57 protein-coding genes, 3 tRNA genes and 1 pseudogene (1 of these 61 running past the window's edge) are annotated in these 55,640 nt (G+C 66.4%); 22 read left to right on the top strand and 39 right to left on the bottom strand.

Annotated elements, in window-relative coordinates; genetic code table 11:
• The 7 genes from IE00_RS03530 to IE00_RS03500 all read right to left on the bottom strand — a co-directional run.
• Positions 1-590: the 5' portion of a glycosyltransferase gene (locus IE00_RS03530; RefSeq protein ID WP_072295710.1), read on the bottom strand. Its footprint begins 493 nt before the window's first position; 590 of the gene's 1,083 nt are visible here — the first part of the coding sequence; it begins with the start codon at positions 588-590; its stop codon lies off the left edge, out of view.
• A gap of 64 nt (positions 591-654) precedes the next feature.
• Positions 655-2,796, bottom strand: a complete 2,142-nt coding sequence (pnp, locus tag IE00_RS03525) for a polyribonucleotide nucleotidyltransferase (RefSeq protein ID WP_072295709.1) — start codon at positions 2,794-2,796, stop codon at positions 655-657.
• Between the two features lie 229 nt (positions 2,797-3,025).
• Entirely contained in the window at positions 3,026-3,295 is a 270-nt protein-coding gene (rpsO, locus tag IE00_RS03520; RefSeq protein WP_072295708.1) for a 30S ribosomal protein S15, read from the bottom strand.
• 158 nt (positions 3,296-3,453) lie between these two features.
• Positions 3,454-4,422, bottom strand: a complete 969-nt coding sequence (locus IE00_RS03515) for a calcium-binding protein (RefSeq protein WP_139291308.1) — start codon at positions 4,420-4,422, stop codon at positions 3,454-3,456.
• A gap of 92 nt (positions 4,423-4,514) precedes the next feature.
• Entirely contained in the window at positions 4,515-5,018 is a 504-nt protein-coding gene (locus IE00_RS03510) for a DUF1643 domain-containing protein (RefSeq protein WP_072295707.1), read from the bottom strand.
• Positions 5,019-5,118: 100 nt separating this feature from the next.
• Entirely contained in the window at positions 5,119-5,244 is a 126-nt protein-coding gene (gene ykgO, locus IE00_RS03505; protein WP_072295706.1) for a type B 50S ribosomal protein L36, read from the bottom strand.
• A gap of 83 nt (positions 5,245-5,327) precedes the next feature.
• Positions 5,328-5,402 (bottom strand) — tRNA-Val (locus tag IE00_RS03500).
• 160 nt (positions 5,403-5,562) lie between these two features.
• On the opposite strand from IE00_RS03500, the gene IE00_RS03495 reads away from it, so the two are divergent.
• Positions 5,563-6,426 carry an N-formylglutamate amidohydrolase gene (locus IE00_RS03495; protein ID WP_083554025.1) on the top strand — a complete coding sequence of 288 codons (864 nt, stop codon included), beginning with the start codon at positions 5,563-5,565 and terminating at the stop codon, positions 6,424-6,426.
• Positions 6,423-6,860, top strand: a complete 438-nt coding sequence (locus IE00_RS03490; protein WP_072295705.1) for an NUDIX hydrolase — start codon at positions 6,423-6,425, stop codon at positions 6,858-6,860. Before IE00_RS03495 ends, IE00_RS03490 begins: the two co-directional genes overlap by 4 nt.
• On the opposite strand, the gene IE00_RS03485 is transcribed toward IE00_RS03490, so the two are convergent.
• A complete protein-coding gene (locus tag IE00_RS03485) occupies positions 6,825-7,520 on the bottom strand; it encodes a hypothetical protein (protein ID WP_072295704.1) in 696 nt (231 codons plus the stop codon). The genes IE00_RS03490 and IE00_RS03485 overlap by 36 nt on opposite strands.
• 49 nt (positions 7,521-7,569) lie before the next feature.
• Positions 7,570-8,256, bottom strand: a complete 687-nt coding sequence (gene pyrF / locus IE00_RS03480; protein WP_072295703.1) for an orotidine-5'-phosphate decarboxylase — start codon at positions 8,254-8,256, stop codon at positions 7,570-7,572.
• Between the two features lie 162 nt (positions 8,257-8,418).
• Between pyrF and clpB the strand changes: the two genes are divergently transcribed.
• From clpB to msrA, 4 genes are all read left to right on the top strand, one after another.
• Positions 8,419-11,052, top strand: a complete 2,634-nt coding sequence (clpB, locus tag IE00_RS03475; RefSeq protein WP_072295702.1) for an ATP-dependent chaperone ClpB — start codon at positions 8,419-8,421, stop codon at positions 11,050-11,052.
• A gap of 147 nt (positions 11,053-11,199) precedes the next feature.
• A complete protein-coding gene (locus IE00_RS03470; RefSeq protein ID WP_072295701.1) occupies positions 11,200-12,168 on the top strand; it encodes a nitronate monooxygenase family protein in 969 nt (322 codons plus the stop codon).
• A gap of 66 nt (positions 12,169-12,234) precedes the next feature.
• Entirely contained in the window at positions 12,235-12,675 is a 441-nt protein-coding gene (msrB, locus tag IE00_RS03465; protein WP_072295700.1) for a peptide-methionine (R)-S-oxide reductase MsrB, read from the top strand.
• Between the two features lies 1 nt (position 12,676).
• Positions 12,677-13,183, top strand: a complete 507-nt coding sequence (gene msrA, locus IE00_RS03460; protein ID WP_072295699.1) for a peptide-methionine (S)-S-oxide reductase MsrA — start codon at positions 12,677-12,679, stop codon at positions 13,181-13,183.
• Positions 13,184-13,304: 121 nt separating this feature from the next.
• On the opposite strand, the gene IE00_RS03455 is transcribed toward msrA, so the two are convergent.
• The 4 genes from IE00_RS03455 to kynU form a co-directional block, all read right to left on the bottom strand.
• The gene (locus IE00_RS03455; RefSeq protein ID WP_072295698.1) at positions 13,305-16,358 is read right to left on the bottom strand and encodes an efflux RND transporter permease subunit; all 3,054 of its coding nucleotides are present in this window, start codon (positions 16,356-16,358) and stop codon (positions 13,305-13,307) included.
• Positions 16,355-17,458: an efflux RND transporter periplasmic adaptor subunit gene (locus IE00_RS03450; RefSeq protein ID WP_072295697.1), complete on the bottom strand. Its 1,104-nt coding sequence runs from the start codon at positions 17,456-17,458 to the stop codon at positions 16,355-16,357. The genes IE00_RS03455 and IE00_RS03450 overlap by 4 nt, the downstream gene beginning before the upstream one ends.
• On the bottom strand, positions 17,455-18,540 hold the full coding sequence (locus tag IE00_RS03445) for an efflux RND transporter periplasmic adaptor subunit (protein ID WP_072295696.1): 1,086 nt from the start codon (positions 18,538-18,540) through the stop codon (positions 17,455-17,457). The genes IE00_RS03450 and IE00_RS03445 overlap by 4 nt, the downstream gene beginning before the upstream one ends.
• A gap of 67 nt (positions 18,541-18,607) precedes the next feature.
• Positions 18,608-19,795 carry a kynureninase gene (kynU, locus tag IE00_RS03440; protein ID WP_072295695.1) on the bottom strand — a complete coding sequence of 396 codons (1,188 nt, stop codon included), beginning with the start codon at positions 19,793-19,795 and terminating at the stop codon, positions 18,608-18,610.
• A gap of 64 nt (positions 19,796-19,859) precedes the next feature.
• Between kynU and IE00_RS03435 the strand changes: the two genes are divergently transcribed.
• A complete protein-coding gene (locus IE00_RS03435; protein WP_072295694.1) occupies positions 19,860-20,663 on the top strand; it encodes an alpha/beta hydrolase in 804 nt (267 codons plus the stop codon).
• Here the strand turns inward: IE00_RS03435 and IE00_RS03430 are convergent.
• Positions 20,645-21,481, bottom strand: coding sequence for an aldo/keto reductase (locus IE00_RS03430; RefSeq protein WP_072295693.1), 837 nt, complete (start codon positions 21,479-21,481; stop codon positions 20,645-20,647). The two genes, IE00_RS03435 and IE00_RS03430, sit on opposite strands and share 19 nt — an antisense overlap.
• A 151-nt stretch (positions 21,482-21,632) precedes the next feature.
• Between IE00_RS03430 and IE00_RS03425 the strand changes: the two genes are divergently transcribed.
• The 4 genes from IE00_RS03425 (at position 21,633) to bluB (ending at position 24,788) form a co-directional block, all read left to right on the top strand.
• Positions 21,633-22,382 (top strand): DUF421 domain-containing protein, encoded by a 750-nt coding sequence (locus tag IE00_RS03425; protein WP_072295692.1) that lies wholly within the window; start codon positions 21,633-21,635, stop codon positions 22,380-22,382.
• Between the two features lie 3 nt (positions 22,383-22,385).
• A complete protein-coding gene (locus tag IE00_RS03420; RefSeq protein ID WP_072295691.1) occupies positions 22,386-22,718 on the top strand; it encodes a hypothetical protein in 333 nt (110 codons plus the stop codon).
• Between the two features lie 85 nt (positions 22,719-22,803).
• Positions 22,804-24,072 (top strand): lytic murein transglycosylase, encoded by a 1,269-nt coding sequence (locus IE00_RS03415; RefSeq protein ID WP_139291307.1) that lies wholly within the window; start codon positions 22,804-22,806, stop codon positions 24,070-24,072.
• A gap of 2 nt (positions 24,073-24,074) precedes the next feature.
• Positions 24,075-24,788 (top strand): 5,6-dimethylbenzimidazole synthase, encoded by a 714-nt coding sequence (gene bluB, locus IE00_RS03410; protein WP_072295690.1) that lies wholly within the window; start codon positions 24,075-24,077, stop codon positions 24,786-24,788.
• On the opposite strand, the gene IE00_RS03405 is transcribed toward bluB, so the two are convergent.
• The 6 genes from IE00_RS03405 to rsfS form a co-directional block, all read right to left on the bottom strand.
• Positions 24,746-25,234 carry an RNA pyrophosphohydrolase gene (locus IE00_RS03405; RefSeq protein ID WP_072295689.1) on the bottom strand — a complete coding sequence of 163 codons (489 nt, stop codon included), beginning with the start codon at positions 25,232-25,234 and terminating at the stop codon, positions 24,746-24,748. The two genes, bluB and IE00_RS03405, sit on opposite strands and share 43 nt — an antisense overlap.
• 2 nt (positions 25,235-25,236) lie before the next feature.
• Positions 25,237-26,646 (bottom strand): S41 family peptidase, encoded by a 1,410-nt coding sequence (locus IE00_RS03400; RefSeq protein WP_072295688.1) that lies wholly within the window; start codon positions 26,644-26,646, stop codon positions 25,237-25,239.
• Positions 26,647-26,662: 16 nt separating this feature from the next.
• Positions 26,663-27,847, bottom strand: a complete 1,185-nt coding sequence (locus tag IE00_RS03395) for a peptidoglycan DD-metalloendopeptidase family protein (protein WP_111558510.1) — start codon at positions 27,845-27,847, stop codon at positions 26,663-26,665.
• Positions 27,844-29,358: a 2,3-bisphosphoglycerate-independent phosphoglycerate mutase gene (gene gpmI, locus IE00_RS03390; protein WP_072295960.1), complete on the bottom strand. Its 1,515-nt coding sequence runs from the start codon at positions 29,356-29,358 to the stop codon at positions 27,844-27,846. The genes IE00_RS03395 and gpmI overlap by 4 nt, the downstream gene beginning before the upstream one ends.
• A gap of 76 nt (positions 29,359-29,434) precedes the next feature.
• Positions 29,435-29,902, bottom strand: a complete 468-nt coding sequence (rlmH, locus tag IE00_RS03385) for a 23S rRNA (pseudouridine(1915)-N(3))-methyltransferase RlmH (RefSeq protein WP_072295687.1) — start codon at positions 29,900-29,902, stop codon at positions 29,435-29,437.
• Positions 29,903-29,911: 9 nt separating this feature from the next.
• Positions 29,912-30,247, bottom strand: coding sequence for a ribosome silencing factor (gene rsfS, locus IE00_RS03380; RefSeq protein ID WP_072295686.1), 336 nt, complete (start codon positions 30,245-30,247; stop codon positions 29,912-29,914).
• A gap of 426 nt (positions 30,248-30,673) precedes the next feature.
• Here rsfS and leuC point away from each other — a divergent pair, with 426 nt between their 5' ends.
• From leuC to IE00_RS03365, 3 genes are read left to right on the top strand one after another with little or no spacing between them, the layout of a single operon-like run.
• Positions 30,674-32,107, top strand: coding sequence for a 3-isopropylmalate dehydratase large subunit (gene leuC, locus IE00_RS03375; RefSeq protein WP_072295685.1), 1,434 nt, complete (start codon positions 30,674-30,676; stop codon positions 32,105-32,107).
• 11 nt (positions 32,108-32,118) lie between these two features.
• Entirely contained in the window at positions 32,119-32,724 is a 606-nt protein-coding gene (gene leuD / locus IE00_RS03370) for a 3-isopropylmalate dehydratase small subunit (protein WP_072295684.1), read from the top strand.
• The gene (locus IE00_RS03365; RefSeq protein WP_240493782.1) at positions 32,715-33,716 is read left to right on the top strand and encodes an endonuclease/exonuclease/phosphatase family protein; all 1,002 of its coding nucleotides are present in this window, start codon (positions 32,715-32,717) and stop codon (positions 33,714-33,716) included. Before leuD ends, IE00_RS03365 begins: the two co-directional genes overlap by 10 nt.
• Here IE00_RS03365 and IE00_RS03360 read toward each other — a convergent pair.
• From IE00_RS03360 to fliL, 13 genes are all read right to left on the bottom strand, one after another.
• On the bottom strand, positions 33,702-34,940 hold the full coding sequence (locus IE00_RS03360; protein ID WP_072295683.1) for an adenosylmethionine--8-amino-7-oxononanoate transaminase: 1,239 nt from the start codon (positions 34,938-34,940) through the stop codon (positions 33,702-33,704). The genes IE00_RS03365 and IE00_RS03360 overlap by 15 nt on opposite strands.
• Positions 34,937-35,593, bottom strand: a complete 657-nt coding sequence (bioD, locus tag IE00_RS03355; protein ID WP_072295682.1) for a dethiobiotin synthase — start codon at positions 35,591-35,593, stop codon at positions 34,937-34,939. Before bioD ends, IE00_RS03360 begins: the two co-directional genes overlap by 4 nt.
• Positions 35,578-36,726: an 8-amino-7-oxononanoate synthase gene (locus IE00_RS03350; RefSeq protein ID WP_072295958.1), complete on the bottom strand. Its 1,149-nt coding sequence runs from the start codon at positions 36,724-36,726 to the stop codon at positions 35,578-35,580. The genes bioD and IE00_RS03350 overlap by 16 nt, the downstream gene beginning before the upstream one ends.
• 48 nt (positions 36,727-36,774) lie before the next feature.
• Positions 36,775-37,815, bottom strand: a complete 1,041-nt coding sequence (bioB, locus tag IE00_RS03345; RefSeq protein ID WP_083554023.1) for a biotin synthase BioB — start codon at positions 37,813-37,815, stop codon at positions 36,775-36,777.
• A gap of 64 nt (positions 37,816-37,879) precedes the next feature.
• Complete coding sequence (locus IE00_RS03340; protein ID WP_072295681.1) at positions 37,880-38,251, bottom strand: hypothetical protein; 372 nt, start codon at positions 38,249-38,251, stop codon at positions 37,880-37,882.
• Positions 38,245-39,303 carry a flagellar type III secretion system protein FlhB gene (flhB, locus tag IE00_RS03335; RefSeq protein ID WP_072295680.1) on the bottom strand — a complete coding sequence of 353 codons (1,059 nt, stop codon included), beginning with the start codon at positions 39,301-39,303 and terminating at the stop codon, positions 38,245-38,247. Before flhB ends, IE00_RS03340 begins: the two co-directional genes overlap by 7 nt.
• Entirely contained in the window at positions 39,300-40,055 is a 756-nt protein-coding gene (locus tag IE00_RS03330) for a flagellar biosynthetic protein FliR (RefSeq protein ID WP_072295679.1), read from the bottom strand. Before IE00_RS03330 ends, flhB begins: the two co-directional genes overlap by 4 nt.
• A complete protein-coding gene (locus IE00_RS03325; protein WP_072295678.1) occupies positions 40,055-42,130 on the bottom strand; it encodes a flagellar biosynthesis protein FlhA in 2,076 nt (691 codons plus the stop codon). Before IE00_RS03325 ends, IE00_RS03330 begins: the two co-directional genes overlap by 1 nt.
• A complete protein-coding gene (locus IE00_RS03320) occupies positions 42,127-42,381 on the bottom strand; it encodes a hypothetical protein (protein WP_072295677.1) in 255 nt (84 codons plus the stop codon). The genes IE00_RS03325 and IE00_RS03320 overlap by 4 nt, the downstream gene beginning before the upstream one ends.
• Positions 42,381-43,247 carry a flagellar motor stator protein MotA gene (gene motA / locus IE00_RS03315; RefSeq protein ID WP_072295676.1) on the bottom strand — a complete coding sequence of 289 codons (867 nt, stop codon included), beginning with the start codon at positions 43,245-43,247 and terminating at the stop codon, positions 42,381-42,383. The genes IE00_RS03320 and motA overlap by 1 nt, the downstream gene beginning before the upstream one ends.
• A 10-nt stretch (positions 43,248-43,257) precedes the next feature.
• Positions 43,258-43,800 (bottom strand): MotE family protein, encoded by a 543-nt coding sequence (locus IE00_RS03310; RefSeq protein ID WP_139291304.1) that lies wholly within the window; start codon positions 43,798-43,800, stop codon positions 43,258-43,260.
• Positions 43,793-44,143 (bottom strand): hypothetical protein, encoded by a 351-nt coding sequence (locus tag IE00_RS03305; RefSeq protein ID WP_072295674.1) that lies wholly within the window; start codon positions 44,141-44,143, stop codon positions 43,793-43,795. The genes IE00_RS03310 and IE00_RS03305 overlap by 8 nt, the downstream gene beginning before the upstream one ends.
• Entirely contained in the window at positions 44,140-44,604 is a 465-nt protein-coding gene (fliL, locus tag IE00_RS03300) for a flagellar basal body-associated protein FliL (RefSeq protein WP_072295673.1), read from the bottom strand. The genes IE00_RS03305 and fliL overlap by 4 nt, the downstream gene beginning before the upstream one ends.
• Positions 44,605-44,721: 117 nt before the next feature.
• Here fliL and fliF point away from each other — a divergent pair, with 117 nt between their 5' ends.
• From fliF to fliP, 4 genes are read left to right on the top strand one after another with little or no spacing between them, the layout of a single operon-like run.
• Positions 44,722-46,305 (top strand): flagellar basal-body MS-ring/collar protein FliF, encoded by a 1,584-nt coding sequence (gene fliF / locus IE00_RS03295; protein ID WP_072295672.1) that lies wholly within the window; start codon positions 44,722-44,724, stop codon positions 46,303-46,305.
• Positions 46,306-46,313: 8 nt separating this feature from the next.
• Positions 46,314-46,877, top strand: coding sequence for a hypothetical protein (locus tag IE00_RS03290; protein ID WP_170864074.1), 564 nt, complete (start codon positions 46,314-46,316; stop codon positions 46,875-46,877).
• Positions 46,865-47,122 carry a FliM/FliN family flagellar motor C-terminal domain-containing protein gene (locus IE00_RS03285; RefSeq protein ID WP_083554021.1) on the top strand — a complete coding sequence of 86 codons (258 nt, stop codon included), beginning with the start codon at positions 46,865-46,867 and terminating at the stop codon, positions 47,120-47,122. The genes IE00_RS03290 and IE00_RS03285 overlap by 13 nt, the downstream gene beginning before the upstream one ends.
• Complete coding sequence (gene fliP / locus IE00_RS03280; RefSeq protein WP_072295956.1) at positions 47,122-47,817, top strand: flagellar type III secretion system pore protein FliP; 696 nt, start codon at positions 47,122-47,124, stop codon at positions 47,815-47,817. Before IE00_RS03285 ends, fliP begins: the two co-directional genes overlap by 1 nt.
• Positions 47,818-47,826: 9 nt before the next feature.
• Here fliP and dxs read toward each other — a convergent pair whose 3' ends face one another.
• The 6 genes from dxs to dapF form a co-directional block, all read right to left on the bottom strand.
• Complete coding sequence (gene dxs, locus IE00_RS03275) at positions 47,827-49,752, bottom strand: 1-deoxy-D-xylulose-5-phosphate synthase (protein ID WP_072295670.1); 1,926 nt, start codon at positions 49,750-49,752, stop codon at positions 47,827-47,829.
• Positions 49,753-49,781: 29 nt separating this feature from the next.
• Positions 49,782-50,645: a polyprenyl synthetase family protein gene (locus tag IE00_RS03270; protein WP_072295955.1), complete on the bottom strand. Its 864-nt coding sequence runs from the start codon at positions 50,643-50,645 to the stop codon at positions 49,782-49,784.
• A 14-nt stretch (positions 50,646-50,659) separates the two neighbouring features.
• Entirely contained in the window at positions 50,660-50,896 is a 237-nt protein-coding gene (locus IE00_RS03265) for an exodeoxyribonuclease VII small subunit (protein WP_072295669.1), read from the bottom strand.
• Positions 50,893-51,813: a histone deacetylase family protein gene (locus IE00_RS03260; RefSeq protein ID WP_072295668.1), complete on the bottom strand. Its 921-nt coding sequence runs from the start codon at positions 51,811-51,813 to the stop codon at positions 50,893-50,895. Before IE00_RS03260 ends, IE00_RS03265 begins: the two co-directional genes overlap by 4 nt.
• 63 nt (positions 51,814-51,876) lie before the next feature.
• Positions 51,877-53,130, bottom strand: a complete 1,254-nt coding sequence (mtaB, locus tag IE00_RS03255) for a tRNA (N(6)-L-threonylcarbamoyladenosine(37)-C(2))-methylthiotransferase MtaB (RefSeq protein WP_072295667.1) — start codon at positions 53,128-53,130, stop codon at positions 51,877-51,879.
• Positions 53,127-53,954, bottom strand: coding sequence for a diaminopimelate epimerase (gene dapF, locus IE00_RS03250; protein ID WP_072295666.1), 828 nt, complete (start codon positions 53,952-53,954; stop codon positions 53,127-53,129). Before dapF ends, mtaB begins: the two co-directional genes overlap by 4 nt.
• 95 nt (positions 53,955-54,049) lie before the next feature.
• Here dapF and IE00_RS03245 point away from each other — a divergent pair.
• From IE00_RS03245 to IE00_RS03230, 4 genes and pseudogenes are all read left to right on the top strand, one after another.
• Positions 54,050-54,125, top strand: a tRNA-Lys gene (locus tag IE00_RS03245).
• 70 nt (positions 54,126-54,195) lie between these two features.
• Positions 54,196-54,271: transfer RNA gene (locus IE00_RS03240), tRNA-Lys, on the top strand.
• A 708-nt stretch (positions 54,272-54,979) separates the two neighbouring features.
• Entirely contained in the window at positions 54,980-55,288 is a 309-nt protein-coding gene (locus tag IE00_RS03235; RefSeq protein ID WP_205949646.1) for a hypothetical protein, read from the top strand.
• A 231-nt stretch (positions 55,289-55,519) separates the two neighbouring features.
• Positions 55,520-55,640: pseudogene (locus tag IE00_RS03230) on the top strand (IS3 family transposase); the annotation flags it as partial.

The raw sequence follows: 55,640 nt of genomic DNA, 5'->3' as shown, positions 1-55,640 counted from the left end.
AGATAGTTCAGGAAATCCTGATCCGGCATCCTGACGGCATCCGCATAGCGCGCCATATAGCGGGTCAGCTGGGCCGGGAAATCGATCCGGTTCCAAGTTTCGCGATCGATCACCAGCACGCCCGAGTTGAAATACCGGTCGCTTTCCAGACCGATCGAGGCACACCAGGCGGGGCGGTCCAACTTGGCCGCATGCGGTGAAAACCCGATCGAGGCGGTGTCCTGAACCGCGCCAAGACCCGAGGGCAGATCGACCGTCAGAAGCGACGGATCGACATGCAGCGGGTAGATGTCGGCATCCAGATAGATCAGCCGATCGTAATCCTGCAAGAAGCGCGGCGCAAAGACACGGTCATAGACGATGGCCGGCCAGTTATGCGTTTCGGGAAGATCCGGCGGACGCAGCCCGTCCAGCGCATTCAGATGCACGAAGATCCGCGATCCGACCCCGGCGGGACGGTCCGTGACAGTCCTGTCCTCTAGGAAGACATGAACATCGATCTTCCACAGGTCGACCAACCTTGTGGCCAGGCCAAGGGCGATCGGAAGATAGCGCCCATCGACGATCAGATAAAAGGCGGCTCGGGCCACGACGATCTCCTCATATCAAAAGGGGCACCTGACGGTGCCCCTTTCATCCTTCAGCATCCGGGGATCAGGCGTTCGCTTCCTCGGCGCTCTCGTCGATCTCGGCGCCGGTTTCCTGGTCGACCATCTTCATGCCAAGGCGGACCTTGCCACGATCGTCGAAGCCCAGCAGCTTGACCTTGACCTCCTGACCCTCTTTCAGGATCTCGTTGGGGTGACCCAGACGACGGTTCGCGATCTGGCTGACGTGCACCAGTCCGTCGCGCTTGCCGAAGAAGTTCACGAAGGCACCGAAATCGACCAGCTTGACGACCTTGCCGGTATAGATCTTGCCTTCTTCCGGCTCGGCCACGATCGAATAGATCATGTCATAGGCCTTCTTGATCGACTCACCATTGGCCGAGGCGATCTTGATGATGCCTTCGTCATTGATGTCGACCTTGGCGCCCGAGACTTCCACGATCTCGCGGATGACCTTGCCGCCCGAACCGATCACTTCACGGATCTTGTCGGTCGGGATCTGCATCGTCTCGATGCGCGGGGCGTGGGCGCTGAATTCCTGGCGACCTTCGGTCAGGGCCTTCGACATCTCGGACAGGATGTGCATGCGGCCATCCTTGGCCTGTGCCAGCGCCTGTTCCATGATCTCGGGCGTGATGCCCGCGACCTTGATGTCCATCTGCAGCGACGTGATGCCGTTTTCGGTGCCCGCCACCTTGAAGTCCATGTCGCCCAGGTGGTCTTCGTCACCCAGGATGTCGGTCAGCACGGCAAAGCGGCCGTCATCTTCCAGGATCAGGCCCATGGCGACACCAGCCACCGGTGCCTTCAGCGGAACGCCCGCATCCATCATCGACAGCGAACCGCCGCAGACCGACGCCATTGACGACGAGCCGTTCGATTCGGTGATCTCGGACACGACGCGGATGGTATAGGGGAAGTCCGTAGCAGCCGGCAGCACCGCCTGCAGGGCGCGCCATGCCAGCTTGCCGTGGCCGATCTCGCGGCGGCCGGGCGAACCCACGCGGCCGACCTCACCCACCGAATAGGGGGGGAAGTTGTAGTGCAGCAGGAAGTTCGACCGATAATTGCCGTGCAGCGCGTCGATGATCTGTTCGTCATCGCCGGTGCCCAAGGTGGTCACGACCAGGCCCTGAGTCTCGCCGCGGGTGAACAGCGCCGAACCGTGGGTGCGCGGCAGGATGCCGACTTCGCTGACGATCGGGCGGACGGTCTTGGTGTCGCGGCCGTCGATGCGGGCGCCGCCGCTGATGATGTCACCGCGCAGAATGCCCGATTCCAGCTTCTTCAGCGCCGAACCCAGGTTGGCGTCGGCCAGTTCGTCCTCGGACAGCTGCTCCTTGACGCGGGCCTTGGCGGCGGCGATGGCGTCCTGACGGTCCGACTTGTCGCGGATCGCATAGGCGGCGCGCATGTCGGCCTCGCCCAGCGACTTCACGCGGTTGTACAGCGCGCTGTAGTCGGGCGACTGGAAGTCGAACGGCTCTTTCGCGGCGTCTTCGGCCAGGTCGATGATCAGGTCGATGACCGGCTGGATGGCGTCATGACCGAATTTCACGGCGCCCAGCATCTCGGCTTCCGACAGCTCATAGGCTTCGGATTCGACCATCATCACGGCGTCCTTGGTGCCGGCGACGACCAGATCCAGGCGCTGTTCGGGATTGTTGCGCAGCTGATCCATGTCCTGAACCTCGGGGTTCAGCACGTATTCGCCATTGGCGAAGCCGACGCGGGCCGCACCGATGGGGCCCATGAACGGCACGCCCGAGATCGTCAGCGCAGCGGATGCGGCGATCATCGCGACCATGTCGGGATCATTAACCAGATCGTGCGACAGCACGGTGCACATGACCAGCACTTCATGCTTGAAGCCGGGTGCGAACAGCGGGCGGATCGGACGGTCGATCAGGCGCGCGGTCAGCGTTTCCTTTTCGGTCGGACGCGCCTCGCGCTTGAAGAAACCGCCCGGCACCTTGCCGGCGGCATAGTATTTTTCCTGGTAGTGAACCGTCAGCGGGAAGAAATCCTGCCCGGGCTTGGGTTCCTTTGCGAAGGTGACGTTGGCCATGACGCTGGTCTCGCCCAGGGTGGCGATGACGCTGCCGTCGGCCTGACGGGCAACCTTGCCCGTTTCCAGCGTCAGGGTTTCCTGGCCCCACTGGATCGATTTCTTCACTACATCAAACATCTGATTTCCTCTGGGAGTGTTCCGGCCCTCCGGTCACCCCGTGTCATATGGCGGCCCCATTGCCGCCGCCCCTATCCTTTGCATGTGCCCCGGGGCTGGACCTCACGTCGCAGATGGACGGCAGATACAGGAAAACGCGCTGTTTGGGAAGTGGGTGGCAGGGATGGGCCAATGAAGAACGCCCGCAGCTTTCGCTGCGGGCGTTCCCCGTCCGAATGATCGGAAATGATTAGCGGCGGATGCCCAGCTTGCCGATCAGGTCGGTATAGCGTGCTTCTTCCTTGCCCTTCAGATAGTCCAGCAGCTTGCGGCGCTGTGCGACCATCATCAACAGACCACGACGCGAGTGGTTGTCTTTCTTGTGCGACTTGAAATGCTCGGTCAGGGTGGTGATGCGCGAGGTCAGGATCGCGACCTGCACTTCGGGCGAACCGGTGTCGCCTTCCTTGGTACCGAATTCCTTGATCAGGCGGGCTTTTTCTTCGACGGTGATCGACATCGGGATCTCCTTCCGGATTAGGGGTGATGGCGCAGGCCGGGATGTCGTCCAGCACAGGCCCATAAAGTCGTCAGCCGGACACGGGGTGCCCGGCGGATGCGCGCGTATAGGACAGGCCCGGCAAAAAGGAAAGCCCCGGCAAGCACGGGGGCGGAAAATCAGCCCAGGGGCGTGACGATCCGCACATCGGCCACGTCCAGCCCGCCATCCTGCAACAGCCGCCCGACGGGATGACCATTGACCGACAGCAGATAGGTGCCGTCCTGATCCCGCTCCAGCGTCACTTCGGCATCCTGTGCGTCAGCGGCATCCAGGTGCAGCTCGATCTGGTCGCGGTCGGCGTCGAAATCGGCGATGGTGGGGAAACCTTCGGGGGTGTCGCGCAGCACGAAGCTGTCGCCGCCGTCATTGCCCGAAACGAAATCATGCGCGCCCGGCATCAGCGTGTCGTCCCCTTCGCCGCCATTCATCCAGACGGTTTCGGGACCGTCATGGCCGATCAGCACGTCATTCCCCGCCCCGCCATCCAGATCATCGCCGCCCCCGGTCGAGACAAGCAGATCATCGCCCTCGTGTCCGGCCAGGATGTCGGTGCCCGCACCACCGAACAGCGTGTCCCGCCCTTCGCCGCCGAACAGCGTGTCGTCGCCCGAATCACCATAGATGAGGTCGTCGCCCCCCTGCCCCGCCAGCATATCCTCGCCCGCACCGCCCTCGATCGTGTCTGACCCGCCCAGCCCATAGGCGGCGTCGCCCTGCACCCAGTCATGGCCGTCGCCCGCCTGGATCAGGTCATCGCCCAGTCCGCCGCGCAGATCGTCATCACCGTCATAACCGCTGATCACGTCGCCCAGCGGCGTTCCCATCAGCAGGTCGGCCTGATCGCTGCCCAAAACCTGCGCGGGTTCCTCGACGGGGGCCGGATCGACAGGTTCCGGTTCAGGCTCTGGTTCAGGCTCGGGCTCGGGTTCCGGTTCCGGTTCGGGCAGGATAGGGGGCAGTTCGCCGTCATCCTGGGGGGTGGCATCGGGGTCCTCGTCCTCTTCGGCGGTCGAAGAGGTCAGCGCGCTCAGATCCACCATCAGCCCCGCCATCATCAGACTGAGAAGACCACCTATGAACAGCATCGACACGGACCCCACACACGACCGGCAACATGCCGATGCCTTGCATGATACGCAACTGAAGCCGCTGCCAGAACCGAATAATTAATAAAAACTTAATGCCATGCCATCGGTCCCTGCCGATAGGCGACGTAGAGGGGATGGCGCGGCATGCCGTCCCGCGTCAGACCCAGGTGACAAAGGGGCACCCCCGTCGCCCGCAGCAGTGATTCGACCTGGCCCCCACGCCCCAGATGCGCGCCATGCACGCCCCAGCCGCACAGGACGGCCCGCGACCATGCGGCGGTCTCTTGCAGGACATCGTCATTGCCGGGTCCCACCGGCGCATCGGCACGGCGCAGATCACGGGGATCGGTCGCGCAGAAGGCGAAAAGGTTCACCACCCGAAAGGCGCCATAGCCCAGGGCGCGGGCCCGACGCTCGCAGCGTTCGACGGTGGGATCGTTGCGAAAGGCGTCGGCGGTCGAGGGGTTCAGCATCACGATGCCCAGGCCCGGCCCGTCATCCCATCGCCGCGTCAGCGCATAGCGATAGGTCCGGCAGGGCGACCAGATCGCCTCGGACCGGGTGGCTCCGGCCTGATGGGTTTCGCGAATCATCCGCGATCCTTTCCGGACATGAAAAAACCCGCCTTGAAGGGCGGGTCTGTTCGGATCGTTTTCCGCGATCTGCCGGTCATCCCGGCAAGACCCGCGCCGATCAGCCCTGACGGGCCTTGAAGCGGCGGTTGGTCTTGTTGATCACGTAGACGCGGCCTTTGCGGCGCACGATTTGGCAGTCACGGTGCCGGCTCTTGAGCGAGCGGAGCGAGTTGCGAACCTTCATCGGTCTTCTCCATCATCGCGGCGCATCGCAGCCGCCAGGAAAACGAATGCCCCCGACGCTTGCCAGGGGCGGCGAAAAATCTATGGTGGGCGGTACTGGGATCGAACCAGTGGCCACTACGATGTCAACGTAGTGCTCTACCGCTGAGCTAACCGCCCACGCTGCCTTGAAGAACCGGTCCCGCTTCCGTCTGGATGCCGTCTCAGCGCCTCTTGGTCCGCAGGTCTATAACGGGGGTGCCGGAGGTATTCAAGACCTATCGGCAGCAAGTTTTTCAGGTTTATATAGTTTATTGCGACTGATGCCGAGGTCTGCCCCGTGTCACAGCCTGAACCGCCCTTTGTCCTGACCCGCCCCGATTCGTGGCTGAGCGGGGTGATCTTCGCCTCTCCGCATTCGGGATGCGACTATCCGGACTGGTTCCTGAAAGATACCAGGCTGCCCGTCAGTACCTTGCGGTCATCGGAAGATGCCTTTGTGGACAGGCTGATAGCACCCGCATCGCGTTACGGCGCGGTGACGCTCGCCTCGCGCGTGCCGCGCTGCATCGTGGACCTCAATCGCGGCGCGGATGAAATCGACCCGGTGATCGTGCGCGGCGTGCCGCGTCATCCGCTGAACCAGCGCACCCTTGCGGGTCTGGGCGTGATTCCCCGTGTCGTGTCGCACGGTCGGGTGATTCACGACGCGCCCATGGACCGCGCCGAGGCCGAACGCCGGATCGATCGTTGCTGGCGCCCCTATCACCAGGCGCTTGGCGCGCTGATCTCGGAGGCGCGGACGCGATTCGGGCAGGCGATCCTGATCGACATGCATTCCATGCCCCATGATTCCCTGACCCATCTGCAGGGCCTGCGTCCCGACATGGTGCTGGGCAACCGCCACGGGCTGTCCGCCTCGGCCCGCGTGTCGGATGCGGTCTGCCGGGCGGTCGAGGATGGCGGCTGGCGCATCCGCCGCAATTCGCCCTTTTCCGGCGCCTATATCTGTTCGGCTTATGGGCGGCCTGCGCAGAACATCCATGTCGTCCAGTTGGAGATCGACCGATCGCTCTATATGGATGAACGCTCGATCACGCCGCGTCCCGATTTCGATGTCTTTGCCGCCCGGATCGAACAGGTCATCGCGCGGCTGGCCAGCCTGACCACCGATCTCAGCGGTGGGCGCATCGCGGCGGAATGACCGGGACCGGCAGCCCCCCGTTCCACGGCGCCAAGCTGCTGCTGACCCATGGGGCCTTGATGCTGGTCTATCTGCGCGACGACGACCCTGCCATCCCCTTCCCCGCCCATTGGGACCTGCCGGGCGGCGGGCGCGAAGGAGACGAAAGCCCCGTCGCCTGCGCCCTGCGGGAACTGCACGAGGAATTCGCCCTGCACCTGCCCGCCGATGGGCTGACCGGCCACGCATTCGCATCCCATCAGAACCCGCGCATCCAATCCTGGCTGTTCACCGGCACCCTGACCGCCGCACAGATCGCCGCGATCCGATTCGGCGACGAGGGACAGGAATGGCGGATGATGCCCATAGCCGATTACCTGGCCCATCCCCGGCGCATCCCGCATTTCTGCGACTGGATCCTAGGGTCGGGCCATGCCCCGCACCAGCGGCCCTAGGGCATCGCCCTTGACCGCCCAGCTGGTCGCAAAGGCAAAGGTCGCCACGGTTTCCAGCACGAAGACCGGCCGCAGAAATGCCAGCTGCTGGTCCAGCCCGGTCAGGAACATCACCCCGATCAGGCCGATGCTGCCCAGGATCACCCAGCCGCACAGACGATAGATCCGGTTCGAGGCCCGCTTTTCGGCGCTGTCTTCCTGGCCCCTGACGAACAGGACCAGGCAGAAGACCGCCAGCGCCAGAAAAAACACCGCCGCAGCGACAAGATGCAGCCAACCCGCGACGACCGGACCCAGCACGCATTGCAGCAGGGTGCAGGGGATATCGGGGCCGCTGGTCGGGGATAATGCGATTAGGGCGGCGGCGACGGCCGCGACCCGCGCCGTCAGCCAGTCCGAGACGATTTCACCCGCGCGGGGGCGGAAACCCTCATAGCTCCACAAAAAGACCGCCTGCGCGATCAGGGTGCCGACAAAGACGTCGCGCATGGGGGAATAGTAATAGGCCGAGATGCTGGTCCCCAGACCCCGCCCCGACAGGATGGCAAAGACCATCAGGGCGACAGGCAGGAAATAGCCAAGGCCGCCGATGGCGCGGCGCACGGCCAGAAAGGACAGGACCAGATCGTTCTGCGCCTTCTGCGTGCCACCATCCTTCATGCCTGTCCCCCTTGCCATGGCGCGATGGTGGCAAAGGGGACGGGCGGGGTCAATGCGCCCGGATTTCCGACAGGATGGCCTGGGCGGCGGCACGCGGATCGGCGGCCTGCCAGACGGGGCGGCCCACCACGATGTGATCGGCACCCGCCGCGATGGCGCTGGCCGGGGTCTCGACCCGTTTCTGATCGCCCAGCGAGGCACCGCTTGGCCGCACGCCAGGCGTGATGATCAGCCGCGCATCCGGCAGGGCGCGGATGGCCTGCGCCTCGCGCGGGGAACAGATGATGCCGTCGGCCCCGGCCTCGAAGGCGCGGGCGGCGCGTTCGACGGTGATGTCGTGCAGATCGCCCGCCTGCATCATCCCCGCGTCCAGATCGGCCCGCTCAAGCGAGGTCAGGATGGTGACGCCCAGGATCTGCATTTTGCTGCCCGCGGCCCCTTCCTTGGCGGCGCGCACCACATGCGGGTCCCCGTGCACGGTCAGAAAGTCGATGTCATATTGCGCCAGACCGCGCACGGCGGCCTCGACCGTGGCGCCGATGTCGAACAGCTTCATGTCCAGAAAGATGCGCTTGCCGTGTTCCTGCTTCAGCTCGTTGGCCAGGGCCAGGCCGCCGCCGGTCAGCATCCCCAAACCGATCTTGTAGAAGCCCACCGCATTGCCCAGCTTTTCCGCCAGCGCCAGCCCCGCCAACGCGTCCGGCACGTCCAGTGCCACGATCAACCTGTCATCCATCGCCATCCCCTTATGTCCGCAAAATCGCGGCGTTATGACATGATCCCGGCGTTCTTGAAAGCGCCCTGAAATACCCCATTTCTTATCTCGAAGACCCGAACGGGGACGTGCCGAATGCGGGCGTCCGGCACTCGGGGGCTAACCAAGGATGGAGAATGCCCGATGAACATGGAAAAGTTCACGGAACGGTCGCGCGGCTTCCTGCAATCCGCCCAGACCATCGCGATGCGCGAAGGGCAGCAGCGCGTCATGCCCGAACATCTGCTGAAGGCCCTGATGGATGACGACCAGGGGCTTGCCTCGAACCTGATTACCCGGTCCGGGGGCGATGCCCAGGGCGTGCGCGTGGCCGTCGACCAGGCGGTGGCCAAGCAACCCAAAGTGTCGGGTGGCAGCGGCCAGGTCTATGTCGATCCGTCCATGGTCCGCGTCCTGGACGAGGCCGAAAAGCTGGCCAAGAAATCCGGCGACAGCTTCGTGCCCGCCGAACGCGTGCTGATGGCGCTGGCCATGGTCAACACCTCGGCCCGCGATGCGCTGGGCGCAGGCGGCGTCAACGCGCAGGCCCTGAACGCGGCCATCAACGACATCCGCAAGGGCCGCACCGCCGACACGGCATCCGCCGAGGACAGCTATGAGGCGCTGGAGAAATACGCCCGCGACCTGACCCAGGCCGCCCGCGACGGCAAGATCGACCCGATCATCGGCCGCGACGAGGAAATCCGCCGCGCCATGCAGGTCCTGTCGCGTCGCACCAAGAACAACCCCGTGCTGATCGGCGAACCCGGTGTCGGCAAGACCGCCATCGCCGAAGGGCTGGCACTGCGCATCGTCGACGGCGACGTGCCCGAATCCCTGCGCGACAAGCGCCTGATGTCGCTGGACATGGGCGCGCTGATTGCCGGCGCGAAATATCGCGGCGATTTCGAGGAACGGCTGAAGTCGATCCTGAAGGAGATCGAATCCGCGGACGGGGAAATCGTCCTCTTCATCGACGAACTGCACACGCTTGTGGGTGCGGGCAAGTCCGATGGGGCCATGGATGCCGCCAACCTGATCAAGCCTGCGCTTGCCCGGGGGGAACTGCATTGCGTGGGTGCCACGACGCTGGATGAATACCGCAAGTATATCGAAAAGGACGCGGCCTTGGCCCGTCGCTTCCAGCCGGTGATGATCGCCGAACCCACGGTCGAGGACACGATCAGCATCCTGCGCGGCATCAAGGAAAAATACGAGCTGCACCACGGGGTCCGCATCAGCGATGCCGCGCTGGTCGCCGCTGCCCAGCTGTCGCACCGCTATATCACCGACCGCTTCCTGCCGGACAAGGCGATCGACCTGGTGGACGAAGCCTCGTCGCGCCTGCGGATGGAGGTCGACAGCAAGCCCGAAGAGCTGGATCAGCTGGATCGCCAGATCCTGCAGATGCAGATCGAGGCCGAAGCCCTGAAGAAGGAGGACGACGCCGCGTCCCGCGACCGTCTGGAACGGCTGGAAAAGGACCTGTCCGACATCCAGGAACGCAGCGCCGAGATGACCGCCCGCTGGCAGGCCGAACGCGACCGGCTGGAAGGATCGCGCAACCTGGGCGAACAGCTGGACCGTGCGCGGGCCGAGCTGGACCAGGCCAAGCGCGAGGGCAACCTGGCCCGCGCCGGAGAGCTGTCCTATGGCATCATTCCCGGCCTGGAAAAGCAGCTGGCCGATGTCGAGGCGACCGACGGCCTGATGGTCGAGGAAGCCGTCCGTCCCGAACAGATCGCCGAGGTGGTCGAACGCTGGACCGGCATTCCCACCGCCAAGATGCTGGAGGGGGAACGCGACAAGCTGTTGAAGATGGAACAGCAGATCGGCAAGCGCGTGATCGGCCAGCAGGAGGCCGTGACGGCGGTCAGCAATGCCGTCCGCCGCGCCCGCGCCGGTCTGAACGACGAAAACCGGCCGCTTGGCTCCTTCCTGTTCCTAGGGCCCACCGGCGTCGGCAAGACGGAACTGACCAAGGCGCTGGCCGAATACATGTTCGACGATGACAGCGCGATGGTCCGTATAGACATGTCCGAGTTCATGGAAAAACATTCCGTGGCCCGGCTGATCGGCGCGCCTCCGGGCTATGTCGGCTATGACGAAGGCGGCGTGCTGACCGAGGCCGTGCGGCGGCGTCCCTATCAGGTGATCCTGTTCGACGAGGTCGAAAAGGCGCATCCCGACGTCTTCAACGTGCTGCTGCAGGTGCTGGACGACGGCGTGCTGACCGACGGCCAGGGCCGGACGGTGGATTTCAAGCAGACGCTGATCATCCTGACCTCGAACCTCGGCAGCCAGGCGCTGTCGCATCTGCCCGAGGATCAGGACGCCACCGAGGCCCGCCACCACGTCATGGACGCGGTCCGGTCCCATTTCCGCCCCGAGTTCCTGAACCGCCTGGATGAGATCATCATCTTCCGCCGCCTGTCGCGGTCGAACATGGACGGGATCGTCACGGTTCAGCTGGCCCGGCTGGAACGGCGCCTTGCCGCGCGCAAGATCACGCTGGACCTGGACGATGCGGCCCGGACCTGGCTGGCCGATCAGGGCTATGACCCGGTCTTCGGGGCCCGCCCGCTGAAGCGCGTGATCCAGCGCGCGCTGCAGGACCCCTTGGCGGAACTGCTGCTGTCGGGTGAGGTTCTGGACGGCGCGACGGTCAAGGTCAGCGCCGGTCCCGACGGGCTGCTGGTCGCCGACCGCGTCGGCAAGGCGGGCGCGCGCATCGGTGCCGTGGGCGAAGGTCCGCGCCCTGACGCGCCCATCCACTGACGGGCGGCCTCCCCGCCAGCATCGAAAGGCCCCGGATCGCATCCGGGGCCTTTTGCCATCGCGCAAGCCCCTGCCCTGTCGCCGCGTCACGGCTTGCCCCCCACCGGGTCGCAGGTCATCGTTGCGCAAACCTTGAGGGAGGACCCAATGCTGCCACCGATCCTGCAGAACCTGCGCATTCCCGTCGTCGCGTCGCCCATGTTCATCGTTTCCGGGCCGGAACTGGTCATCGCGCAATGCAAGGCGGGCATCGTCGGCAGCTTTCCCGCCCTGAACGCGCGCGAGAAGGAGGGAGAGCCGTCCATGCTGGACGCCTGGCTGACGCACATCACCGAGGAACTGGACCGCCACAACCAGGCCAATCCCGACAGCCCCGCCGCACCCTATGCGGTGAACCAGATCGTCCATCGCAGCAATGCGCGGCTGGAACGCGACATCGAGATCTGCCACCGCCACAAGGTGCCGATCTGGATCACCTCGCTTGGTGCGCGGGTCGAGGTCAACCAGGCCGCCCATGATTGCGGCGGCATCGCCCTGCATGACGTGATCAACAACATGTTCGCGAAAAAGGCCGTGGAAAAGGGCGCCGACGGGCTGATCGCGGTCGCTGCGGGCGCGGGCGGGCATGCCGGGCCGCAATCGCCCTTCGCCCTGATCCAGGAGATCCGCGAATGGTTCGACGGGCCGCTGCTGTTGTCCGGGTCCATCTCCACCGGGCGCGCTGTGCTGGCAGCGCAGGTGATGGGGGCGGATCTGGCCTATATCGGCAGCCCCTTCATCGCCACCGAGGAAGCGAATGCCCAAGCCGACTACAAGCAGATGATCGTGGACAGCGGGGCGATGGACATCGTCACCTCGTCGCTGTTCACCGGCGTGTCGGGCAATTACCTGGCACCGTCGATCCGCAAGGCGGGGCTGGACCCCGACAACCTGGCGGCGGCGGATGCGTCGTCGATGAACTTCTCGGACGGGTCGTCAAAGCCCAAGGCCTGGTCGACGATCTGGGGCGCGGGTCAGGGCATCGGGGCGGTGCGCGCGGTCGAACCGGCAGCCACGCGCATCGACCGGCTTGCGACCGAATATCACGCCGCGAAAGAGGCGGTTTCGCGCCTCTGACCTTTGCGGAACGGCGGGACGGTCCCCATATAGGGGGCCGAACGCCATCCATCCGCGGAGGACAACTTGGCCTATCAGAAAAGCCAGAACGCGATCGACCGGCTGACGCCGGAGCAGTATCGCGTCACGCAGGAAAACGGCACCGAACGGGCCTTTACCGGTGAATACGACCATCATTTCGAACCCGGCATCTATGTCGACATCGTCTCGGGCGAGCCGCTGTTCGCCAGCGGCGCGAAATACAATTCCGGCTGCGGCTGGCCGGCTTTCACCAAGCCGATCCAGCAGAACGTGACCGAACATCGCGATGTCAGTTTCGGCATGGTGCGCACCGAGGTCCGGTCCGCCCATGGCGACAGCCATCTGGGCCATGTCTTCCCCGACGGCCCGCCCGAAGCGGGGGGCCTGCGCTATTGCATCAACTCGGCCTCGCTGCGTTTCGTGCCGCGGGACCAGATGGAGGCCGAGGGTTACGGCGAATATCTGGACCAGGCAGAGGAGGCATAAGATGAGCGAACGCGCAGTATTTGCAGGCGGATGTTTCTGGGGCATGCAGGACCTGATCCGGCGGTTGCCGGGCGTCCATTCGACCCGCGTCGGCTATAGCGGCGGCGATGTGCCCAATGCGACCTATCGCAACCACGGCACCCATGCCGAGGCGATCGAGATCAATTTCGATCCCGATCAGATCAGCTATCGCCGGCTGCTGGAATTCTTCTTCCAGATCCACGACCCCACCACGCCGAACCGGCAGGGCAACGATATCGGGCTCAGCTATCGCTCGGCGATCTATTACACGAGTGAGGATCAGAAGGCCGTGGCGCTGGACACGATCGCCGATGTCGAGGCATCCGGCATCTGGCCCGGCAAGGTGGTGACCGAGGTCGAACCCGTGGGCGATTTCTGGGAGGCCGAACCCGAGCATCAGGATTACCTGGAACGGTTCCCGAACGGCTATACCTGCCACTTCCCGCGCCCCGATTGGGTCCTGCCCAAGCGCGACGCGGCCGAGTGACAGCCACCCCCTGAAGGATAGGCGCCCGGAACGATGTTCCGGGCGCCTTTTGCGTCCCGCGACGGCCGGGGGGCGCCGCCCCCCGGACCCCCCGAGGGTATCGCCCCCGGCATGGACGCCATCACGGCGCCTGATCGCCCTTGGGGACCCGGACGCGGAACACAGCACAATAGAGCGCCGGGACGAAGACCAGCGTCACCAGCGTTCCCGCGATGATGCCCCCCATCATGGCAAAGGCCATCGGCCCCCAGAAGACTTGGCGCGAGATCGGGATCAGCGCCAGCGACGCCGCCGCCGCCGTCAGCAGGATCGGGCGGGCGCGGCTGTCCGAAGCTTCGAAGACGGCATCCCACCGGGACCTGCCCTTGTGCAGCAGTTCTTGGATTTCATGCACCAAGATGATCGAGTTGCGGATCAGGATGCCGATCAGCGCCAAGATCCCCAAGATGGCCACGAAGCCCATCGGCACGCCGAAGGGCACCAGCACCGCCACCACGCCGATCAGCCCCAAGGGGGCGGCAGCGAAGACGATCAGCGACAGGCGGAAGCTTTGCATCTGGGCCATGACCAGCACCGCCATGATCAACAGCATGACCGGCACCACCGCCGCGATGGGCGCTTGGCTGTCGGCCGAGCTTTCGACCGTGCCGCCGACCACAACCTTGACGCCCGGAGCCAGGGTCGCCTGGTATTCCGCCACGCGGTCGGCCAGCGCGGTGACAAGGGTGGCAGGCTGGTCCTTGGTGGCGATGCCCGCCTTGACGGTGACCGTGGGCAGACCGTCGCGTTGCAGGATCAGCGGCTGTTCGGTGCCATATTCCAGCGTGACCAGCGCGGCCAGCGGGATGGTGCGCCCGTCGGCCAGGTTCATCTGCAGGTTCCGGATCGAATCCAGCGACTGGCGGTCATCGGCCTGGCCGCGCGCGATGACGTCCACCAGGAAGATGTCGTCACGCAGCTGGGTCACCTGGACGCCGTTGAAGATGGCCGAGAGCGCCTCGGAAATGTCGCCGTTCGTCACGCCCAGCTGGCGGGCCTGATCCTGATCGACATTTAGGCGGACCATGCGCGCGGGTTCGTTCCAATCCAGCGCGATGTCCTGCAGGCGGGATTCGCCCGACAGGACGGTGGCCAACCCGCGCGCGGCATCGCGGGCGGCATCGGGATCGGGCGCGCTGACGCGGTATTGCACGGGCTTGCCGACCGGCGGCCCGATTTCCAGGTTCTTGATATAGATGTCGACGCCCGCGAATTCGGACCGCGCAAGGTCGGTCAGCCGCGCCTTGACGCGGTCGCGCGCCGCCAGATCGGGGGTCTGGATGACGATCTGGCCCATATGCGGGCCGGCGGTCGGGACATCCATCGACAGCACGAAGCGCGGCGCGCCCTGTCCGACATAGGATGTCCAGAACAGCACGTCCTCGTCGCCCGCCAGGGTTTGTTCCAGCCGGTCCATGTCGGCCGTGGTCCGCGCGATGGAGGCGTTCTGGCGTTCATTGATGTCGATCAGCACCTCGGTCCGGTCCGAAGTCGGGAAGAACTGCTGTTCCACGAACTGCATCCCCCAGAGCGACACGAAGAACATGGCCAGCGTCACGGCGATGGTGATCCACTTGAACCGCATGGCCTTGCGCAGAAGGGAATGGAAGGCGCGGCGCAGGCGGCCCGGTCCGCTATGGGCATGGGCCATCTTGGAGGACAGGAAGGTCACCCCCAGAAGCGGCGCGAACAGCACCGCGACGATCCATGAAACCGTCAGCGATACCGCGATCACGACAAAGAGCGAGAAGGTGAATTCCCCCGCCGCCGAATTGTTCAGCCCGATGGGGATAAAGCCCGCCACCGTCACCAGCGTCCCAGTCAGCATCGGAAAGGCGATCGAGGTCCAGGCATAGCTGGCCGCATCGGTCAGCGTCTCGCCGATCTCCAGCCGCGAGATCATCGTCTCGATCGCGATCATCGCGTCATCGACCAGCAGGCCAAGCGCGATGATCAGCGCCCCAAGCGAGATCCGCTGCAGCGTGATGCCATAGACCTCGAGGATGACGAAGGTGATCGCCAGGCACAGCGGGATGGTCAGCGTCACCACCAGGCCCGCGCGCAGCCCCAGGCTGACGAAGCTGACGATCAGGACGATGCCCACGGCCTCGGCCAGGGCCTTGACGAAATGGCCCACGGCTTCCTCGACGACGTGGGGCTGGTCGGCGAATTTCGACATCTTGATGCCGATGGGCAGGTCGGCCGCGATCTGGTCCATCAGCGCGTCCAGTTCCTCGCCGAATTCCAGGATGTTGCCGCCCTTGCGCATGCCGATCTGCAACCCGATCGCCTGTTCCCCCTGATAGCGGAACAGCGATTCCGGCGGGTCGGCATAGCCGCGGGTGATGGTGGCCACGTCGGCCAGGTTGAAGAACCGTTCGCCGACGCGCAGGTTCACGGCCTCGATGGCGCTGGCATCGTCGAACTGGCCGCCGACGCGCACCAGCACCCGTTCGGGACCGGACTGGATGACGCCCGAAGGCGCGATGGCATTCTGCTGGGCCAGCGTGCCCAGAACCTGCTGCTGGTTCAGCCCCAGGGCCGCCAGGCGCGCGGCGGAAAACTCCAGAAAGACCTCCTCCTCCTGTTCGCCCAGCAGTTCGGTCTTGCCGGCCAGATCCAGGGCGGCGACCTGCTTGCGGATATCCTCGACCCGGTCGCGCAATTCGCGCGGGGTAAAGCCGTCGGCGGTGAAGGCATAGATGTTGCCGAAGACATCACCGAAATTGTCGTTGAACTGAAAGCCCGCAAATTCCTGGGGGAATTCGGGCCGGATATCCGACATCATCTGGCGGACACGCTTCCAGACTTCGGGGACGACATTGGCGCGGGTGGTGGGGTCCAGTTCGACATAGACGACCGCCTGCCCCGGCATCGTGACCGAGCGCGTGAAGTCCAGCTCGTCCAGCTCCTCCAGCTTGGTCTCGATGCGGGTGGTCACCTGCTTCAACGTCTCGTCGGTGGTGGCACCGGGAAGGGCCGCGCCGATGATCATCGTCTTGATGGTGAAATCGGGGTCTTCTTCGCGCCCCAGGGACTGATAGCTGAGAAAGCCCGCGAACATCGACAGCAGCAGCAGGAACCACACGAAGCTGCGGTGATGCAGGGCCCAGTCGGACAGGTTGAAACGCTTCACGGGGTCAGCCTCCGGCCCACGGCCTGGTCTTGGGTCAGGGATTTCACGCCGCGGATGACGATTTCGTCGCCGGCGGTCAGCCCCGAGGTGATCGAGACGCGGCCCTGGAACGGGGTCGCGGCCTGGACGGCAACCTGTTCGACATGGGCCGTGTCGCCGTCGCGGCGCACGCGCCAGACGAAGCTTTCGTCATCGACGGTGACAAGCGCCTCGGACGGCAGGGAAAGCGACGGGTCGTCGACGCTGCCGAACCGCGCGCGCACCAGCGACCCCAGACGGAAGCCCGCCTCGGGGGGCAGGCGCAGATGCAGACGTCGCGTGCGGGTCGCGCTGTCGGCCACGGGATCGATGCGGTCCAGCACGGCGGGGACCTGGGTCTGGGGTTCGTTGCGATGCCAGACGGTGAAGACCGCCTCCTCCTCCAGCCCCAGCAGCGCCGATTCGGGCAGGTCGATGACGACCTCCTTTTCGTCCTGCGCCGACAGTTGCAGAACCTGCTGGCCCGCGCTGACGACCGCGCCCGGTTCTTCATAGACGGCGCTGATTACGCCGTCGAAAGGCGCGGTCATGCGGGCGAAGCCTTCGGCATCCTGCGCCTGCACCAATTCCGACCGCGCCTGTTCGGCGGCGGCGGCGGCGGCGGTCGCGGCCTGCTGGGCCTGTTCCAGCTGCGCGTCGGATGCAACGTTGCGTTCGGCCAGCGCGGTGGTGCGGGCCAGGGTCGCCTCGGCGGTGCGCTGCTGGACCTCGGCCGCGTCAAGCGCGGCGCTGGCGGCGCGGGTGTTGGCGGCCAGGTCATCGGTGTCCAGTTCGGCCAGGACCTGGTCCCTGGTGACGATGGTGCCCAGTTCGACCGGGCGTTCGATCATGCGGCCCAGCGTCTGGAAACCCAGCGCCACCTGGTCGCGCGACGCCACCAGTCCCGGGATCCAGCGCGCTTCGGCGCCCTGATCCTGCACGATCACGCTGACGACGGGGCGCGGGGGGCCTTCGGGCTCGGCCTCGGCATGGGCGCCGCCGCCCAGCCAGGACGGCAGGGACAGCGCGGATGCGGGTCCCGCCAGCAGGACCGTCGCGCAGATGATGGCCAGATATCTCATTCCCGATCCCCTTCCGGCACCATGTCGGCGGCCATGACCTGCCGACCGGGGTAAAGCAGCTGCGATCCGGCGCCCACGACGCGCTGCCCATCCTGCAACCCGTCCGAGATGAAGACCGAATGATCGCCGAAATGGCTGACGGTGACCGGCGACAGGGTGACGCGGTCATCCTCGCCCACGGTCCAGACGGCGGGCTGGTCGCCGCTGCGCATCAGGGCGGTCCAGGGAACCTCGGTCCCGTGATCCAGCGCCACGTCCAGATGGCCCCTGACCGAGGCCCCCAGAAGCGATGTCCCCGTCTGCGCATCCTGCAACCGCGCCCGCACGGTGACGGTGCCGGTTTCCGGATCGACCAAAGGCGAGACCTCAGTCACCTTGCCGGCCATGGCCGGGCGCTCGAACTCGAGCGTTTCCAGCCGGATCGTGGTGCCGATGATGTCGCGCAGGATCGGATCGTCGGCGACCTGGAAGACGGCCTCCAGCCCGGTCAGCGCCGCCAGGCCGAAGACGGGCTGGGCGGCCGCCACGACCTGCCCCGGCGCGACGGATTTGGTGGTGATCACGGCGTCCTGCGGGGCGCGCAGAACGGCATCCTCGACCGCGCGCCGCGCCTGGTCCACCGCCGATGTCGCACGCTCCAAGATGCCGTCGGCCTGCGACAGCGCCTGTTCGGCCTGATCGGCGGCGGCCTTGGTGCCCACCCCGCGCGACAACAGCGCGGCGGCGCGTTCGCTGGCCTGCCGCGCCTGGTCCTGGCCCGCGCGGGCCGACAGCAGCCCGGCCTCGGCCACGTTCAACGCCTGGTCCTGCTGGACCGAGGCCAGCCGCGCCAACGCCTGTCCGGCGACGACGCGGTCGCCCTGATCCACCAGGACCTCGGTCACGCGACCGCCCTGACGAAAGCCCAGCTGCAGCGCATCGATGGCCTTGATCTCGCCCGAGAGCTGCATGTCGGTGTTCAACTGGGCGGTCTGGACGGTCTCGATCTGGACGCGGATGACCTGGTCGGGGTCATCCTGCGCCAGCACCGGAAAGGCGCCCAGCCAAGCCAGAAGGGCAATTCCAAAGATCTGTTTCGACATGATCGACCGATATGTTGCGATATCAGACGTTTCCTGCCTTTCGGTCTGTTTGGGAAGCCCCTTTCCCTCAGGTCACCGCCGCTTTTCGGTGGAAATCCTCTCTGTCCCAGGTTCCGTCGCGCAGGATTGCGGCAAGGACATCCACCGCGCGGGCCACATCGTCCAGATCGTTATAGAGCGGCGCAAAGCCGAATCGCAGCACGTCGGGCGCGCGGAAATCGCCGATGACCCCTTCGGCAATCAGCGCCTGCATCACCGCATAGGCCTGGGGATGGCGGAAGCCGACCTGCGATCCGCGTTGGGCGGGGTCGCGTGGCGAATGCAGGGTGACGTCGGGACAATGCGCCTCGACGCCCTTGATGAAGGCCTCGCTCAGCTCGATGGAACGGGCGCGCAGGTCGGCCATCTGCACGCCGTCCCAGACATCCAGCGCAGCCTCCAGCGCGGTCATGGCGATCACGGGGGGCGTGCCGACGCGCATCCGGTCGATGCCGCCCGCGGGGCGATAATCCAGGTCAAAGGCGAAGGGCGCGGCATGGCCCATCCAGCCTTGCAGGATCGGCTGCGCGGCCTCGGCATGGGCGGGGTTGATCCAGATGAAGGCCGGCGCCCCCGGCCCTCCGTTCAGGTATTTGTAGGTGCAGCCGACCGCGAAGTCGGCCTTGGCCCCCAGCAGGTCGACATCGACCGCCCCCGCCGAATGGGCCAGGTCCCAGACCGTCAATGCCCCCGCCGCATGGGCCCTGGCGGTCAGCGCCGCCATGTCGTGACGGCGTCCGGTGCGGTAATCGACCTCGGTGATCATGGTGACGGCGACGTCGTCGGTGATGGCCTCGGCGACATCCTCGGGGGCGACGACGCGCAATTCGGCATCGACGGCACGCGCCAGCCCCTGGGCGACATAGAGATCCGAGGGGAAATTCCCGCTATCCGACAGGATCACCCGGCGGTCGGGGCGCAGGGCGCGCGCGGCGCTGACGGCCTGAAAGACCTTGATCGACAGCGTGTCCCCCATCACGACCTGCCCCGGCCCCGCGCCGATCAGCCGGGCGATGCGGTCGCCGACCTTGCGAGGCTGGTCGAACCATCCGGCCTTGTTCCAGCCGGTGATCAGCATTTCCGACCATTCGTCGGTCATCATCGCGGAAACCTTGGCCGCCGCCGCCTTGGGCATCGGTCCAAGCGAGTTGCCGTCCAGATAGGTCACCCCCTGCGGCAGGTGGAATGCGGCGCGCGTCCTGGCGAAATCTGTCATCGTGAAGCTCCCTCTTGACGGCACGCTAGCAGGCGGGTCACCTGCCGGAAAGAGGGGCAAAACCATGATCTATCAGGTGCATGACTGGGACGATGCCTATGCCAACGGTGCCCATATCGCGGGCGCGGAGGGCATCGCCGACAGCTGGCCCCACAGCGCGGCGGCCTTTCGCGACCGCCATCCGCCCCTGCAGCTGGGGCGTGGTCAGCTGTTCATGCCTCAGGAGGCACCGCGCGGGCTGATGGTCTTTGTCCATGGCGGATACTGGATGCGGACCGACCCCAGTGTCTGGTCGCATCTGGCCCAAGGCGCGATCGAGGCCGGATGGGCGGCGCTGCTGCCGGGTTACGCGCTGGCCCCGGACGCCCGCATCGCGCAGATGACGACCCAGGTCACGGAACAGATCGCCCTGGCCGCCGACCGCATTGCGGGCCCCATCGCCATCAGCGGCCATTCGGCGGGCGGGCATCTGGCGGCACGGATGATCTGCGATGACGGGACCCTGCCTGCGGCGGTGCTGGCGCGGGTGACCGCCTGCGTGCCGATCTCTCCGTTGACGGATCTTCGGCCCCTGATGCGCACGCAGATGAACCAGACGCTGCGGATCGACGCCACGGAGGCCGCGTCCGAAAGCCCCGCCCTGCTGACCCCGGTGCAGGGCATTCCCGTCACCACCTGGGTCGGCGGGTCCGAACGGCCGGAATTCCTGCGCCAGGCGCGGCTTCTGGCCGATATCTGGGCGGGCCTTGGGGCCGCGACGGATTGCGTCACGGCCCCGGGCGATCATCACTTCAGCGTGGTCGAGGCGTTGCGCCGCCCCGACAGCCCGCTGATGGAACGGCTGCTGGGTTACAGCGGCTCGCGATAGTCGAACTCGTCGGGGTCCGGGCCGGTGCGGTGGTTGTTGTCCAGCCGGTCCAGCGCGGCCATGTCATCCGCGCTCAGCTCGAACTCCAGCGCGGCAAAGTTCTGCGCCAGGCGGTCGGCATGTTCCGATTTTGGAATGACCGACAGCCCGTGCTGGATATGCCAGCGCAGGATGACCTGCGCGGGGCTGCGATCCAGCCGCTCCGCGATCTGGGTGACGGCGGGGGCGTCAAAGCTGTCGCCGCGACCCAAGGGGGTCCAGCTTTGGGTGACGATGCCCAGGCGCTTGTTCACCGCGCGCATCTTTGCCTGCGCCAGCGAGGGATGCAGCTCGATCTGGTTCAGCGCGGGCGTGACGCCGGTTTCGTCGATCAGGCGCTGCAGGTGGTCTTCGTGGAAATTCGCCACCCCGATCGAGGTGACGCGGCCTTCCTCGCGCAGGCGGATTAGCGCCTTCCAGGTGTCGACATAGGCGTCCAGCCGGGGCAGCGGCCAGTGGATCAGGAACAGGTCCAGTTTTTCCAGACCCGTGCGCGTCATCGTCTGGTCGAAGGCGCGCAGCGCCTGGTCGTAACCCTGAGCGTCGTTCCACAGTTTCGAGGTGACGAAGATCTGGTCGCGGGGCACGCCGGATGCGCGGATACCCTCGCCCATGCCGCGTTCGTTCTTGTAGGCGGCCGCACCGTCGATCAGGCGATAGCCGGTCTTCAACGCCTGCGTGACGACCTCGGGGGTCTTGGCGTCGTCGATCTGCCAGATGCCGGTGCCCAGCTGGGGCATTTCCTGGCCATCGTTCAGTGTCATCATCGGTTGGGTCATGACGGCTGCTCCTTTCGTTGCGGCAGACAACGCGTTAGGCAGGGTTGGGGTCCAGCATTTCCCCTGCGGCAATTTTCCGTGACCCCCATCCTCGCACGGAACCCTCGGCCCAGACCCAAGGTTTTCCGAGGCGCGCCACGAAAGGCATCACATGGACCAACCGGTCATCCCCTTCGATCTTGTCCGCATGTTCATCGGCGAACAGCCGCCGCTGTTCTATGCCGAGATCCTGTTCCGCACCGTCCTGATCTATCTCTATACCCTGGTCATGCTGCGCTGGATCGGCGGTCGGGGCGTGGCGCAGCTGTCGCTGGTGGAATTCCTGCTGGTCATCGCGCTGGGTTCGGCCGTGGGCGACGCGATGTTCTATCCCGAGGTGCCGCTGCTGGCCGCGATGGCGGTCGTCACCACGGTCGTCTTCATCAACAAGGTGCTGGACCGCCTGATCGTCCGGTTCGACCGTGCCAAGCGGACATTGGACGGCTGTCCCATCGCCCTGGTCCGCGACGGGCATATCCTGCTGGACGCCATGAGCCACCGCGATCTGGGCATTGCGGAAATCAAGTCCATGCTGCGCCTTGCCGGGGTCGAGAACCTGGGCGAACTGCGCGTGGCCTATCTGGAGGCGGGCGGCGGTCTGTCGGTCTTTCGCGCCCATCCGCCGCGTCCCGGCCTGTCGCTGGTGCCGCCGCAGCACCTGCTGAACCCCGCCCCCGCCGAGGACAAGCCACTTGCGATGGACGGTCAGACATGCTGTGGCATCTGCGGCACGCCGACCGGCGCGCAAATCATCGCCACCCGTGGCCGTTGCGGCAATTGCGACGGGCAGACTTGGCAGGCACCGGAATGGCCCCCGGGCATCGATGATGAGTTGAAGGGCAGCAGTAAGCCGATGGAGTGACGCATGAAGGTCTTTACGCTTGTGGTCGAACTGGGACGCCGGACCGGCGACGGCCTGCCCAAGGGCGCGACGGGGGCGGGGCTTGTCTGCTTTGCCGCCGGAACCGACGAGGCCGAGGCCGTCCGCGAGACCGTGGCCATCCTCAAGCAGGCCGACATGGCGCCGCTGGACGTGACCGGATACGGCACGCTGGAGGAACGCCTGGCCGAAGGTCACGAGATCGACCAGGACGAACGCGACCTGATGGATCGCGCGCTGGCGGAAAACTCGGTCATCATCGCGCAGATGACGCCCTATTTCGGCGACGAGGCCGCGCAGGACAAGCCGCGCCACTGACGCCCACTTGCCCTACCCATGGGTATCGCCTTCGGTTAGACTGTTCACAACAATAACCCGAGCAGTCACGAACAGGCGATCATCCATGAGCATTTCCCGCATTTTCCTGTCCACCGCCCTGATCGGGGCACTGGCGTCCTGCGCATCGCCGGTGTCGCGCATGCCCGCATCCGGCCCTTCGGCGGGATATTCCTCGGTCACGCCGACGGCGATTCCCGCAGCCTCGGCCGCCGACGAGGCCGGTCTGCAGCGTTTCGTCCAAAGCTTCCGTCCGCGCGCGCTGTCCTCGGGCATCTCGCCTGCGACCTATGATCGCGCCATGCGCATCGCCCAGTACAATCCCGACGTGATCCGCCTGGACCGCAAGCAGTCGGAATTCTCGCGCCCGGTCTGGCTCTATCTCGACAGCGCCGTGTCGGATGTGCGCATCAGCACGGGGCGCGAAAAGAACGCCCAGCTGTCCTCGACCCTGTCGCGGATCGAAGCGCAATACGGCGTCCCGCGCGAGATCGTGCTGGCCGTCTGGGGCATGGAATCCAATTTCGGCGGCAACCGCGGCAAGATGCAGATCATCCCCTCGCTGACGACGCTGGCCTATGACGGGCGTCGCGGAGAGATGTTTCAGAACCAGCTGATCGCGGCCCTGCAGATCCTGCAGGCGGGCGACACCGATCCCGAACACATGCTGGGCAGCTGGGCGGGCGCGATGGGCCACACCCAGTTCATGCCGACATCCTATCTCGAATATGCGGTCGATTTCACCGGCGACGGCCGCCGCGACATCTGGTCGGACGATCCGACCGACGCGCTGGCATCGACCGCCGCCTATCTGGCCCGCAGCGGCTGGCAGCGCGGCCAGACCTGGGGCGCCGAGGTGCAGCTGCCCGCGAACTTCAACATGGGCCTGATCGGCAAGGGCACGCGCCGCTCGGCCGGCGACTGGTCGGCACAGGGCGTGCGCACGATGTCGGGCGGCGGTCTGCCGGCGGGCAACGGCTCGATCATCATGCCGGCGGGGGCTCGCGGCCCGGCCTTCTTCATCACCGACAACTTCCGGTCGATCCTGCGCTACAACAACTCGGACAATTATGCGCTTGGTGTGGCCTATCTGGGCGAACGCATCGCCGGTCGTTCGGGCATCCAGGGGGCCTGGCCGCGCAGCGACCGTCCCCTTTCGACCGCCGAACGCCAGGAGATCCAGGTGCTGCTGAAGCGCCGGGGCTTCTATGACGGCGAGATCGACGGGCTGTTCGGGTCGGGCACGATGGAGGCCGTGGCGGCGTTCCAGCGTTCGATCGGCGCGACGCCCGACGGCTATCCGACCTCGATCCTTCTGGGTCAGCTGCGCGGTTGACCATGACGGACGATACCGGCCCCGCACCCGCGGGGCCGTTTTCCGACAGCGACCGCGCCGCCGTCTATCGCGCGATCCGGTCGCGCCGCGACGTGCGCAGCCAGTTCCTGCCCGATCCGATCGAGCCCGACCTGCTGCTGCGCCTGTTGCAGGCCGCCCATGACGCACCATCGGTCGGCCTGTCGCAGCCCTGGAATTTCATTCTGCTGCGCGACATGGCTGTGCGACAGCGCCTGCACGATGCCTTTGTCCGGGCCAATGCCGAGGCCGCGGACAGATTTCCCGACCGCAAGGCGCTCTATTCATCGCTGAAGCTGCAGGGGATCCTGCAGGCGCCGGTCAATCTGTGCATTACCTGCGACCGCAGCCGCGGCGGCGACCATGTGCTGGGGCGCACCCATGACCGGGCGACGGATCTTTATTCCACCGTCTGCGCCGTCCAGAACCTGTGGCTGGCGGCACGCGCCGAAGGCGTCGGCGTCGGTTGGGTCAGCATCTTTCGCGAAGACGACCTGCGGTCCATCCTGCGCCTGCCCGACCATGTCGTGCCGGTGGCCTATCTGTGCATCGGCCATGTGGCGGAGCTGTACCAGGAACCCGAACTGCAGGCGCGGGGCTGGGCCGAACGCCTGCCCTTGCGCGACCTGGTGCTGGAGGACAGCTGGGACGGCCCTCAGGCCAACCTGTCGCGAAAGATGTCCAGCACCTCGGCATAGACCTGCCGCTTGAAGGGCACGATGCTGTCCAGCAGATCGTCGGGCCGCATCCATTGCCAGCGGTCGAATTCCGGGTGGTCGGTGGCGATGTTCACGTCGCCATCCTGACCCTTGAACCGCAGCAGCAGCCATTTCTGGCGCTGCCCGCAGAACCGCCCCTTCCAGGCCTTGCCCAGCAGATGCGGTGGCAGGTCGTAATAGACCCAGTCGGGCGTCTCGGCCAGGATCTCGACCTTGTCGGTGGACACGCCGGTTTCCTCGACCAGTTCGCGCAGGGCGGCCTGATGGAAGGTTTCGCCCGCATCGATGCCCCCTTGGGGCATCTGCCAGGCATCGGGCGTGTCGATGCGCTGGCCCGCAAAGACCAGCCCGTCACCATTGATCAGCACCACGCCCGCACAGGGCCGATAGGGCAGGCCCATCGGCCCCGTCCGGTCATTCATCATGCTTATCCCTTGTCCGCGTCGTCATTCGCGGCCGGTTCGGCATTGGCGGCCGGGGTTTCGGCGGCGGGCACGTCGTCGGCGCTGAAACTGACGGCGGCCAGGCCCTTCAGGATGTCGACCGCATAGGCCAGCTGGTAATCCTCGTCGCGCAGGGCGGCGGTCGCCTCGACCTCGGCGGCCTCGTCCTCGATCTGCTGGCGGTCGTCATCGCTGATGTCATTGCCCAGGGCACCGCGCAGATCCGCCTCGGAACGGCTGAAGCTGCTGTTGGTGCGCGATTCTTCCTCTTCCTCGGGCTGGGCGGGTGTGGGTTGGGCGACCAGGATGTCGGGCTGGATGCCCAATGACTGGATCGACCGACCCGACGGCGTATAGTAACGCGCCGTGGTCAGCCGGATCGCGCTGTCCGAAGTGACGGGCATCACGGTCTGGACGCTGCCCTTGCCAAAGGATTTCTCGCCCACGACGATGGCGCGGCGATGGTCCTGCAGCGCACCGGCCACGATCTCCGACGCGCTGGCCGAGCCGCCATTGGTCAGGACGACCATCGGCTTGCCTTCGGCCAGATCGCCTTCCTCGGCGTTCCAGCGTTCACTCTCATCGGGGTTGCGGCCGCGGGTGCTGACGATTTCGCCTGCATCCAGGAAGGCGTCGCTGACGCTGATCGCTTGGTTCAGCAATCCGCCGGGGTTGTTGCGCAGGTCCAAGACGAAGCCCGTGACCCTGTCGATGCCGCCCGCTTCCTCGACGGCCTTGGCCAGCTCGGTCTTCAGTGCATCATAGGTCTCGTCGTTGAAGGTCGAGACGCGCAGGACGACGGCATGGCCCTCGACGCGCGACCGCACGACGGTCAGCTTGATCGTGTCGCGGGCCATGGTCAGGTCGAAGGGCTCGGTCTCGCCCTCGCGCAGGATGGTGATGGTGATCTCGGACCCGACCGGGCCGCGCATCATCTCGACCGCCTCGTCCAGGTTCAGGCCCAACAGCGATTCGCCGTTCACATGGGTGATGAAATCGCCCGACTGGACGCCCGCCTCGGCGGCGGGGGTGTCGTCGATCGGGGACACGACCTTGACCATGCCCTCCTCCTGGCTGACCTCGATGCCCAGGCCGCCGAAGCTGCCACGGGTCTGGGTCTGCATGTCGGAATAGGCGTCCGCCGACAGGAAGCTGGAATGCGGATCAAGCGAGGTCAGCATGCCATTGATCGCGGCCTCGACCAGTTCCTTGTCGTCGGGGGCCTCGACGTAATCGGCGCGGATGCGTTCGAAGATGTTGCCGAACAGCTCGAGCTGTTCATAGGTGGCGGTGTTGCGCCCGGATTCCTGCGCCATAAGCGGTCCGGCGATCTGGGTCGTTGCCAGCGCCCCCGCAAGCACACCCCCCAGTCCTGCGATCAGATAATGTCTCATGGCGGCCTTTCCTGCCTCAGTCCTGTTGCGGGTCGACGAATGGATTCAGCACGAACCAGTCTGCCGGGTCCAGCGTTTCATTGCCCTGCCGCAGTTCAAGATACAGCGATTCACTGCGTCCGGCCTGATCGCCGCGGGCGGCATCCGCGACGAATTGCGATCCGAATTCCTGCGCGGGCGCCTCGGCGCCCCCCATCAGGCCGACGGGATCACCGGCCTTCAGGACATCGCCCACCTCTCCGAAGACCTGGGCGAGCCCCGCAAAGATCATAAGATAGCCGCGCGCCGGCTCGACGATCATCACATTGCCGTAATCCAGGAAAGGACCGCGATAGCGGATCGTCGCAGGCCAAGGCGTCTGGACCAGCGCGGCGGGGGCCGTGGCGATGACCCAGCCGGGGCGCGTGACGCCCGCGGCGTCGGGTTCGTCATAGGGCCGCACCACCGATCCCACGACCGGCAGCCGCAGGCTGCCTTGGGCGCTTTCGAAATCCTCCATGGGCGCGCCGACGTCCTTTTCCATCTTGGCGATGCCGGTGGCGAAATCGTCCAGGGTCTGGGCGGCCTCGCGCAGGGCGCTCAGCTCCTCGGGGTCCTCGGCAAAGCGCACCGGCATGGAACTGCGGTCGGTGACGGCGCTGGACAGCAGACGGCGCGCCTCCTGGACCGAGGCAAGCCCCGATCCCAGCATGCCCGCCGCATTGGCCTGCAATTCCCGCACGGTGGCGATTTCGTCCAGATCGCCCTGCAGGGCCTCGGCCTCGGCGCGCAGGCCGGGCGTGACGCCCGACAGCAGCATCGCCGACCGCGCATTGGCCAGTGCGCCCGCGGGATGCAACAGCATCGTGCTCTCGGGGCTTTGCTGCAGGGCGGTCATCGCCCCCAGCACCTGCCCCAGCTGGTCACGCTGCGCATCGAAGCGGGCCCGCAATTCGGCCTCGCGGGCGCTGGCTTGGCGCAGGCCGTCGCGCAGGGCGGCTAGGCCCATCTCGTATCCGCGGATCACCTCGGTCAGGGCAACGACCTGATCATCGGCGGTGACCGCATCGGCCAGTTCCCCGATGGATGCGCGCAGCATGGCCGCGGCGCCTTCGGCGTCGCGCACCGCCTGGTTGGCCGGGTTGATCCCGTCCTGTGCATGGGCGGGCGACATCAGCGCCATGGCGCAGGCCAGGACGGCGGCAAGGGCGCGGGGCATCATCGGGTGATCAGACTTTCGCCGGTCATCTGGGGTGGCAGGGACAGGCCCATCAGGTCCAGGACCGTGGGCGCCAGATCGGCCAGGCGACCGTCGCGCACCGATGCGCCCGCAGGGCCGCCATAGACGATGACCGGCACCGGGTTCAGCGTATGGGCCGTATGGGCATTGCCGGTTTCAGGATCGATCATCTGTTCGCAATTGCCGTGATCGGCGCAGATGACGGCGGCACCGCCGACCTTGTCCAGCGCCGCCAGCATGCGCCCCAGGCCTTGGTCCACGGCCTCGCAGGCGCGGGCGGCGGCCTGAAGGCTGCCGGTGTGGCCCACCATGTCGGGGTTGGCGAAATTCACCACGATCAGGTCATAGCCCGCGCCGATCACCTCGACCAGCTTGTCGGCAACCTCGACCGCGGCCATTTCGGGGGCCATGTCATAGGTCGCGACCTTGGGGCTTTGCGGCATGTGCCGGTCCTCGCCCTCTTCGGGGGTTTCCTTGCCGCCGTTCAGGAAGAAGGTGACATGGGGATATTTCTCGGTCTCGGCCAGACGGAACTGGCGCAGGCCCTGGGCCGCGACCCATGCGCCCAGGGTGTTGACCACCTGCGTCTTGGGATATGCGGTCTGCATGAAATCGGTATGGCGGCTGCTGTAATCGACCATGCCCAGCACACCCGCCCATTCGGGACGGTCGCTGGCGTCAAAGGCGTCGAATTCGGGATCGGCCAGCGCCGACAGGATCTCGCGCGCGCGGTCGGCGCGGAAGTTCAGGCAGAACAGCCCGTCCCCGTCCTGCGCCCCGTTATAGCCGTCGATGACGAAGGGCGGGATGAATTCATCGGTCTTGCCATCGGCATAGGCGGCGACGACGGCATCCTCGGCCGTGGGGACGTCCTGCCCCCGGCCCGCGACGATCGCCCCGAAGGCGCATTCGACCCGGTCCCAGCGGTTGTCGCGGTCCATCGCGAAATAACGTCCGATCACGGTGCCGATCCGCGCACCCCTCGGCATCGCGCCCTGCAATTCGGTCAGATAGCCATGGGCCGAACTGGGCGCCACGTCGCGCCCGTCGGTGATGGCATGGATGACGACCGGCACGCCCGCCTCGCTGATGATCCGCACGGCGGCCTGCATGTGCTGCAGGTGGCCGTGAACCCCGCCATCGGACACGACACCCATGACATGCGCCGTCCCGCCCGAGGCCTTCATCCGGTCGATGAAATCCAGCAGCGCGTCGTTGCGGCCAAAGCTGCCTTCCTCGATGGCCAGATCGATCTGGCCCAGATCCATGGCGACCACGCGCCCGGCACCGATATTGGTGTGGCCGACCTCGGAATTGCCCATCTGGCCGCGCGGCAGACCCACATCGGGACCATAGGTCACCAGCGTCGCGTTCGGGCAGTCGCGCATCAGGCGGTCGAAATGGGGCGTCGCGGCCTGGTCGGGTGCGCTCTGTTCGGGACGGTCGGAGAGGCCCCAGCCGTCAAGAATGCACAGGATCACGGGTTTGGTCATGATTGCCTCGCGGTTTTCCCCCTCATACGCGGGCGAAGGCGCGACGGCAACCAAACGTCGCAAGGGCTGGACGGCATCAGGCCCGGTGATAGGGCGATCCGGACAGGATGGTGGCGGCCCGGTACAGCTGTTCGGCCAGCATGACGCGCACCAGCATATGCGGCCAGACCATGCGCCCGAAGCTGATCGACCAGTCGGCACGGGCCCGCAGATCGGGGTCCAGCCCGTCCGCGCCGCCGATGACAAAGCAGACGTCACGGGCATTGTCGCGCCAGCCTGCAATGCGGGCCGCGAATTCGGGCGACAGGGGCTGATCGCCGCGTTCGTCCATCATCACCAGCGCGGCCCCCGCCGGCAGGGCGCGGCTCAGCAATTCGGCCTCGGCCTTCATGCCCAGACCGCGCTTGTCTTCGACCTCGACGACGGAAACGGCCGGCAGCCCGAGGCTGCGGCCGGTTTTCGCGAAGCGGTCAAGATAATCGGCGATCAGCGCCGCCTCGGGGCCCTTGCGAAGCCGCCCCACGGCGGCGATGTCGATCCGCATCAGTCCGCCTTACGGCTGGTGGTGATGGTCGTCACGCACACGGGACAGCGCGTCCGCAGGCATCCACATCTTTTCCAGCTGGTAGAAATCACGGACCTCGGGGCGGAAGACATGGACGATCACGTCGTCGGTGTCGATCAGCACCCAGTCGCCGGCTTCCTTGCCTTCGATGCGCGGGCTGCGGCCCGTGGCATGCTTGACGCGTTCGGCCAGCTTTTCCGCGATGGCACCCACCTGCCGGCTGCTGCGCCCCGAGGCGATCACCATGTGATCGGCCATGGCCGAGCGGCCCCGCAGATCGATGCTGACGACCTCTTCGGCCTTGTCATCATCCAGCGAAGTCATAACAAGCGAAAGAACCTGGTCGCTGGTCAGCGAGCCTTTCGCAGCGGTCGTGGCCGGCCCTTGGGCCGACGGGACGTCTTGTGACAGGGTTATATCCTCCGGTCAGCGCGCCGATGACCCCCGGCGCAGGGGTCCCTTCAACATAGCATCTTTTCGCCCCATCTCAATCGCTGGCGGGCTTTTCCTTTCGGCAATCTTCGTGCCACGCCCCGCAGGCCGCAGCGCGGGCCTTGCCAGCAAGGCGCCGAATGCCTAATCTTGCGGAATGATGCGTTTCTTCGACATTCATGATCGTGCGCGACTGCCGCAGCGATTCTATGGCGAAACGCTCTGCGTGACCGCGCGGGGCTGATCGGCCCGCGGGACAGCCCTGTCCCGCCGCTTGTCCATGCCCGCACCCTGCATCACAGCCGAAAGACATCAGCCATGACCATTCCCGCAGCCGCCGCGCCGCGCACGCTTTATGACAAGATCTGGGACGCCCATGTCGTCGAACGCCAGGACGACGGCACCTGTCTTCTGTATATCGACCGCCACCTGGTCCACGAAGTGACCAGCCCGCAGGCCTTCGAGGGCCTGCGCATGACCGGCCGCACGGTCCGCGCCCCCGAACGCACCATCGCGGTGCCCGATCACAACGTGCCCACCACGCTGGACCGCCAGACCGGGATCGAGAACCCCGAATCCCGCATCCAGGTCGATGCGCTGGACAAGAACGCCCGCGAATTCGGCGTGAACTATTACCCGGTGAACGACATCCGCCAAGGCATCGTGCATATCGTCGGCCCCGAACAGGGCTGGACCCTGCCCGGCATGACCGTCGTCTGCGGCGACAGCCACACGGCCACTCATGGCGCCTTCGGCGCGCTGGCCCACGGCATCGGCACCTCCGAGGTGGAACATGTGCTGGCCACCCAGACCCTGATCCAGGGAAAGTCCAAGAACATGAAGGTGGAAATCACCGGCCGCATCGCGCCCGGCGTCACCGCCAAGGACATCGTGCTGCGCATCATCGCCGAAACCGGCACGGCGGGCGGCACTGGCCATGTCATCGAATATTGCGGCGAGGCGATCCGCAACCTGTCGATGGAAGGCCGCATGACCATCTGCAACATGGCGATCGAGGGCGGTGCCCGCGCAGGCCTGATCGCGCCCGACGAAACCACCTTCGCCTATGTCAAAGGACGCGCCCACGCCCCGAAAGGCGCGCAATGGGAGGCAGCCGTCGCCTGGTGGAAGACGCTGTTTTCCGACGAGGGCGCGCATTTCGACAAGGTGCTGACCATCCGCGGTGAGGACATCGCCCCCACCGTCACCTGGGGCACCAGCCCCGAGGATGCACTGCCCATCACCGCATCGGTCCCCGCCCCCGAAAGCTTCACGGGCGGCAAGGTCGAGGCCGCCCGCCGCAGCCTGGACTACATGGCGCTGACCGCCGGCACGCCGCTGACCGACATCGCCATCGACGCCGTCTTCATCGGCAGCTGCACCAATGGCCGGATCGAGGATCTGCGCGCCGCGGCCGAGGTGCTTCAGGGCCGCAAGCTGGCGCCGGGCGTGCGCGGCATGGTGGTTCCCGGATCGGGCCTGGTCCGCGCCCAGGCCGAGGAAGAGGGCCTGGACGTCATCTTCACCGATGCCGGTTTCGAATGGCGCCTTGCGGGCTGTTCCATGTGCCTTGGCATGAATCCCGACCAACTGGCGCCGGGCGAACGCTGCGCGGCCACCAGCAACCGCAATTTCGAAGGTCGCCAGGGCTACAAGGGGCGCACCCATCTGATGTCGCCCGCCATGGCCGCCGCCGCCGGTGTCTGCGGGCATCTTGTCGACATCCGCGAATTCGCCAAAGAACCCGCATAAGGACGCCCATCATGGATAAGTTCACCACCCTGACGGGCATCGCGGCCCCCATGCCGCTGGTCAATATCGACACGGACATGATCATCCCCAAGCAGTTCCTGAAGACCATCAAGCGGTCGGGCCTTGGGGTGAACCTGTTCGACGAGATGCGCTATGACCGCGACGGCAACGAGATCCCCGATTTCGTCCTGAACCAGCCCGCCTATCGCGATGCGGAGATCCTGATCGCGGGCGACAATTTCGGCTGCGGGTCGTCGCGCGAACACGCCCCTTGGGCGCTGCTGGATTTCGGCATCCGCTGCGTCATCTCGACCAGCTTTGCCGACATCTTCTTCAACAACTGCTTCAAGAACGGCATCCTGCCCGTCGCCCTGCCCCAGGACGCCGTCGATGCCCTGATGGCGGATGCGGGCAATGGTGCGAATGCCCGCGTCACGGTCGATCTGGAAAGCCAGACCGTCACCAGCCCCGACGGCACCACCTATCACTTCGAGGTCGATGCTTTCCGCAAGCATTGCCTGCTGAACGGGTTGGACGATATCGGGCTGACAATGGAAAAGGCCGCCGCCATCGACACCTTCGAGGACCAGATGGCGCAGGCGCGCCCTTGGATCTGAGGATCGCCGCGGCGCTGTGCCTGCTGGGTCTGCCCGCGCAGGCGGACACGCTGCGCCTTGCCACATGGGACCCGGGCCTTTCGCGAAAGGGCCCGGGTCTTTTGCTGCGCGACATCGCCAAGGGCGATCCGCAGGTGCTGGCGGCGGCGCAGGTGATCGCGGCGACCGCCCCCGACGTGATCGTGCTGACCGCCTTCGACTGGGATCTGGAAGGCCGCGCCCTGGCGGCTTTTCAGGCGGTTCTGGCCGATCAGGGCCACCCCATGCCCCATGCCTTTGCCGCCCTGGGCAATCGCGGCATGCAGGTGGGTCTGGATCTGGACGGCGACGGACGCATGGGACGGCCGCGCGACGCGCAGGGCTATGGCGATTTCACCGGCAGCGCGGGACTGGCGATCCTGTCGCGGCTGCCCATCGGAGATGTCGCGGATCACACGGCGACGCTCTGGCGGGACATGCCGGGCAACCGGATGCCCGAGGGCGGTCAGGCGGATATGCAGCGGCTGTCATCGTCGTCGCATTGGGATGTGCAGGTCGGGCCGCTGCACCTGTTGGCGATGGCCGCGACGCCCCCCGCCTTCGAGCCGCGCAACATCGCCCGCAACCATGATGAGGCCGCCTTCTGGCTGAACCACCTGCCCGACGCGCCCTTCGCCATCATCGGCAACCTGAATGTCGATCCGCAGGACGGCGATGGCGACGCCGCTGCGCTGCGCGCGCTGCAGAAGGTCACGCAGGACAGCCAGCCGCGGGGCGCCTGGCAGCCGCCGCAGGACGGCCCGAATGCCGGGCAGAAGGGCGATCCGGCGCTGGACACGGCCGAATACGACCGTGCCCCCGGCAATCTGCGGCTGGATTACATCCTGCCCGCGCAGGGCCTGACGGTCACCGGATCGGGCGTCGTCTGGCCCGCCCCGGAAGACCCGCTGGCCCAGGCCGTCGCGACGGCGTCACACCGGCATCTGGTCTGGCTGGACCTAGACCCGGAATGAGGCGATGGCCCCCCAGGCCTTGTCCAGATCCGCCGCCGTCACGCAATAGGGCGGCATGACATAGACGGTGTTCCCCAAGGGACGCAGCAGCACCCCCTGGTCGATGGCATGGGCGCGCAGGCGGGGACCGACCTCGGACAGATAACCGCCCTCGGGGACCTTCAGGTCGATCGCGGCGATGGTGCCGCATTGGCGCGGGTTCTCGAACCGGGGGTCTTCGGCCATCGCCGCCAGCCGTTCGCCCTGCATGGTCACCAGCGCGTCCAGCCGGTCCTGCATCGGGCTGGCCTGCCACAGCCGGACCTGCGCCAGCGCCGCCGCACAGGCGATCGGGTTCGCGGTATAGCTGGAGGAGTGATAGAAGGTCCGCCGCCGGTCCGTCGAATGATGGGCCCGGAACACGCGGCCGCTGGCCAGCGTCGCCGCCAGCGGGATGACGCCCCCCGTCAGCCCCTTGGAGGTGCACATGATATCGGGGCTGATCCCCGCGTGATCACAGGCCCACAGCCGACCGGTGCGGCCCCATCCGGTCATCACCTCGTCCACGATCATCAGCACGTCATGTCGGTCGCAGATCGCCCGCAGCCCGGCCAGAACATCGGCGGAATAGACCCGCATGCCCCCCGCGCCCAGGATCAGCGGTTCCAGGATCAGCGCGGCCATCTTGCCGCTCGCGGCCAGTGTTTCAAAGGCGTCCAGCGTATCCGCCCCGTCGCCGGTCGGGAAGGGCAGGCGGTCCACGCCGAACATCAGCGGGTCATAGGCGGCGTTGAAGACGCCACGCTCGCCCACGCTCATCGTGCCGATGGTGTCGCCGTGATAGCTGTCCTCGATGACGGCGATACGGTTGCGGCCGTCGCCCTCGTGCTTCCAATAACCAAGCGCCATCTTCAGCGCGACCTCGACGGCGGTCGATCCGCTGTCGCTGAAGAACACATGGTCCAGCCCCGCAGGCGCCATGCCGACCAACGCGGTGGCCAGATCCTCGGCCGGCTGATGGGTCAGGCCTGCGAAGATCACCTGGTCCAGATGCCCCGCCGTGTCGCGGATCGCCTGCACGATCTGGGGCTGGTTGTGGCCATGCGTGACCACCCACCAGCTGGAAACGGCATCCAGCAGCGGCCCGCGATCGGTGCGGATATAGGCGCCTTCGGTGCTGATCGCACGGACGGGATCGGGTTCGGTGGCGTGCTGGAAGAACGGGTGCCAGACGGCGCTTGTCATGCGAAATCCTTCGGGTCGAAATGTTCGGTCATGGCGGCGGTCAGGCTGGCGCGGTCCAGGACCGGCAGAAACGGCAGACGGCCCAGCACCTTGACCTGACCGATCTGGCCGATCGTCGCCATGTTGTCGGCATTGTCATCGCCCACGAAAGCCACGCCCAGCACGGGGACCTTGCGCGCGCGCAGGCTTTCCAGCGCCGACAGGCTGTGGCTGATGGTGCCAAGCCCCGTCGAGGCGACCAGCACCACCGGCAGCTGCCACGCCGCGAACAGATCGGCAAACAGCATCCGCCGCGTGATCGGCACCAGCGCCCCGCCCGCCCCTTCGATGACCAGGCGGTCCGCATCGGGCGGCGTCAGGCGGGCGGCGTCGATGTCCACGCCGTCCAGTTCGGCGGCGCGATGGGGCGACAGGGGCTGGGCCAGCATATAGGCCTCGGGGTGGGTGCGGGCGCCCGACAGGCGCGCCACCTCGGCGCGGTCGCTGTCGGGCGAGGGTTCCGCATCGGCGCGCGGATCGGGATTGGGCACGTTTCCGGCCAGCCCCGATTGCAAGGGCTTCCAGTAATCCGCCCCGATCAGCCCGCATAGCCCTGCGGAAAACACCGTCTTGCCGACATCGGTGCCGGTGCTGGTGATCACGATTCGGGCCATAATTCCTCCAGCGTTTCCGCCAGCCGGATCACGTCATCCGTGCTGGCATTCAGATTCAGCGACACGCGCAGGCGCGATGTGCCCGGCGGGACGGTCGGGGGACGGATGCCGCGCACGTCGAAACCGCGCGCCTGCACCGCCTGCGCCAGCTCCATCGTGGGCGCATTGCCCCCCACGATCAGCGGCACGATCTGGCTGCCGCTGACCGGCACCTGCGGCAGGCGCTGCGCCATCTGCGCGCCGAACAGGTCCACATGCGCCCGCAGCGCCGCCTGACGCCAAGGTTCGTCGCGCAGAACGGCCAGCGCCTCAAGGCCGACCGCCGCCATCAGGGGCGAGGGCGCGGTGGCAAAGATGAAGGGCCGGCAGCGGTTGATCAGGAAATCGATCAGCACCCGCGACCCGCAGATCAGCGCACCGGACCCGCCCAGGGCCTTGCCCAGGGTGTGCAGGGTCACGACATTGTCGCGCCCTTCCAGGTGATGGGCCAGACCGCGCCCCTGGGGGCCATAGACGCCGGTCGCATGCGCCTCGTCCACCATCAAAAAGCCGTGGCGGTCGGCCAGGTCCATCAACGCGTCCAAGGGCGCCACATCGCCGTCCATGCTGTAAAGGCTCTCGACCGTGATCCAGACGGCGCCGGTATGGCCCTCGGCGCGCCACGCGTCGATCACATCCGAGGCATGGTCGACATCGCCGTGCCGGAACTGCGCCACCTGTGCGCGCCCCGCCCGCGCCCCTTCATGGGTGCTGGCATGGGACAGCGCGTCCATCAGCAGCAAATCGCCCCGCTGCGGCAGGGTGGTCAGGACGGCGAAATTCGCGACATAGCCACCGCCGAAACCCAAGGCCGCCTCGGCCCCGAAAAAGCGGGCCGCCGCGTCTTCGAATTCCTGCTGGGGGTCGGTGTTGCCGCGCAACAGCCGCGATCCGGCCGCGCCCACGGGAACGCCCTGATCCAACGCCCTGCGCGCGGCCTGCACCAGCCGGTCGGACTGCGCCAGCCCGATGTAATCGTTCGAGGAAAAATCGATCCCGCGACGCGGGGCCAGTCCCCGCAAACGCGCGTCGGCGGCCAGACCCTCAAGGTCGCGCCGATAGCCTGCCAATCGGTCCAAGATGCCCTGCCCCATCATTCTTGCCTCGCTTTGCCGGGGTCCGGGGGTAGACCCCGGCATCCCTCAGCGCAGGATCGGGATGGCGGGGTCGCGCGAGGCCGCGGCCTCGGCGGCAGGTTCGGGCAGGTGTTCATGGGCGCGCATCGGCTCAAGGCCCAGCTTGGCGAACAGCACCATGTCGGTCTCTTCCTCGGGGTTGTCCTTGGTCAGCAGCGTATCGCCCACGAAGATCGAGTTCGCCCCCGCAAAGAAGCACATCGCCTGCATCTCATCGGACATCGCGGTACGCCCGGCCGACAGGCGGACATGGCTGGTCGGCATCATGATACGGGCCGTGGCGATGGTGCGCACGAAGTCGATCGGATCGACGGGGGCGGCGTTTTCCATCGGCGTGCCTTCGACGGGGATCAGCATATTGATCGGCACGCTGTCGGGCGCCTCGGCCAGGTTGGCCAGCGTCACCAGCATGTCGACGCGGTCCTGCTGCCCCTCGCCCAGGCCCAGGATGCCGCCCGAACAGACCTTCATGCCGCTGGCGCGGACATTGGCCAAGGTCTCCATCCGGTCGGCGAAGGTCCGCGTCGTGATGACGTTGCCGTAATGCGCTTCCGAGGTGTCGATGTTGTGGTTGTAGTAATCCAGCCCCGCTTCGGCCAGCTGCCTGGACTGGTCGCCGTCCAGCATGCCAAGCGTCATGCAGGTTTCCATGCCCAGCGCCTTGACGCCCTCGATCATGGCCACGATCTGCGGCATGTCGCGCTGCTTGGGGCTGCGCCAGGCGGCACCCATGCAATAACGGGTCGCGCCGGCATCGCGGGCGCGGCGCGCTTCGGCCAGCACGCGCTCGACCTCCAGCAGCTTGGAGGCCGACAATCCCGATGCATGGCGGGCCGACTGGCTGCAATAGGAACAATCCTCGGGGCAACCGCCGGTCTTGATCGACAGAAGGCGGCTCATCTGGATGCGGTTCGGATCGAAATGCTTGCGGTGAACGGTCTGGGCCTCGAACAGCAGATCCATCAGCGGCTGGTCAAAGACACGGCGGGCCTCTTCGGCGGTCCAGATCTTGCGGCGGTTTTCGGTATTCGGATCGCTGTGCAGCATGGCAGTCCCCTTGGCGTGCATGCCGTTCCCTAGCATTCCGCATCCCGCCTGTCCAATGGCAGGCTCAGTACCGCTCGCGGTCGCGCCACTGCCTTTCCTTGTGCCCCAGGCCCAGCAGGGCCTCGGCGCGGCCGAACTCGGTCGCGGCGACCTTGCGGGCGGCCTCGAACCGGGGCTGCAGCTGCTGCATCTCGCGGTCGGCATGACGCAATTCGCGCGCGGCGCGACCGGCCTGGGCATTCGCGGCGCGGGCCTCGGGAATGGTCAGGGGGGCGACGCTGGCATAGCTTTGCGCCAGAGAATTGCGCAGGGCCTCGGCATGCTGATGCGCCGCCGTCATATGCGCCGCGAAGGCCGCAAAGGATTTCAGCTGGCGTTCGGCGCGGATGCGCGCCAGGGCTTCCAGCTGGGCCAGTTGCTTGATCCTGTCTACCACCCTGCCCTCGCTTTCTGACGCATCTTTTCGGCAAACCTGATGGCCGCGGCAACGGCGGCGAAATGATCGTGGCCGATCTCGTGGCCGATCTTGACTTGGGCGTGGATCGCGCGGGCGCAGGGCGGGTCCGACCAGATCGGCACCGCATGTTCGCGCGCCTTGGCGCGGATCCGGGCCGCGACCTCGTCGGTGCCCTTGGCCACGCAGACCGGGGCGCGGCCCGATCCGCGTTTCCATTGCAGCGCCACGGCGTAATGGGTCGGGTTCACGATCACCACGTCGGCCTTGCCCACGTCGGTCAGCATCTGCTGCATCGCGATATCGACGGCGCGTTGGCGGCGGGCCGCCTTCAGATGCGGGTCGCCCTCGGATTCCTTGTATTCATCCTGCATTTCCTTGCGGCTCATGCGGTTCTTGCGGCGATGGTCGAACCATTTCCACAAGATGTCGGGCACCGTGAACAGGATCGACACGATCAGCGCCAGGATCAGAACCTGTCCCATGATCGCGCCGAGGGCGGTGGTCCATTGCGCGCCCGACATGGCACTGCCGGCGATCCGGTCCAGCAGGCTGGCGAACAGGAACCATCCCCCTGCACAGACCAGCCCCGCCTTGCCCAGAGAGATGCCGAAGGTCACCATGCCGTTCGCCCCGAATTTCTGGCCCGCATTCGTCATCGGATTGATGCGCTTGAAGTCGGGGGCCAGTTTCTCCGGCGAAAAGATCAGCCCCCGCGTGGCGATCAGCCCCAGCAGGATCGCCGCCACCAGCAACGCCGCCAGCCCCACCGCGGCCACCGCCGCATAGGCCGACATGTCGCGCGCCGTTGCCGCGACATCATCGGGCCAATCCTCGGACCCCAAGGCGCGGCTGGCCATGGCCAGCCATTGCCGGACCGCCAGCCCCGCGGCCATCGAAAAGGCCAGAAAGGCACCCAGATACATCGTCGCGGCATTCAGCTCGGTCGATCGGGGGATGTCGCCTTTTTCGCGGGCCTGGGTCAGCTTCTGTTCGCTGGCCTCGAACTGCTTGTCATCGCTGTCCTCGCTCATGGTGCCACCGGCAGCATGAAGGACAGGACCGCATCGGCCCACAGCCCGATCAGCATCGGGGACAGGATGGCCAGCCCCATCAGCGCCAGAAAGATCGCGGCAGGGGCGCCGATGAAGACCACGGGCAGCGCCGGCATGACCCGGTTGATGACGCCGGTCAGCGCCTGGAACAGGAAGCCGCCCAGCGTGAAAGGCGCCGCCAGCATCATCGCCAGCAGAAAGCTGTCGGCCACCACGCCGACGATCCCCGTGGCAAGCATTTCGGGGTCAGGCCATTGCGCGGGCGGCCAGACCCGCAGGCTGTCGGCGATCAGATCGATCAGCATGGCCGGCAACCCCAGCGCCATCAGGATCGCGATGCCCGCCAAATGCAGCATGTTGCCGATCGGATGGGGGGCGGCCTCGTTCTGGATGCCCATGATCTGGGACAGCGACGCCGTCGCGGCGATGGCCGTGGTGGCGATGTCGATGGCCAGCGCCATCAGCCGCAGCATCGTCCCGGTGGCAAAGCCCAGCAGGATCTCGGGGGTGATCTGGGCGACCAGGCCCATGGGTTCGTCGGGGATGGTCGCCAAGGGAACCAGACCGCCCAGCAGGGGCGTGATGGCCAGCGCGATGGCGACCTTGACGCGGGCCTGGATGACCCGTTCGCCCAGGCCCGGCAGGATCAGCACGCAGGCCTGGACACGGGCATAGACCAGCACCAGCGACCAATCCAGACCCGGAAAGATCGCCTGCAGCTGCTGCCACATCACGCGGCCTCGATCGTGCCAAGCAGCCGCAGCTCGGCGGCGGGATCGACCTCTTCCAGGCCCAGCACCGGAACGGACATGCCGTTCGCGCCCAGAACCGCGCGGATCATCCGGCGCCGGTGGTCGGGGGCCACGATGACGGTCCGCGCCACGGGTTCCGCCAGCGACACCGCCTTGCGCGCGGCTTCCAGCAGGCGCTTGGACAGGTCTGGCGTCATTGCGCCTCCGTCGGCACGCCCGGTTTCGGCATCGGCACGGACGAACTCGGCCTCCCATGCGGGGTGCAGTTGCAGGGCGGCGATGCGGCCGGCGTCGTCGGAATATTGCTGGGTGATCTGGCCGCGCAGGCGCTTGCGGACCAATTCATAGATCATCTCGGGGGATTCGACGTTGCGGAATTCGCAGATGGCATCGACGATCAGCGGCAGGTTGCGGATCGAGATGCGCTCCTCCAGCAGCGCCCGCAGGATCGCCAGCAGGGTTTCGGGCGTGACCTTTTCAGGGATCATGCTGTCGAAATACTTGCGGTTGCGTTCGGCGCGGCTGGTGTCGGACAGCGTCTTCAGTTCCTCGATCTGGCGCTGCATGGCGCCCAGGGTCAGAAGCGCCGGAAGGTTCGATTTCACGACCTCCATCAGATGGGTCGAGAGAACCTCCATCGGGGTGACGACGGTGGCGCCCATGACCGAGGCCTCGTCCTGATCGGCCGGCGCGATCCATCGGGCGGGGCTGGAATAAACCGGTTCGCGCACGCTGGTGCCGCGCAGTTCGGACAGAACGGCATCGGGACCCAGCGCCAGAACCTGGGACGGGTGCAGCGTGCCGCGCCCCCGCACGACGCCCTGGATGCGGATCTGGTAATCGCCGGGCGGCAGGTCGTCGGTGTCGGTGATGCGCACATCAGGCAGCACCATGCCGAAGCTGCGCGCGATATGGATACGCAGGTTGCCGATCCGGCTGCCCAGACCGCGCGCCTGATCCAGCGCGACCAGGATCAGGTCGGACCCGATCTCGACGCTGACATCGTCGGTGTCCAGCACGTCGCCGATGCGGGCGGCGGGGGCGGGATCGGCGGCCGGTGCATCCGCCATGTCGGCGGGCTTCTCAGCCCTGTTCGCGATGCGCCACGCCATGAAGGCCAACGCCAGCGCGATGCCCATGAACAGCATCTGCGGCATGCCCGGCACGAAGGAGATCACCACCATCGCGGCGGCGACCATGGCGGCGGGCTGCCAGCTGCGGGTGAATTCGGCCGACAGCAGGTCGGCGGTTGTGTCCGTCGCCCCGCCGCGCGACAGCAGCAGCGCCGCCGCCATCGAGGTGATCAGCGCCGGAATCTGGCTGACCAGCCCGTCGCCGATCGTCAGGTGGGAATAGGTCGATGCGGCCTCGGCCAGGGGCATGCCGTGGACAACGATGCCGACCGTCAGGCCGATCATCAGGTTGATCAGCGTGATGACGATGCCCGCGACCGCGTCGCCCTTGACGAATTTCGAGGCCCCGTCCAGCGAACCGAAAAAGCTGATCTCGGTCTGTTCGCGGATGCGGCGGCGCTTGGCTTCGTGGTGGTCGATGGCGCCCGCGTTCAGGTCGCCGTCGATGGCCAGCTGCTTGCCCGGCAGCGAATCCAGCGCGAAACGGGCGGCGACCTCGGCCATGCGCCCCGAACCCTTGGTGATGACCATGAAGTTCACGACCGAGATCACCGCAAAGACCGTGATCCCCACCAGGATCGAACCGCCCGCCACGAAATCGGCAAAGCCGTTGATGACATGGCCCGCGGCCTCCTTGCCGTTCTGTCCCTCGGTCAGGATCAGGCGGGTGGAGGACACGTTCAACGACAGCCGAATGACCAGGCTGACCAGCAGCAGCACCGGGAAAGCCTGGAAATCCGTGGGCTTGTCGACCAGCGACGCCATGACCAGCACCAGCGTGGCCATGGCGATCGACACCGCGATGCCGAAATCCAGCACCCCCGCAGGCAGGGGGATCACCAGAGAGATCACCACCAGCACCAGCCCCCCGGTGATCAGCAGCGGCGCATCGACGATCTTGCGGGATTTTGCGAGGGTCATCGGGCGGGCTCCTTGGCGGGTCGCAGAAGATCGTCAAGCGTCCAGGGGGTGTCGTTCAGCAGGCCGATGCGGCGCAGATAGGCGATGGCGCTGATCCGGTCGGCGCTGTCCATCTGCATCAGGGTGACGCGGTAATCGCGCGGCAGGCCCTGCCCCGACAGCAGCCAGCCATTCGCATCGGCGGCGAATTCCTCGAAACCCGCAGGGGCGGCTGCAAGTGATGCCGCCAGCATGATCGCGCCGATGCCCATCACGCGGCCTTCTTCAGATCGCGCAGCGCGCCTTCCAGCGTGTCAAAGCTGGGGCGGACATGTTCGGGGACCGACTGGCGGCCCACCTCGACGCAAAGGGGCGTGGCGTGCTGGTGCAGACCGGCGACCAGCACCGATTTGATCACGTCGTAAAAGCCCATGTCCTGCTTGACGACACCGCCAAGCCGATTGGCCAGCGGGGCCACGAAACCATAGGACAGGAACACCCCCAGGAAGGTCCCCACCAGCGCGCCGCCGATCATCTTGCCCAGCACGGCGGGCGGCTGGTCGATCGAGCTCATGGTCTTGATCACGCCCAGAACGGCGGCGACGATGCCCAGGGCGGGCAGCGCGTCGGCCATGTTCTGCAAGGCGTGGGGGACGTGCATCTCCTCCTCCTTCATGGTGGCGATGCGGCGGGTCAGCATGTCCTCGACCTGATAGGGATCGTCATAGTTCAGGCTGGCCGAGCGCAGCGTGTCCGCGATCAGCGAGACGACGTTGTGATCCGCCAAAAGCCGCGGATAGGCCGAGAATATCGGCGATTCGGCGGGCGTCTCGATATGCTGTTCCAGCGCCACGGGGTTTTCGCGCGCGATCTTCAGCAGCTGGAACATCAGGCACAGCACGTCCTGATGATCCTGTGCGGTCCATTTCGGACCCTTGAAGGCCCGTACCAGCCCGCCAAGCGTCGCTTTCAGCGTGTGGCTGTCATTGGACAGCAGATAGGCCCCGACGGCGGCGCCCATGATCATCATCATCTCGAACGGCAGGGCGTGGGTGATGACGCCCATCTTGCCCCCCGCCAGCAGATAGCCGCCAAAGACCATTACCATGGTGAGGATGATTCCGACAAAACCGAACATCTGTGTTTCCTTATGGTTTGCGGACGCTGCGCGCGCCCATCTGGGCGGTCAGCAGGGCAGCCTGGCGCGGCTCGACGGCGGCGATGATGCGGGCGCCGGCCTCGGGCTGGACGCGCATCAGGATCTCGGCGGCGAAATCGGCGGGAAGATTGGTCAGAATGGCGGCCGCCTCGGCGGGTTTCATCTGGTCGTAGAGGGCGATCAGGCGGTCGATATCGGTGCGCACGGCCTGGGTCGTCCCATCGCGGGTGGCCTTGATGGCGCCCTTGCTGGCCTGCAGCTGTCCCAGCCGGGTGCGCAGCGTCGCCTCGGCGGCGTCCAGATCGGCCTTCCGCTGATCCAGCGCCTGCATATAGCGTTCGATGCGCAGCGCCCGGTCGCGCAATTCCTCGGCCAAGGCGACGGCTTCGGGGACGTCCGTGCACCCTTCCAACAGGTCGGAGGGGCCTGCGACGGCCTGGAAGACCTGGGCGAAATCCTGGCCCTTCCAGATCATCGCGCCTGCAGGCAGGGCAAACAGGGCGGCCAGAACCGGCAGGATTTTCCTAGACATCGGCCACCTCGGCGCGCTTGCGCAGGCGGCGCGCGGCTTGCGGCCGGGGCGCGGCATCGGCGGCCAGGCCGATCCGCTGGCGCAGGTCCCAGATGGCGCGTTCACGGCGCGCCGTCTCGATCTCGTCCGCCAGCAGTTCGCTGGCGGCGGTCGCCTCGTCGCGGGCCGAGCGGATGGCCCGTTCCAGCCGGTCCACCTCGGCGGCCATGACGGCGATCGCGCCGCCCAGACCGCTTTCCAGATCGTTCAGCCGGCGCAGGCGGCGGGTCAGCGTGATGCAGAAGAAGGCAAGGCCCACGCAGGCGATCAGCAGCAGGGCCTGCAGCACATGGTCGGTGGTCATTTGAATCTGAACTCCGTGATCAGCAGGTCTTTGACGGCCTCGTCGCCCAGCACCAGGCGGGTGCGGCCGACCAGTTCGGTGCGGATGATTTCCAGCACGCCGCGCTTGTCATAGGCGGACGGGTCCACGTCCGAGAGGAAGGTCGTGAAGGCATCCGACACGCGCGGCATCAGGTGCTGGACCTGGCCCTTGTGCGCGGCGTCGCTTTCGATGGTGGCCGACAGGATCAGGCTGCGGGCGCGACCGCCGGGGATGATGATCTCGATCGTCGGAATGTCGACGAATTCCGGCTGGTCCCCGACGGGGGCCGCCTCGGCTTCGGCGGGGGCCGACAGCATGGCGGCGGGCGACCACAGCCCCAGATAGGTCGATGCGAACCCCGCCCCTCCAAGGATCAGCGTCGCGGCGATCGGGAGCAGCATCCCTTTCTTGCGGGGCTTGGTTTCGGCGGTTTCGGTCATCGTGATTCTCCGTCCTGACAAGACCGAAATATCAGAACGCGACTAACCGAATCTTAACGTGGGCCATGTCAATCAGGGTCACGACGACAATGAAGCGATGATTCGAAAGGAACGGTTTTGCAAAAACTGCAGGATTACTGGAACGAGCGAACGTCCGCCCAACGGATGATCCTTGGTGGTGCTTTCCTGGCCGCCTTCCTGGTCATCGCGGGCTTTGGCTGGTTCGCCAGCCGGACCAACATGGCGCTGATTTATGGCGGGCTCGACCCCGCCCAGGCCGGAGAGGTCGTCGCGGGCATCGAACGCGCCGGCGTCCCCTACGAGGTGCGCGGCGATGCTATCTGGGTCGATGCCGACCAGCGCGACCGCCTGCGCATGGACCTGGCCGCGCAGGGTCTGCCGGCGGCCGGCAGCACCGGTTACGAATTGCTGGACGGCATGTCGGGCTTTGGCACCACATCGCAGATGTTCGACGCCGCCTATTGGCGCGCCAAGGAGGGCGAGCTGGCCCGCACCATCCTGGCCCTGCCCAATGTCCGCACGGCCCGGGTGCATCTGGCCATCGAAACCGGGCGCGGCTATCGGCGTGATCAGAACGGCAGCGCCTCGGTCACGCTGACGACGGCAGGCGGGGCCATCACCCGCGAACAGGCGGCGGCGCTGAAATACCTGGTGTCGTCGGGTGTGCCGGGCATGTCGCCCGATCGCGTGACGGTCATCGACAGCAAGAACGGCATCGTGGCCAGCGATGACGACCGGACCGGCGCCGACCGCGCCGCCGAGATGAAGCGCAATGTCGAACGCATCCTGGAACCCCATGTCGGCATCGGCAATGCCATCGTCGAACTGAACCTGGATCTGGTCACCGATACCGAACTGCTGACCGAACAGCGTTTCGATCCCGAACAGCGGGCGATGATTTCGACCGTGACCGAGGAGACGTCGGATACCAGCAACTCGACCGGGGCTGGGCCGGTGACCGCCGCATCGAACCTGCCCGACGCCGAGGAGCAGGAGGGCGACAAGTCCCAGAGCGCGCGGTCCGAAAACCGCCAGCAAACGAATTACGAGGTCAGCCGCACCACCCGCGAAGTGTCGCGCCAGCCCGGATCGACCCGCCGCATGACCGTCGCCGTCCTGGTCAACGGCATCCCCCAGACCGATGCCGAGGGCCAGACGACGCTGGTGCCCCGGTCGGACGCCGAACTTCAGACGCTGCGCGAACTGGTGGCATCGGCCACCGGCTTCGACGAGGCGCGGGGCGACCAGCTGACGGTCAAGTCGCTGGCCTTCGCCGACCTGACCCAGGACGGCAGCCTGGCCGCGCCGGGCCTGCTGGACCGGCTGGCGCTGAACGACCTGGCCCGGATCGCGCTGATCGGCATCTTTGCTTTGGCGGTGATCCTGCTGCTGCTGCGCCCCATCATGCGCAACCGGGCGGCCCCGGTGCCGATGCTGGATGACAGCCTGCCGCCGCCCGTCCCGGCCCCTGCCCTGACCGGCACCATCGACGACGAACCGGTCGTCACGCAGACCGCGCCGCCGGCCCTGACGGATGAACGCCCCGAGCCCGCCGCCGCGCCGCTGTCCCTGCCGCCGGCCGATCCCGTCGCGCGTCTGAAATCCATGATGAAGGAACGCCACGACGAAAGCGCCAAGATCCTGTCGGGCTGGATCGACAACAAGGAGACCGCGAATTGACCCTTGCCATGTTCAAACTGGAATCCTTTTCCAACGCTGCCGTCGAACAGGCTCCGCCGATGATCTTCACCCAGGCCGACCTGGACCGCGCCTTCGCCGAAGGCGCCGAAGAGGCGACGCTGAAGGCCCAGGACGATCAGCTGCGGGCGCTGGATGCCGCCTTGGTGCAGCTGGCCCGGACAATGGCCGATGACGAAACACGCCGCGCGCAGATCCGGTCCGAGGCCGTGCAGGCGCTGGCCCCGATCCTGACGCAGGTTCTGGACCTTGTCGCGCCATCGGCCAGCGCGGGCCGGATGGAACAGGCGTTGACGCGCGAACTGGCGCGCCTGGCGCAAGAGGCCACGCCGCTGGTCGCCCAGATCGCCTGCAGCGACCGGATGCGGGCCATGGTCGACCGCTGCCTGCATCAGACCGGCCTGCAATCCATCGCCATCGGCCCCGCCGCGACCGACACCATCACCGTCACCCTGCAGGGGGGCCGGATCACCTTGGACCCCGACACCATCACCCGCGATATCCGCGCCCTGATTTCCGAGATCACAGAGGACGACACGACATGGACGCATTGATGCATCTGATCGACACCGACAACATCCAGGTCGAGGTGACCATCCGCCTTGGCCGCACCCGCCAGACCGTCGCGCAACTCTCGGCGCTGCGCACCGACGACGTCCTGGTCCTGGATCAGGCCATCGAGGACGGGGTCGAGATCTGCGTCGGCGACAAGGTCATCGCCCGCGGCGAACTGACCAGCGACGGCAGCGCCGAGGACCGGCTTTGCGTGCGGGTTCTGGGCGCGACGGGGGCGGCGTGATCCGGCTGGCGATTCTACTGGCGCTGTTGCCCCACGCGGCATTGGCGCAAGATCTGGGCGACGCGCTTGGCGCGGGTCTGGGCGACAATGCCGTGCTGCTGGTGCTGGCCCTGACGGGCCTGTCGCTGGCGCCTGGCATCGCCATCATGGTGACGGCGTTTCCGTTCATCGTGACGGTGTTGTCGATCCTGCGTCAGGCCATCGGCCTGCAGCAATCGCCGCCGAACATGCTGATCGTCAGCCTGTCGATCTTTCTGACCTGGTTCATCATGGACCCCGTCCTGCGCGAGGCCTGGCAGACCGCCGGACTGCCCCTGCAGCAGGGCCGGATCGACATCGCCGAGGCTTTCCAGCGCGGCATCATTCCCTTTCAGGGCTTCATGTCCGCCCGCACCGACCCCGACACCTTGGCGGCCATGGCCGAGATCGCCCCCGGCGCGGGCGGTGCCGCCGACCGCCTGTCGGTGCTGATCCCGTCCTTCATGCTGTCCGAGATCCAGCGCGCCTTCGAGATCGGCTTCCTGATCGCCCTGCCCTTCCTGATCATCGATCTGGTCGTGTCGGCCGTCTTGATGTCGATGGGCATGATGATGGTGCCACCGGTGGTGGTGTCGCTGCCCTTCAAGCTGGCCTTCTTTGTTGTCGTCGACGGCTGGACGATGATCGCGGGGGCGCTGGTGCGCAGCTACAGCTGATCCCCGCGCCTAATCTCCTCGGGCGCGGCGCGCGTCCAGATCGCCGATGCCCAGGACCGACAGGACCTTGGCCTCGATATGTTCGGCGTTCAGCGCGCTGGTGTCGTACATCGCGCGCGGCGCATCGTGATCGACGAATTCGTCCGGCAGTACCATGGACCGGAACTTCAGGCCGGTGTCGAAGACGCCTTCCTCGGCCAGAAGCTGCGCGACATGGCTGCCGAAACCGCCGACGGCGCCTTCCTCGATGGTGATCAGCGCATCATGATCGCGGGCCAGTTGCAGGATCAGGTCGCGGTCCAGCGGCTTGGCGAAACGCGCATCCGCCACGGTCGGCGTGATGCCGCGTGCCGACAACGCCTCGCAGGCGGTCATCACTTCGGACAGGCGGGTGCCGAAGGACAGGAGGGCCACGGTCTTGCCTTCGGTGATCATGCGGCCCCTGCCGATGGGCAGGACCTGGCCGCGCTCGGGCATTTCCACGCCTGTTCCCTCGCCGCGCGGAAAGCGGAAGGCGATGGGGCCGCTGTCATGGGCGGCGGCGGTGGCGACCATGTGGACCAGCTCGGCCTCGTCGGCGGCGGCCATGACGGTGAAACCCGGCAGGTTGGCCAGGAACGCGATGTCATAGGCGCCCGCATGGGTCGGGCCGTCCTGACCGACCAGCCCGGCCCGGTCGATGGCAAAGCGCACGGGCAGGTTCTGGACCGCGACGTCATGCACGATCTGGTCGTAACCGCGCTGCAGGAAGGTCGAATAGATCGCGCAGAAGGGCTTCATGCCGCCCGCCGCCAGACCCGCACAGAAGGTCACGGCATGCTGTTCGGCGATGCCCACGTCGAAACAACGGCGCGGGAAACGTTCTGCGAACTGCTTCAACCCGGTGCCGTCGGGCATGGCGGCGGTGACGCCCAGGATGCGGTCGTCGCGGCCGGCCTCGTCGATCAGCGCCTTGGCGAAGACGGCGGTATAGCTGGGGGCGTTCGATTTCGCCTTGGCCTGTTCGCCCGTCACGACATCGAAGCGGCCGCGGGCGTGACCGCGGTCGGCCGCATCCTCGGCGGGGGCATAGCCCTTGCCCTTCTTGGTCACGACGTGGATCAGGACCGGACCGGTCGCACGTGCCTTCAGCGTCCGCATCAGGGGCAGAAGCTGTTCCATGTCATGCCCGTCGACGGGGCCGATATAGGAAAAGCCCAGCTCCTCGAACAGGGTGCCGCCGACGGTCATGCCCTTCAACATTTCCTTGGCGCGGCGGGCGCCTTCCTGGAAGGCGTCGGGCAGGAAACCGACCGCGCCCTTGGCGGCGGCCTTCAGCTCCTGGAAGGGACCGCCCGCGTAAAGCCGCGTCAGATAGGACGACATCGCCCCTACCGGCGGGGCGATCGACATTTCGTTGTCGTTCAGGATGACGAACAGGCGGCGGCCTTCGTGGCCGGCATTGTTCAGCGCCTCATAGGCCATGCCCGCGCTCATGGCGCCGTCGCCGATGACGGCGATGGCATCACCCGGATCGCCGCCCAGGTCCCGCGCCGTGGCAAAGCCCAGGGCCGCCGAGATCGAGGTCGAGGAATGCCCCGCCCCGAAGGGATCGTATTCGCTCTCGGCGCGCTTGGTGAAACCGGCCAGACCGCCGCCCGTGCGCAGGGTGCGGATGCGGTCGCGGCGTCCGGTCAGGATCTTGTGCGGATAGCACTGATGCCCCACGTCCCAGATGATCTTGTCGCGCGGCGTGTCAAAGACCGCGTGCAGCGCCACGGTCAGTTCCACGACGCCCAGTCCGGCGCCCAGATGGCCGCCCGTCACGCTGACCGCGCTGATCGTTTCCGACCGCAGCTCGTCGGCGACCTGCCGCAAGTCGTGATCGTCGAATGATTTCAGGTCGGACGGAAGCGTGATCCGGTCCAGCAGCGGCGTCTTGGGGTGGTCTGTCATGGCTGGCCCTCCTCCGGGGCGGGCGGCGTTCAGGTGTCGCGCTCGATAACGAAACGCGCCAGCAGGCGCAAGTTTCCCGCAGCATCACCATATCCGGTCAGCGCATCGGCGCCTGCGGCGACAAGACGTCGCGCCTCGGCCTCGGCGCCGTCCAGCCCCAGAAGCGACACGAAGGTGGCCTTGCCGGCATCGGCATCCTTGCCGACGCGCTTGCCCGTCACGGCTTCGGAGCCGGTCACGTCCAGGATGTCGTCGGCGATCTGGAAGGCCAGGCCCAGTGCATCGGCGTAACGGTCCAGCGCGGTCGGGTCATCGCCCGCGATCAGGGGACCGGCGGTGGCGGCAAAGCGGATCAGCGCACCGGTCTTGCCGCCCTGCAGACGGGTGATGGCCGCCAGGTCCAGAGGCGTTCCGGCGGTTTCGGCGGCGATATCCAGCGCCTGCCCCCAGACCATGCCCTGCGCGCCCGCCGCATGGGCCAGCGCCGCGACCAGCCGCATCCGCGACGGCGCGGCCCCGATCCGGTCATCGGTCAGCAATTGGAAGGCCAGTGTCTGCAGCGCATCGCCCGCCAGAATCGCGGTGGCCTCGGACCATTTCACATGCACGGTCGGCTGGCCGCGACGCAGGTCGTCGTCATCCATCGCGGGCAGGTCGTCATGGACCAGGCTATAGGCGTGCAGGGCTTCGACCGCCGCCGCGGCAGGCAGGGCGGCATCGTCGGAAACGCCATGCAGGCGCGCCGATTCCATCACCAGAAACCCGCGCAGCCCCTTGCCGCCCCGCACCGCATAGGCCATCGCATCGCGCAGATCGCCCTCCGGCAGCGCCGCGATGGCACTGGCCAGTTCGGCCTGGACCATGTCCTGAACCTGCGCCAGCCGCGCCTGCATGGGGTCGGCCAACATCACAACCCCTCGGCAGGCGTGGTCCCCGTCGGCTGGCCATTGGCGGCCAGGGTGATCTTTTCGACCCGCTCCTCGGCCTCGCGCAGGTGGGTTTCGCAATGCGCGCGCAGGGCGGCGCCCCGTTCGTAAAGCGCGATCGATTCCTCCAGCGTGGCCTCGCCGGTTTCCAGCTTGCCGACGGTCGCTTCCAGTTCCCGCATCGCCTCCTCGAAGGACAGGGTCTTGATATCGCTCATTCTGCGGTCTCCATCAGCACTTGCACATGGGCACGCGCCGCGCGCCCCAGAGCGTCCAGATCATAGCCACCTTCCAGGCAGGATACCACCGGGGCCCCGCAGGCCGCCGCCATATCGCAGATGGCGCGGGTGATGGCGGTGAAATCATCCTCGTCCCAGTTCAGCTGCGCCAAGGGATCGGCGGCATGGGCATCGAACCCCGCCGAGATGATCACCAGCTGGGGATCATGGGCGCGCGCCTGCGCCAGGATGTCGTCCCAGACCGCGCGGGCCAGCGCCCCGTCCGATTCGGGCGGCAGGGGCGCGTTCACCATCTGCCCATGCGCGCCCGTTTCCGACTCGGCCCCCGTTCCCGGATAAAGCGGCATCTGGTGGCTGGACGCGAAGAAGGCGCGTGCCTCGCTCCACAGCAGGTCCTGCGTGCCGTTGCCGTGATGGACGTCGAAATCCAGCACCGCCACGCGGTCCAGCCCGTGATGGTCCAGCGCGCGCCGCGCCGCGATGGCCGCCGTTCCCAGCAGGCAGAAGCCCATCGCGGTTTCGGTTTCGGCGTGATGACCGGGCGGGCGCATGGCGACGAAGGCATTCCCGCCATCCTGCAGCACCGCATCGACCGCCGCGCAGGCCCCGCCGACCGCATGCAGCGCCGCCGTCAGGCCGCCCGGCGACAGAAAGGTATCGGCGTCCAGCATGACCGTGCCGTGACGGGGCGTGCGTTCCCGCAGTTCCTGAAGGTAGGCGGCCGGATGACAGCGCAGGACGTCGGCATCCGCACCCAACGGCGCCTGCCTGCGGTCCAGGTCCAGATCCGCCAGCGCGTCCAGCACCGCCTGATGGCGGGCCACCTGTTCGGCATGCCCGTCAGGTGTCTGGTGCCCCGCCCCCGATGCGTGCGTGTAAAGAATGGTCCGAGCCATGCTGTTCCCCCTGCGCCCTTTGCCCGAAGGCTAGGGGCAGCGCGGGCGCATCGCAAGCAGGCTTCAGACGGTCAGGCGCTGACCGTCATGACCCTTGATGGTCAGATCCATCAACGTGCCTTCGGGCTGGTCGGTGTCGAAGGTCACTTCGGTGAACTGTTCGGTCCGGCCAAGACGGGGGCCTTCGGTCAGCACGCGATGGGTCTTGCCGATCTGGGCGTCCAGGTGGCGGCGCAGGGCCGCGTCCCCCGCCGCGCGCAGCTGCGCGGCACGGTCGCGGATCACCGGTCCCTTGACGGCGGGCATCCGCGCCGCGGGCGTGCCCTGACGCGCGGAATAGGGGAAGACATGCAGGAAGGTCAGGTCGCAATCGGTGACCAGCTTAATGGAATTGGCAAACATCGCATCGGTTTCCGTGGGGAAACCGGCGATGATATCGGCGCCAAAGACCATGTCCGGGCGCAGGCGGCGGGCCTCTTCGCAAAAGGCGATGGCGTCGTCGCGCAGGTGGCGGCGCTTCATGCGCTTCAGCACCATGTCGTCACCCGCCTGCAGCGACAGGTGCAGATGCGGCATCAGCCGCGGTTCCGTCGCGATGGCCAGCATCAGATTGTCGTCGGCTTCGATCGAATCGATGCTGCTGATGCGCAGGCGCGGCAGGTCCGGCACCAGGCGCAGGATGCGCATCACCAGATCGCCCAGACGCGGCGTGCCCGGCAGATCACCGCCCCAACTGGTCAGGTCCACCCCGGTCAGCACGACCTCGTTGAAGCCGCGGCCCACAAGGCGCTTGATCTGTTCGACCACGACGCCTGCCGGGACGGACCGCGAATTGCCGCGCCCGAAGGGGATGATGCAGAAGGTGCAGCGGTGGTCGCAGCCGTTCTGGACCTGGACATAGGCCCGGTGGCGACCGAACCCGTCGATCAGGTGACCGGCGGTTTCCTGCACCGACATGATGTCGTCGACCAGCACCTTTTCGGTCTCGCCGATCAGGTCGGGGGCGCGCAGATCGGCCCAGGTCTGGGGCTGCATCTTTTCGTGATTGCCGATGACGCGGGTCACCTCGGGCATGGCGGCAAAGGTCTCGGGTTCGGTCTGAGCCGCGCAGCCGGTGACGATGACCGGCACGCCGGGGTTTTCGCGCGACAGGCGGCGGATCTCCTGGCGGGCCTTGCGCACGGCCTCGGCGGTGACGGCGCAGGTGTTGACGACGACGGCGCCCGACAGCCCGGCGGCATCGGCCATCTCACGCATCGCCTCGGTCTCATAGGCGTTCAGGCGGCAGCCCAGGGTGGAAAAGACGGGCGCGCTCATGACAGCCACTCGGGCGTCAGGGTGCCGCGAAAGACCAGGGCGGTCGGTCCCTCCATCCAGACGCCGTCCGCGCGCCAGTCGATCAGCAGCTGCCCGCCCGGCACATTGACGGTGACGCGCCGCCCCGTCAGCCCGCGCCGCGCCGCCGCCACCACCGCCGCACAGGAGCAGGAGCCGGATGCCAGCGTCGGCCCTGTCCCGCGTTCCCAGATGCGCAGCAGGATCTCACTGTCGGACAGGATCTGCACGATTTCGACATTGGTGCGCTGCGGGTAAAGCGGGTGATGTTCATGGTCGGGGCCGAACCGGTCCAGATCGACGGCGGCGGCGTCATCCACGAAGAAGGTGATGTGCGGATTGCCCATGCCGGTCGCGACAGGATCGCCGTCGATCGGCAGATGGTCGATATCGACATCACTCGCCAAGGGGATCGCCTGCCAGTCCAGCACCGGCTGACCCATGTTCACCCGCGTCATGCCGTGGCCCGCATCTTCGGCCAGCAGGATGCCATGATCGGTGCGCAGGGTCAGCGCGGCCTTGCCCGTTTCATCCATCAGCAATCGCGCGATGCAGCGCGTCGCGTTGCCGCAAGCCGCGCTGAGCGAGCCGTCGGCATTCCAGAACACCAGGCGCGCATCGGCATCCTCGCAGTCCTCGATGGCCGCCAGCTGGTCGAAGCCGACGCCGCGATGGCGGTCGGCGATGCGCGCGACCAGACCCGCGTCGGGACGTGCCATCCCGCCGCGCAAGTCGATCACTGTGAAATCATTGCCCAGCCCGTGCATTTTCAGGAAGGGCATTCCGGTCGGGGATGCATGCGTCATGCCGCGCGATATAGTCCCGGTGAAATGAATTTGCCAGCATCCAGTTTTTTCCGCTTGACGCCACCAGCCACCCCTCCTAGTAACCGCCTCGTGTTGGGCCCATAGCTCAGTTGGTAGAGCAACTGACTTTTAATCAGTGGGTCACAGGTTCGAATCCTGTTGGGCTCACCACTGAAATTCCTATAGTTTCAAAGAGATGCCTTGACCCCTTGGGCCAGCGTCTCTATGAGACTTTTTGTGTGGGCCCATAGCTCAGTTGGTAGAGCAACTGACTTTTAATCAGTGGGTCACAGGTTCGAATCCTGTTGGGCTCACCACTGAACTCCTCGAATGGTCGATCGTCTGGCTGCAGACAGTGCATGGTTCGCGACCTGTTCCGCCGCGGAATCGCCATCGGCGCCCCGGCGCCCTTCTGCAATGCAGAAAGAACTATCCCAAAAGCCATGATGCCCCCGACCAGCGCCTGGCCTATGGTGGCGGTGTTGGGCACCTGATCAGGGTGTGAGGGCCTTGATCTTGTCGCTCATCGCAGTCGCGGCGCAATCTGTCTTTCGGCTTGATATATCCGTAAGGTCATATGTAAAGCGTCCGAAATTGTAAGTGGTGATCAGGTTATGCAGGATAGGAAGCAAGTCAGCTTCAATACCCGTTCGTTGAATGTCCTTCCGTCGGGGGGGATCGAATATAACGAAAGGGTCTGGCGAAAATGGGCGGTCCAGCTGAGGTCGGACGGGCTGCTCAGCGTAACCATCTCCGATGCGCTGCATCTCGAGGCCGCCGAGTAGGTCCCGATCATGTCGGCATCCCGGTCGCGGGGCGCGTGTCATCCTGAACGGCACGCGCCCCGCGCAGTCGATCAACCAGGCGACCATTCCCGACAGCATGCCTTGGCCACCGCTTGCGTGATGCGCAGGGCGCGGCCCGCCAGAAGGGGCGTCGATCCGCGGATCTCGACCTGCCCGACAGTCCGCGCGGCCAGCATCCCGCGCGATACCGACAGATGACCTTCTCAAAGGGGCCTCCGCATGGAAAGCCCTGTCAGGAGACAGCAGATGGACGGATACGACCAGCTTTACCAAACCCAGTCACACGCGCTGGAGGAAGCCTCGCTCGTCAGCAGCAAGACGAAGGCCGCCGTCTACTGGCAGGCGGTGCAGATGGCAGGCTGCGTGATCGTGCCCGCATCGCAGGTCTGCGCAGGCCGGCCCACCCTTCCCGCCGCCCATTCCGCACCCGGCGAGGTGATGGCGCGTCGTTGCGATCTTGTCGCCATGCGCGGCCAAGCCAAAGACCAACCAGCGCGGCTGCAGGTCCTGCCCTTTTCTGCATGGTGACGCGACGGGCGGTCATCGGTCCGTTCCCCGCACCATGCGGGCATGCCCTGTGCCATCTGATGATACCTGACGCGACGGATGATATCCGGGCCGCAAGCCAGACAGACGCCAAGACCCGCAGATTGCGGCGGCAGTGGTAGGCCCGGAGGGCTTACCACTGCCCGAAATTATGCTGTGATTTCAATGCCTGTGGTGCCCCACGCGCCAAAATTTGGCCCTATATGAATAGGAATGCCCCAGAAAAAGCACAAGCCGGAGGAGATCGTCGCCAAGCTCCGGCAGGTTGACGTGTTGGTGTCGCAAGGCCAGTCGGTGGCCGAAGCCGTGCGGTCGATCAGCGTGACGCAGTTCA

Origin of the sequence: Paracoccus sp. SM22M-07 (assembly GCF_001887735.1) — a bacterium.
Classification (GTDB): Bacteria; Pseudomonadota; Alphaproteobacteria; order Rhodobacterales; family Rhodobacteraceae; genus Paracoccus.
This window is presented reverse-complemented; position numbering and strand designations above follow the sequence as displayed.

Excerpts from the sequence above, each read along its gene's own strand:
- pnp (WP_072295709.1), bottom strand. The coding sequence starts at position 2,796 with ATGTTTGATGTAGTGAAGAAATCGATCCAGTGGGGCCAGGAAACCCTG.
- rpsO (WP_072295708.1), bottom strand. The coding sequence starts at position 3,295 with ATGTCGATCACCGTCGAAGAAAAAGCCCGCCTGATCAAGGAATTCGGT.
- IE00_RS03515 (WP_139291308.1), bottom strand. The coding sequence starts at position 4,422 with ATGCTGTTCATAGGTGGTCTTCTCAGTCTGATGATGGCGGGGCTGATG.
- IE00_RS03510 (WP_072295707.1), bottom strand. The coding sequence starts at position 5,018 with ATGATTCGCGAAACCCATCAGGCCGGAGCCACCCGGTCCGAGGCGATC.
- ykgO (WP_072295706.1), bottom strand. The coding sequence starts at position 5,244 with ATGAAGGTTCGCAACTCGCTCCGCTCGCTCAAGAGCCGGCACCGTGAC.
- IE00_RS03490 (WP_072295705.1), top strand. The coding sequence starts at position 6,423 with ATGACCGGGACCGGCAGCCCCCCGTTCCACGGCGCCAAGCTGCTGCTG.
- IE00_RS03485 (WP_072295704.1), bottom strand. The coding sequence starts at position 7,520 with ATGAAGGATGGTGGCACGCAGAAGGCGCAGAACGATCTGGTCCTGTCC.
- pyrF (WP_072295703.1), bottom strand. The coding sequence starts at position 8,256 with ATGGATGACAGGTTGATCGTGGCACTGGACGTGCCGGACGCGTTGGCG.
- clpB (WP_072295702.1), top strand. The coding sequence starts at position 8,419 with ATGAACATGGAAAAGTTCACGGAACGGTCGCGCGGCTTCCTGCAATCC.
- IE00_RS03470 (WP_072295701.1), top strand. The coding sequence starts at position 11,200 with ATGCTGCCACCGATCCTGCAGAACCTGCGCATTCCCGTCGTCGCGTCG.
- msrA (WP_072295699.1), top strand. The coding sequence starts at position 12,677 with ATGAGCGAACGCGCAGTATTTGCAGGCGGATGTTTCTGGGGCATGCAG.
- IE00_RS03450 (WP_072295697.1), bottom strand. The coding sequence starts at position 17,458 with ATGAGATATCTGGCCATCATCTGCGCGACGGTCCTGCTGGCGGGACCC.
- IE00_RS03445 (WP_072295696.1), bottom strand. The coding sequence starts at position 18,540 with ATGTCGAAACAGATCTTTGGAATTGCCCTTCTGGCTTGGCTGGGCGCC.
- kynU (WP_072295695.1), bottom strand. The coding sequence starts at position 19,795 with ATGACAGATTTCGCCAGGACGCGCGCCGCATTCCACCTGCCGCAGGGG.
- IE00_RS03435 (WP_072295694.1), top strand. The coding sequence starts at position 19,860 with ATGATCTATCAGGTGCATGACTGGGACGATGCCTATGCCAACGGTGCC.
- IE00_RS03430 (WP_072295693.1), bottom strand. The coding sequence starts at position 21,481 with ATGACCCAACCGATGATGACACTGAACGATGGCCAGGAAATGCCCCAG.
- IE00_RS03425 (WP_072295692.1), top strand. The coding sequence starts at position 21,633 with ATGGACCAACCGGTCATCCCCTTCGATCTTGTCCGCATGTTCATCGGC.
- IE00_RS03420 (WP_072295691.1), top strand. The coding sequence starts at position 22,386 with ATGAAGGTCTTTACGCTTGTGGTCGAACTGGGACGCCGGACCGGCGAC.
- IE00_RS03415 (WP_139291307.1), top strand. The coding sequence starts at position 22,804 with ATGAGCATTTCCCGCATTTTCCTGTCCACCGCCCTGATCGGGGCACTG.
- bluB (WP_072295690.1), top strand. The coding sequence starts at position 24,075 with ATGACGGACGATACCGGCCCCGCACCCGCGGGGCCGTTTTCCGACAGC.
- IE00_RS03405 (WP_072295689.1), bottom strand. The coding sequence starts at position 25,234 with ATGATGAATGACCGGACGGGGCCGATGGGCCTGCCCTATCGGCCCTGT.
- IE00_RS03400 (WP_072295688.1), bottom strand. The coding sequence starts at position 26,646 with ATGAGACATTATCTGATCGCAGGACTGGGGGGTGTGCTTGCGGGGGCG.
- IE00_RS03395 (WP_111558510.1), bottom strand. The coding sequence starts at position 27,847 with ATGATGCCCCGCGCCCTTGCCGCCGTCCTGGCCTGCGCCATGGCGCTG.
- gpmI (WP_072295960.1), bottom strand. The coding sequence starts at position 29,358 with ATGACCAAACCCGTGATCCTGTGCATTCTTGACGGCTGGGGCCTCTCC.
- rlmH (WP_072295687.1), bottom strand. The coding sequence starts at position 29,902 with ATGCGGATCGACATCGCCGCCGTGGGGCGGCTTCGCAAGGGCCCCGAG.
- rsfS (WP_072295686.1), bottom strand. The coding sequence starts at position 30,247 with ATGACTTCGCTGGATGATGACAAGGCCGAAGAGGTCGTCAGCATCGAT.
- leuC (WP_072295685.1), top strand. The coding sequence starts at position 30,674 with ATGACCATTCCCGCAGCCGCCGCGCCGCGCACGCTTTATGACAAGATC.
- leuD (WP_072295684.1), top strand. The coding sequence starts at position 32,119 with ATGGATAAGTTCACCACCCTGACGGGCATCGCGGCCCCCATGCCGCTG.
- IE00_RS03360 (WP_072295683.1), bottom strand. The coding sequence starts at position 34,940 with ATGACAAGCGCCGTCTGGCACCCGTTCTTCCAGCACGCCACCGAACCC.
- bioD (WP_072295682.1), bottom strand. The coding sequence starts at position 35,593 with ATGGCCCGAATCGTGATCACCAGCACCGGCACCGATGTCGGCAAGACG.
- IE00_RS03350 (WP_072295958.1), bottom strand. The coding sequence starts at position 36,726 with ATGGGGCAGGGCATCTTGGACCGATTGGCAGGCTATCGGCGCGACCTT.
- bioB (WP_083554023.1), bottom strand. The coding sequence starts at position 37,815 with ATGCTGCACAGCGATCCGAATACCGAAAACCGCCGCAAGATCTGGACC.
- flhB (WP_072295680.1), bottom strand. The coding sequence starts at position 39,303 with ATGAGCGAGGACAGCGATGACAAGCAGTTCGAGGCCAGCGAACAGAAG.
- IE00_RS03330 (WP_072295679.1), bottom strand. The coding sequence starts at position 40,055 with ATGTGGCAGCAGCTGCAGGCGATCTTTCCGGGTCTGGATTGGTCGCTG.
- IE00_RS03325 (WP_072295678.1), bottom strand. The coding sequence starts at position 42,130 with ATGACCCTCGCAAAATCCCGCAAGATCGTCGATGCGCCGCTGCTGATC.
- IE00_RS03320 (WP_072295677.1), bottom strand. The coding sequence starts at position 42,381 with ATGGGCATCGGCGCGATCATGCTGGCGGCATCACTTGCAGCCGCCCCT.
- motA (WP_072295676.1), bottom strand. The coding sequence starts at position 43,247 with ATGTTCGGTTTTGTCGGAATCATCCTCACCATGGTAATGGTCTTTGGC.
- IE00_RS03310 (WP_139291304.1), bottom strand. The coding sequence starts at position 43,800 with ATGTCTAGGAAAATCCTGCCGGTTCTGGCCGCCCTGTTTGCCCTGCCT.
- IE00_RS03305 (WP_072295674.1), bottom strand. The coding sequence starts at position 44,143 with ATGACCACCGACCATGTGCTGCAGGCCCTGCTGCTGATCGCCTGCGTG.
- fliL (WP_072295673.1), bottom strand. The coding sequence starts at position 44,604 with ATGACCGAAACCGCCGAAACCAAGCCCCGCAAGAAAGGGATGCTGCTC.
- IE00_RS03290 (WP_170864074.1), top strand. The coding sequence starts at position 46,314 with ATGTTCAAACTGGAATCCTTTTCCAACGCTGCCGTCGAACAGGCTCCG.
- IE00_RS03285 (WP_083554021.1), top strand. The coding sequence starts at position 46,865 with ATGGACGCATTGATGCATCTGATCGACACCGACAACATCCAGGTCGAG.
- dxs (WP_072295670.1), bottom strand. The coding sequence starts at position 49,752 with ATGACAGACCACCCCAAGACGCCGCTGCTGGACCGGATCACGCTTCCG.
- IE00_RS03270 (WP_072295955.1), bottom strand. The coding sequence starts at position 50,645 with ATGCAGGCGCGGCTGGCGCAGGTTCAGGACATGGTCCAGGCCGAACTG.
- IE00_RS03265 (WP_072295669.1), bottom strand. The coding sequence starts at position 50,896 with ATGAGCGATATCAAGACCCTGTCCTTCGAGGAGGCGATGCGGGAACTG.
- IE00_RS03260 (WP_072295668.1), bottom strand. The coding sequence starts at position 51,813 with ATGGCTCGGACCATTCTTTACACGCACGCATCGGGGGCGGGGCACCAG.
- mtaB (WP_072295667.1), bottom strand. The coding sequence starts at position 53,130 with ATGAGCGCGCCCGTCTTTTCCACCCTGGGCTGCCGCCTGAACGCCTAT.
- dapF (WP_072295666.1), bottom strand. The coding sequence starts at position 53,954 with ATGACGCATGCATCCCCGACCGGAATGCCCTTCCTGAAAATGCACGGG.
- IE00_RS03235 (WP_205949646.1), top strand. The coding sequence starts at position 54,980 with ATGGAAAGCCCTGTCAGGAGACAGCAGATGGACGGATACGACCAGCTT.